We start from the raw sequence: 57,671 nt of genomic DNA, 5'->3' as shown, positions 1-57,671 counted from the left end.
TATAAATTCTAGGACTTAAATTATAAAACGTAAAAATATAATCAACATCAAAAGTATTTATTCTAAAATCAGAATTACTGGTGGTCTCTATTTTTGCTCCGTTTAAATTCCAATCAAAATTACCTTCTCTTTTGTATGTAGATGGCTTGTTTTTAACATACAAACCATTTGGACTAGCGGTAGCAACCTCTATATTATTTATAGCAGCATCAATTGCCGCAGAATCATCTACACCATCTCCAGAAATTGCGCCAAAAACCTCTATACTTAACCTTGATTTATCATAGATACCCGTAAACGTTGTAGAACTTGAAAAAGCTTGCTTGTATGTATTTTCTATAAAAGCATTGTTTAAGTTAATATTTTCTCCTGTAATTACACCACCTGCAGGCTCTATAGTTTGGTTTGCGGCAAATGTACAGTTGTTACAAGTAAAAGAATTTGTTATAATTGCCTTTTTATTAGCGTTATCTGCATTTGTAATATCTTCTTGAGAAGTTGGATAATAACTCCCAACTATTTTGTTTGGATTACTAAAATCTTTATCTTTATAAGGGTCCTCATCTGAACCAGTTACAGGGTCACTTGGTTCTATAATTTCTTCCTTTTCTTCTAATATTAGGTCTGCCAATAAGTCTGAGTCTTGAGAACAAGACATTAAGCAAATGAAAATTAAAAAAAGCATAAACTTGCTTGTAAATTTAGTTAACTGCATAATAGTAAGTTTTTTGGGGAAACGTTTGTATTATTTTTTAAGGTGCAAAAGTAGGTGTTCATTTTTAAATAAACAGATGAAAAGCATAAATAATCGATAAAATACATTTAAAATAACTTTTTTATAACATTACACTTTTATAATCTATTAAACTACTAACGTTTAAAAACTAAATTATTGTAATTAATTAACTAATATTCGATTAAAGTACGTAGTTAAACCGACATTTGGATTATTTCATCTATACTTTTTCTTATATTTTTTTAATTAACATTATTTTTCTTATAAAAATTTACAAACACCTAAATAGCGCACTAAAAAGAAATACAATTTTATTAATAAAAAAATGTTTTACTTGCAGTAATAATATTGTAGCCACAAATTACCATTGTATTTTTTTTTAATATATTACCAGCTACACCATAACTGTTTTTGTTTTGTATTATGAATGTATTAGAACAGATTAGAAATTATACTTTTTGGAGTTTAGATTTTTTTAAAGGGAGTCCTATAAAAAAAGACTTTAAAGATATTCATCGTCTACATCAAATTAAATCCTACACTACTCTTTTAAAAGAGCAAAAAATACAACTGAACAAACTTTTAAGTACAGCCGTAAATAGCACTAAATATTATAATAAACTTAAAGGCCATACATCTTTACTAGATTTTCCTGTAGTAACAAAGAAAGATATTAAAGATAATTTTTTAGACATTACTATTTGTGACACCAACTCTAGCAAAGTTAATATTGTAAAAACCAGTGGATCTACTGGCTCACCATTTAAGATATACCAAACTAAAAGAAAAAAAATAAGAAATACAGCAGACACCCTGTATTACGCAAAACTATCTGGCTTTACATTAGGTCAAAAGTTACTTTATTTAAGGTTATGGGCAGCATATTATAGAAAACCCAAGTTAATTGCTTGGTTACAAAACTCAGTACAGTTAGATGTTAGTGACCTTAATGATACATATTTAAAAAATCTAATTTTGAAATTAGAGAAAGATAGTAGCAACAAAGGTTGGTTAGGATATGCTTCTGGATTTGAAACTATTTGCAGATACTTAGAAAAAAATAATTACGCCCCTATAGATTGCAATATTACATCTATAATAGCCATTTCTGAAAGGCTTGGTAGTGATGTAAAGGAAAAAATGGAATATTATTTTAAGACTCCTACAGTTTCAAGATATTCTAACGTAGAAAACGGTATTATTGCTCAACAAACAAAAGATGACAACTTTTTTACAATTAACTGGGCAAGTTATATTGTAGAAGTTTTAGATTTAGAAAAAGATGAACCTGCTAAAAAAGATGAAGTAGGTAGAATTGTAGTTACAGACCTATATAATTTAGCAACTCCTATGATTAGGTACGATACTGGTGACCTAGGCATACTTACCTACAGCAGTAAAGATGAAATACCTAAACTAAAAAGTATTCAAGGCAGAAGAATGGATGCATTATACAAAACAAACGGTGAAATTTTAAACCCGTTTACAATGCATGCTTATGTATATGATTTTCCTGAAATAGAACAATTGCAATTTATACAACTTGATAAAATAAAATTTAAAATTAAAATTAATACTAATGTTAAGTTTACAAGAGAATCACTACTAATAAGTAAATTTAAAAACGATATTGGCTTAGATGCAAGTATAGATGTGGAGTATGTAAAAGAAATACCATCCTTAAAATCTGGCAAGAGAAAAATATCTGTTAATTTATACAAACCTTAATTAAATATATAGCAAAGCTTATTTATATGGATAAAATTAATATTTTATTTACTTGCGCCGGGAGAAGAAATTACTTAATTAATTATTTTAAAGAAGCTCTAAATAAAAATGGAGCCATAATTGCTACCGATATGCAAAGTAATGCTCCTGCATTAGTAGATGCTGATATTTCTATTACAGTCCCTAGTATTTATGATGACACCTATGTTGATACTTTATTAAAAATTTGTAGGGATTATAAGGTAGACGCAGTTATCTCTTTAAATGATTTAGAATTACCATTACTAGCTAAACATACTAATATTTTTAAACAACAAGGTACCAGAGTTATACTATCTTCCGAGAAAGTAATAGATATAGCTTTTGACAAATGGGAAACATTTAAGTTTATTAAATCTTCTAACTTGCGTACACCCAATACTTATATTAATATAGATTTAGTTGTAAAAGACCTTAAAACTAATAAATTAAATTTCCCTTTAATTATTAAACCAAGGTGGGGAAGTGCATCTATAGGTATTGAAACTGTCTCTAATTTTGATGAGCTAGAATTGGTATATAAACTTCAGAAAATAAAATTAAAAAACACAATTTTAAATACTGTTAGTAAAAACTATATTGATGAGGCCATTTTAATTCAAGAAAAAATTGAAGGTATAGAATACGGGTTAGATATTTTAAACAATTTTAGTGGTAACTACTACGGAACATTTGCAAGAGAAAAAATTGCTATGAGGTCTGGAGAAACAGACAAAGCTATGTCTGTTGTTAATAAAGAAATAAGTACTGTAGGGGAAATAATTTCTAATAAACTAGGCCATATTGGAAATTTAGATTGTGATGTTTTTATAAAAAACAACATTGTATATGTTTTAGAATTAAATCCAAGATTTGGTGGCGGTTATCCTTTTTCTCATGAAGCAGGTATTAATACAGCTGCTATATATTTAGACTGGCTTAGAAACAACAATGATGTAGACAAACATAATAACTATAAGGAAAATATTACTTTTGCTAAATGTGACAAGCTTTTAAAAATTTAAAAGTACTTTTATCTATATAATAGCACCATACATCTATATGGTATAAGCATATTAAAATCAGCAATATTTTTTAACTATTTTTGGTGTAAAACTAGAGTACTTAATGAATAATAAAGCTGGCATTGGTTCATTTTTTCATCACGTAGAACCTGATGATATTAAGGATTTTAATCTTGATAAATATATTACCAATTACAAACTGTTTTACACAGGAAGACATGCTATTAAATTTATTATTGATGAAATAAGTTTATCTAAAGACATCTCTAAAATTTGGTTACCTAAATACTACTGTCAACATGTTACCAGTTGGCTAAAAGAATGTTATCCCAACATTCATTTATATGAAATAGATCCATTTTCTTCCGCTAAAGATTTAGATTTACATAGTTTTTCTAACCCTAATGATATTGTAATTTTAAACAATTTTTGGGGTATTTACACCTATAATATTCCAAAACTAATTACCAAATCAATTTTTATAGAAGATCATTCTCACGGATGGCAAAGTTCTAGTTGCTTAAACAGTACGGCAGACTATTGTGTTGCTTCATTAAGAAAAACACTCCCTATACCATTAGGTGGTATACTATGGCAGCCAAAAAGTAATATCCGCTATAAAAGTAATTTAATTGAAGATAATGATTTTTATGAAAACTGGGATAAGGTAAAATTGGCAATGAGTTTAAAAAGTGATTTTATTAAAAATAAAATTGAAACTAAAGATTTTTTACAACTTATTAACCAATCTGAACAATATTTACACAAACAGTATGCTCCAATAAAATTAACTAAAGAAAATGAAGATTTAATAGCTCTTTTTATAAATAAAGATTACAAAACTTATAAAAAAAATAACTTAGAAATACTCTTAAACAGTTTAAATACTAATAAAAATTTTAAAATATTAAGCTCTGAAACTGATTGTACATTTGGTTTACAACTACTGTTTAAAAACAGAGAAGAATTTGACAAGGTAAAAAAAACACTTATTTCTAATTACATTTACCCATCTGAACTTTGGCCACATAATAAAGAGAGAGAGGAATGGTCATATCTTTTAAATATTCATATAGATTTTAGATACAATAAAGGACATATGAGACATATTATAGATACAATTAACAATATACACTAAAAAGACTATGTATAATTTTATTACAAGAATTTTTGATATCATTTTTGCTATAACAGGTTTAGTTTTACTATCCCCATTTTTCATATTTGTTTACATATACTTATTTATAACCAATGATCGTAAAGTATTTTTTTACCATCCAAGGCCCGGTAAAGATGAAAAAATATTTAAGGTTATTAAATTTAAATCTATGAATGACAAAAAAGATGAAAATGGAGAGTTTTTACCTTTTGAACAAAGAGTTACTAAATTTGGAAATACAATAAGAAAATTTTCTTTAGATGAAATACCACAGCTATTAAATGTGATTAAAGGAGATATGAGTTTAGTTGGACCTAGACCATTGCTTGTACAATATTTACCGCTATATAATGATTTTCAAAAACAACGCCATAATGTTAAACCTGGTATTACCGGGTGGGCACAAGTTAATGGCAGAAATGCCATATCATGGGAAAAGAAATTTGAGTTAGACGTTTGGTTTGTAAAAAACAAATCTATATTGCTCTATATTAAAATTTTAGCCTTAACTGTTAAAAAAGTTCTTTTTAAAGAAGGTGTTAATAATAGCGAAAACTTAAACATGACTACTTTCACAGGTACTAAAAATTAATTTGCTAAAAACATCCCCTAATGCAAAATAAAAACGCTGTAATACTTGGTGCCGGATCTTATGGAGAGGTATTTTTAAACTATCTAAAAGAACAAGGCTTTAATATTGTTGGTTTTTATGACGATAATAAAGACAATAAAGGAAAATTAGTACATAATACTCCTATTTTAGGCACCTTTAAAGATTTACTTACTAATGAGGTGAAAAATAAAATTGACTGTATTTTTTGCCCTATTGGCGATAATAAAATAAGAACAAAATATTTAAAAAAACTGTATGACTTTGGGTATGAAATACCTAACTTTATACATGAGTCTGTAATTTACGATAAAGATTGCATACAAGGCAAAGGCATTTATTTGCTACCAGGTGTTATTATAATGCCACATGCCAAAATTAAAGATTATGTAATAGTAAGCATGGGGAGTAAAATAGCTCATCACACACTATTAGAAAAAGGTGTATTTATATCTACTGGCGTTAATGTTGGTGCTAATATAACTATAAATGAAAAAGCCTTTTTAGGCATAAGCTCAACCATTATGACCGGTGTTTCTGACATTGGCAAAAACACAATTGTTGGTTGTGGTGCAGTTGTTATAAAAAATGTTCCCCCACATCATATTGTTGCTGGTTTACCAGCTAAAACACTTAGGGTAATGGAAACAAAAGAACAAAGCGCAAACAAAATTATAGAAGAAAAACCTTTTAAAATAAGTGTTTGTAATTTTAACAATTTAAAAAAGGTAAAGAGCTACAAAAAACTATTAAAAACTCACTTTCAAAATAACATTTACTATTCCTACGAGTATCTTATTTATTTTGAAACAAAGTCAGATAAATTAAGATATTTTGTTTTTGAAGAAAATGAAAAGCCTATAGTTATTATGCCTTTTTATATAAGGTCTATTAAAAACAGTTCTTATTTTGACGTTATTACTCCTTATGGCTATGGAGGTCCACTTTATAATTGCGATATAGATGTAAATAAATTAACTAAATTTTGGGATTTAGTTGATAAATGGTACCTAGACAATAGCGTTGTATCAGAATTTGTTAGATTTAGTTTAACTAAAAACCACATTAATTATTCAGGCACCTTAATAAAAAGTCTATTAAATGTAAAAGGAAAAGTAAAATCTAATGAAGAAGACCATTGGACTTCTTTTTCTAAAAAAGTTAGAAATAATTACAGAAGAGCTTTAAAAAGCAATATTAAATTTAATATCTATAGAGGAGAAGAAATAACAGATAACATTATTTCTGATTTTCATAATATATATATTGAAACTATGAAAAGAAATAATGCTAAAGAAATATACTATTTTCCCAAACAATTTTTTGAAAGCATTATACACTCTAACCCTAACAGCTTTTCAATTGCTTTAGATTACATAAACAACACTGCTGTTTCTGCAGAATTGATAATAATAAATAATAAAACCTTATATGCCTTTTTAGGAGGAACTAGAGCTGAATATTTTTCAGATAGACCAAATGACTTTCTAAGAGTAGAAATACTTAAGTGGGCTGTAAAAAATAAGAAAAATTATTACGTTTTAGGAGGAGGACAATTAGATGGTGACTCTTTATATAAAAGTAAAAAAATGTTTTTCCCAAAAGATGAAGATACACAATTTTACACCGGAAGAAAAATCATAAATAAAAATGTATACAGAGACCTATGTTTAAGAAACAACGTAGATTTTACAGATCAAAATTTTAACGATGATAACTGTAATGATTTCTTTCCTGCTTACAGAAAATAAAAAAGCCCTTACAGGGGCTTTTTTATTTTAAATTTTCTTTTTTAAGATATTCTACAATTTCATTAGCAATAATTTCTCTTCCCAAATTGTTCCAATGCTGGTCATAAATTAAAGTTTTTGGCCTGGAATCTTTTTTAAAATCAGAATTAAAATTTATACTTTTAAAATCATTACTTCGTAAATATTCTAAAAAGTCCTTGGAACAAAGGCTATAATCTAGCAATAAAACATTTTTTTCTTTATTGTAGTTATATGTTTTAACTAATTTTTTAAAGTTAGCTAAATAAATTGAATCGTTATTAACTTCAACTTTTGGATTAGGCTTTACTCTTTTTACAAAATTAATAGTAGAGGTTATTTTATTTTTCACAGGATCAAACAAGCCAATATCTTTTGCATATACTATTAATTTACTCTTTTTTAATAACCTGTTTAAAGGGGTATTTAAAGATAGTCTACTAGATACTTTGTACTCACCTACCGTCAAATCATCTGTATACCTCATATAAATAAACACCTTATCTATATCTTTAAATAAGTGTTCATAAGATTGTATAAGATTAAATTCTTCAGATAAGTTATAACCTGCGTAACCAAACTCTAAAACTTTAATATCTGTTATTTTTTTTTCTACTTTTCTACTTATAGAGTTCGTGTAGTTTTGATGAAACCCTTCTATAAATGAATCGCCAATAATAGCCACCTCTATACTATCTTTAGATACTATATAGTCATCATAAACAGAATTGAATCCAAAATTATTAATTCTATATTCTCCTACATTTTGTTTTCTGTTGCCTGTAACCGAATATCCATTTTGGTTTGGCACCCATTTTTCTACTCCATATTCATCTAAGTACCTTTCTGGTCGCTCATTATGCAAATGAAATATTCTTACTAGTAACTCTAATGAAAGTAATATAATGATTACGTACAGAATGACCTTTAATATAACTTTTTTCATACCCTTAAAATTGAAAATAAATAAATGATCTATCTACTCCATCATCATAAAATAACAGCATTAAAAATACAAGCAAAATATATACAAGTAACCTAACATATTTATTTTTAAAACTTATAGGATTACGCTCTTTATTTCTAATAATATATTCATACGCAACAAAAAACAGTAACAATAATAGGTAATCTATTAATCTATAACCATTAGGATGACTGTAATCGCCCACTGAAAAAACTGTCACAATACGCTTTAAATAAGTGAAAGCATCACTTATAGTTTCTGCTCTAAAAAAAACCCAACCAACGGTTACAAGAGCAAAAGTCAATACTGTACGGTAAACATTTTTTATAGCTGTGACAATGTTAAAACCTGACTTGGCAATTTCTACATACTTTCTGTTAGTTCCCAAAATAAAACTTGGTAAAAACAACAATGCATGAAAAAGACCCCAAAAAATAAACGTCCAATTGGCTCCATGCCAAAACCCGCTCACTATAAAAATAGCGAAGACATTACGAATACCTTTTAATTTTGACCCTCTAGAGCCTCCTAAAGGAATATATAAATAATCTCTAAACCAAGTAGACAAAGAAATGTGCCAACGTCTCCAGAACTCTCCAATATTTTTAGAAAAATATGGAAATTTAAAGTTTGACATTAGCTCTATACCAAATAATTTAGCCGTACCTATAGCTATGTCTGAATACCCACTAAAGTCTCCGTAAATCTGAAAAGCAAAGAAAATAGCCCCCATAATTAATACCGGAGAAGATAAGGTACTATAATTAGAAAAAATATCATTTACTATGGGCGATAAAGAATCTGCTATTACCACTTTCTTAAACAAACCCCATAACATTAAGCGTAACCCATCTTTAGCTTCGCAATAATTAAAGCTTCTTTTTTTGAGTATTTGAGGTAGTAAATTAGAAGCTCTTTCTATTGGACCAGCAACTAATTGCGGAAAAAAGCTAACAAAAGCAGCAAAAGCTATAAACTTTTTGGTTGGTTCTAAATTACGTTTGTATACATCTATTGTATAACTCAACGTCTGGAAAGTATAAAAACTAATACCAACTGGTAATATTATATTTAAAGTACCTATCTCTATTTCTTGTCCAAAAAAAGTAAATGCATCTACAAAACTTTCTACAAAAAAATTATAATATTTGAAAAAACCTAAAAAACCTAAATTAACAATAATACTAGTCCATAAATAAACTTTACGTTTAGTTTCCTTTTCTTCTTTACCTAATAAAACACCTAGAGAATAATCTACCAAGGTGCTAAATGCTATTAAGGATAAAAATCGCCAATCCCACCAACCATAAAACACATAACTTGCTACTAATAGCAAAAAGTTTTGTAATTGTAAGTTTTTATTTACTACAACCCAATACAGGCAAAACACTATTGGCAAAAAAATAGCAAAATCAATGGAATTAAAAAGCATTTAAATGTTGGTTTAGGTTACTATATTTTATCTACTGTAATTTCTATTCTACGGTTTATTTTATGTTCTTGTTCTGTGCAATAAACACCATCTTCACAATTATTTAAAAGTTCTTCTTCGCCAAATGCAGTAGCGTTTACTTTTTCTGATGACACGCCTTTAGACACCAAGAAATCTAAAGATCTTTGCATTCTACGTTGAGATAACCAAAGATTGTATTTGTCTGTACCTCTAGAATCTGTATAAGCGCCAAGTTTAACCGTTACAGTTGGGTTTTCTTGTAATAACTCTGCAATAGAATTTAATGTTTTTTTTGTTCTACTGTCTAAGTAAGAACTATTTAAGGCAAAGTTTATACTACCAAAACTATTAATTTTTGCTTGTAAATCTTCTCTTCTTTGTTTTTCTGCTGCAGCTTTCTCTTTTTCTACTTCTGCTAAACGTAATGCTTCTTGCTCCTTTTTAAGTCGCTCTGCAAGCAACCTAGCCTCTTCTTCTTGCTTTTTAGCTGCTGCTATAGAATCTGCAACACGTTGCTGCTCTTTTAAAATTTCTTCTATCTGAGCTTGTTTTTCTAACCCTTTTTTAGAAAGACCTTTTTCTGCTTTAAATTGATATACAACACCAACTGCATGTTGCAAATGATTTGTTGCCCCATCACCTTTATCCATTGCCCACTTACCAGAAGAGTTAAAGTCTAAACCAATACGTTCTGTAATCCAAGTTCTAAAACCTACAACTCCATTATAAGTACCTCTTCCTTTGTTGTTTGCATCTGTGTAGCCTAAACCTAGACCAATGTAAGGATCAAACCAAGCGGTTTCTCCTATAATTTTATTTAAATCGTAACTTACTCTACTATCAATAGCAAAATAATCAGTCTCCTCTAGGTTTACTGCCCCGTCTACTGTTTTACCTACTTTATATTTATTATAACTTCCTATAGCTTCAACACCAATTCCACTATTAAAATATTTTCCAATACTAACCCTAGAAGGAAAAGCTACTGCATTCCATTGCTTATCTAAATCTAATAATTCATCAAAAACATCTCCTGAATCATCTACAAAGTTATATCCTAGGCCAAACATCCAAGAATTTTTAACTATGCTATCTTTTGCTGTAAGTTGTAAATCTTGAGCCCAAATAGCGCCTACAGTGTGTAATAAAATAACAAATAAACTAACCTTAATCTTTTTCATAATCTAATTTTCCCAAAATAAGATTACGAAGTTATCTTGTTACCAAACTACGCACAATAAAATCGTGTAAACAGTAGCTTTCATCGATGTAAAACAGCTTTTAACAAAACTTATTGATGTGTATTTTTGTAGTACTTTTTAAAGGCTTCTTGGTAGATGTTTTCATAAAGCGGAAGAATATTAACTATATCAAACTTATGAGCTTCTTTTTCTGCATTGTCTTTAAAGGTATTTAAAGTTTCATCATCCTTTAAAATTTTAAGTGCATTAAAAGCCATACTATCTACGTCTCCAACATTGCTCATATACCCAGTAACACCATCTACATTAACTTCTGGTATACCTCCAGTATTACTAGATATTACAGGCACTCTATGCATCATTGCTTCTAAAGCTGCTAATCCAAAACTTTCTGTTTCTGAGGGCAATAAAAACAAATCTGTAAAACATAAAATACGATCTACTTCATTACTATTACCTAAAAATACCACCTTATCTTTTATTCCTAAATCTTCTGCCAATTGTTCTGCCTTAGCCTTTTCTGGCCCCTCACCTACCATAATTAATTTGGCAGCTGTTACATCTACAATTTTTTTAAATATTTGAACTACGTCTGGTATTCTCTTAACTTTTCTAAAATTACTAATATGTGTTATAATGCGCTCATCATCATTAGCCATTAAAGAACGTTGACAATCTGTATAATCTGCATTATAATTGCTCTTATCTATAAAATTAGGTACTACATTTATTTCTTTTTTAATGTGAAAAAGATCTAATGTACTCTGTTTTAAATTTTCTGAAACTGAAGTAACAACTTCTGACTTATTTATACTAAATGTTACTGCTGGTTTGTAAAACGGATGCTTACCTACCAAGGTAATGTCTGTACCGTGTAATGTAGTTACCATTGGTATATAAATACCTTCCTCCTCTAACATTTTTTTAGCCATATAGCCTGCATATGCGTGCGGAATAGCATAATGTACATGCAACATTTCTATTCCAAAGAACTTAACCGTATCTACCAACTTACTAGACAAAGCAAGCTCGTAAGGTTGGTATTTAAATAATGGATATTCTGGTACATTTACTTCATGAAAATGTATACGTTCGTTTAACAACTCTAGCCTAACTGGCTGTCTATAAGTTACAAAATGTATTTCATGACCTCTATTTGCAAGGGCAATTCCTAACTCAGTGGCAACTACACCACTTCCCCCAAAGGTTGGGTAACAAACTATAGCTATTTTCATTCTAGCAAAATTAATATTTTAATTTAGTATAGCGTCGTAAATTATCTGCTGAATTCTGGTTCTTAACCCAGATTTAACTAAAAGATTGTTGTTTTGGGTAGGATAAGTTCTGTTTGATAAAAATACATACACTATTTCTTCTTCTGGATCTGCCCATGTATAAGTACCTGTAAAACCACTATGTCCAAAACTTTTTCTGGAAACACAGCCACAAGTAGAACCAGATCCTTTTAACTGTGGCTTATCAAAGCCTACACCTCTACGGACATCCTCATCACAAAAGTAACATGTATTAAACTTCTTTATTGTTCGTTCGTTAAAGTACCGTTTACCACCATAATAACCACCTTGCAAGTACATTTGCATAATTTTAGCCACATCATTAGCGTTACTAAACAAACCTGCATGACCTCCTACTCCACCTTGCATAGCTGCTCCCATATCATGTACATATCCTTGTACGGTTGCGTAACGGTAATAATTATCTTTTTCTGATGGCACTATCATATCTTTAGAAAACTTCTCTAAAGGGTTGTATGCTGTACGGTTTGCTCCTATTGGTTGGTACAAAAAATTATCTACCAACTTGTCTAAATCATCATTATAAGTATCTTCTATATATTTTTTAAAAACATAGTAGCCTACGTCACTATATCTATACCTATTAGATTTTAGGTCTTGCCTACCAATTCTATTGTAAATTGAATCTTTATAAGCTTTTGTTAAATATAAATGATCAAAAACTTTGTACGGATAGTCATCTGACTTTTTACTGCTATAAAATTCTCTAGAGGGTTTTCTATGATCGTCTAAAGTACTTACATAAAAAGCAATCCAAGCTGGTAGCCTACCGTAGTGAGACAAAGCTTTTAGTACCGTAACATCTTTTAACTCTGTATCTGCATATTCCGGAATTAGATCTTTAAACGTATTATTTAACGCTATTTTATTCTCTTCTTCCATTTTCATAATCATAGGTAGTGTTCCTAAAATTTTGGTAACAGAGGCAAGGTCATATATATAATTATTTGTTATTTTTTCATTAGACTCGTATGTGGGTTTTCCAAAACTTTTATGGTAAACTACTTTTCCTTTACGAGCTACTAAAACCTGTGCTCCTGGAAACATTAAAGAGTCTATACCTGCAGATACCAATGTATCTATTCTTTGTAAACCATATGTACTTAAGCCTACACGCTCAGGATAATCATACCCTAACCTTTTTAATGATTCAAATTTTACTCCTGTCCCTACCGGATAAGTATTACTTATAGAAACTGGTAAACTACCTTTTGCTCCTATAGCTCCAAAAAGCATTTGTGCTGTTTTTTGCTGTGCTATAGCACTGTTTTGATACCCCAAAACAACAGCGTCAATTGTAGACAAATCTTTGTTTAAAAGTGTATAGGGTTTAGCAAAATTTACTAAAATAGAATTTGATGTTCTTAATGCTGAAACTGCTTTTACAATTTCGGCATCTTTAGTTGAAAATTGATACGATTTCCAAGGACTACCATTACTTTTATGATGCCCAATAATTATAAGGTTGTACTGCTGCAACTTTTGAAGTAAAATTTGAAGATTATCTTCCTTTACTTCTGTTACTGTAGTGTATTTTTTAAGCTCCTGTAAAAAATCTTCGCCAGAAGCATCTCCTAAACTTAAATAAGCTATTTTTTTGTTTTCTAATTTAACAACTGGTAAAAGATCTAACTTATTTTTAACAACTGTAATAGCCTCTTCTATTGCCTCTTCATACACTAAGTCATTACTTAATGTATTTAAATCTTCATACAAATTCTTAAGACTTAACAACTTGTGGTTATGTAAATCTGCTTTATACTTTGCTTTTAATATTTTTTTTACTGAATGTGCTAAACGCTTTTCAGTTATAACCCCATAATTATAGGCTTCAATTATTTTTTCTTTTCCTTTTGCTACATCTAAGGGCATTAATAAAATGTCATTACCAGCCATAAAAGCTGTTAAATCTGCGTCTCCAGGATCTGTATGGTCAGCAACACCTTTCATATTTAAGGCATCTGTAAAAACTAACCCTTTATACTGTAGTGTTTTTTGCAATAAATTAGTTACTATGTTTTCTGATAATGAAGAAGGGTAATTTGGTCTAGTTTCTAAACTTGGAATATTTAGGTGCGCTACCATTACACTACTTAATTTTCCGTGGTTAATTAGTTCTTTAAACGGATAAAGCTCTATACTATCTAACCTTTCTTTACTAAAATTGATTACAGGTAATGTTTTATGAGAATCTGTTGCTGTATCTCCGTGTCCAGGAAAGTGCTTACCGCTAGACAATATACCTGCTTTTTCAAACCCGTTTACAAAGGCTATTCCCTTTTTTGCAACATTTCTCTTATCTTCTCCAAAAGATCTATTTCCTATAATTGGATTTAATGGGTTTGTATTTATATCAATATCAGGAGCAAAATTAATGTGCACACCCATACGTTTAGAGTGCTTACCAATTTGCGCTGCTACTTTTTCTACTACTGCATTGTTTTTAATGGCACCAAGAGTCATATTCCAAGGAAATGCATAAGTAGAGTCTAAACGCATTGCCAAACCCCACTCTGCATCCATACCTATTAATAAAGGTATTTTTGCTGCTTTTTGATAACTATTAGTCAATTTAGCCTGCCGTACCGGTCCGCCTTTAGAAAAAATGACACCGCCAATATTTTCTTTAACTATAAGCTCTTTTATTTTATCTGTTTGCTGTTTATTTTGGTTTGATGCAACACTAACCATAAACAACTGCCCTACTTTTTCATCTAAAGTCATTGCATTGTACTGCGCATCTACCCATTTTTTTTGTAAAATAGAATCCTTTGTTAATAAGGGATCTAATGTAGTAACCAAAGAATCTAACTCTTGAGCATTAACTACTAAAAAACTAAAAAAAAATAAAGAAAATGAAACTAATAACCGCATAAACGAATGTAAAACAGGTTTGTTTTTAAGTAAATCTGTAGGTTAAGAACTTTACTTAGTAAGTATAAAAGATTTGGGGAACTTTATATTACATAAACCTACTGTGCCAACTTTCTTCTGCTGGAACTTCCCAGTGGTTTAAATACTCGTGCTTATTAGCTACAAGGTTATTAAATACAATAGTTTTTTTAGAGACCGATTTATTTTTAGCCATCTTTTTAAAGTCTACCAAAGTTTTGTAAGCTACAAATTCTCCTTGTTTGTAAGACACGTTCATCTTATCTAACAAATCTATATTATATTTTTGCTCTAAACTTTGAATAAAACGTACTGAAGCATCTATAGAACAACCTGTTGCCGAAGCATTGGTTTGATCTAAACCTAATACTATAAAACGTTTGTATTTTATTTCATAACCTGCAGTTAGGTTACTACCGTGAGCAGTCCAATCTACTATAAAAGCATCTAAACCCTCTTTTATCTCAGCTAACTCTTCTGGAGTTAAAGACCTATTGGCCTGGTATATCCAAATACGAGATGTATCTGGCAAATCTTTAAAATCTACTAGCATAATTATTTTATTAAAAGTAAATAGACGTTTATTTTTTATAAAACTTCCAATCTACCTAAAAGATTATTTTACAAATCTTCTGCATTAGCAATAAGTTCTGCAATATCCAAAACTTCTACTTCTCCTTCTTTTTCTTTACTCTTAACACCGTCTGTCATCATTGTATTGCAAAAAGGGCAACCTGCGGCTATAATTTCTGGTTTTGTACCTAAAGCTTGTTCTGTACGTTCTACATTAACATCTTTGTTACCATTTTCTGGTTCCTTAAACATTTGCGCTCCACCAGCACCACAACACAATCCTTTTTTCTTGCAGTTTTTCATTTCTACAAGTTCAGCATCAAGCTTACGTATTAGGTCTCTTGGTGCTTCATAAACACCATTTGCTCTACCTAAATAACAAGGGTCATGAAAAGTAATACGTTTTCCTTTATACTGTCCGCCTTCCATAGTAATTCTACCTTCAGACAATAAATCTTTTAAAAACTGAGTATGGTGTACCACCTCATAATTACCACCTAAACCAGGGTATTCATTTTTTATAGTATTAAAACAGTGCGGACAAGCTGTAACTACTTTTTTAACTTCATAAGCATTCATTACCTCTATATTGGTAACTGCTTGCATTTGAAATAAAAATTCATTTCCTGCTCTTTTTGCTGGATCACCTGTACAGCTTTCTTCTGTTCCTAAAACAGCAAAACTAACGTTTGCTTTATTTAAAATTTTTACAAATGCTTTGGTAATTTTTTTTGCTCTATCGTCAAAACTTCCTGCACATCCAACCCAAAATAAAACTTCTGGTTGTTTACCCTCGGCAAATAACTCTGCCATTGTTGGCACTTTTAATTCGTTACTCATAAATATTTTGGATTTCTATTTAAGATTCGTTTTTCCAGTTTAACCTATCCATTTGATTAAATGGCCAAGGCGCTCCGTTGTTTTCTATATTCCCCATCATATTATTTAAGTCTGATGGTGCTGCAGACTGCTCCATTACCAAGTAACGACGCATATCCATAATTATAGATAATGGGTCTATACTAACAGGACAAGCCTCTGTACAAGCATTACATGATGTACACGCCCATAGCTCTTCTTCTGTAATATAATCTCCCAACAATTGTTTGCCATCTGCTACAAACTCGCCTTTATTTTTGTCTATATTATTACCTACTTCCTGAAGCCTATCTCTGGTATCCATCATTATCTTTCTTGGTGATAATAATTTACCTGTTTGGTTTGCAGGACACTCACTAGTACATCTACCACATTCTGTACAGGTATATGAATTTAACAACTGTACCCAGTTTAAATCTGTAACATCTGATGCACCAAATTTATCTGGTTCAGCAGCCTCATCTGCTCCTTCAGCAGGTGCTGCAAATGGGTCTACATCTGGATCCATCATCATTTTAACCTCTGCTGTTACTGCTTCAAGGTTATCTAATTGTCCTTTTGGCTTTACTTTTCCGTAGTATGTATTAGGGAAAGCTAATAAAATATGTAAGTGCTTAGAATAATAAAGGTAATTTAAGAAAAGTAATATACCAATAATATGCAACCACCATGCAGAACGTTCTACAACTATTAGACTAGCCTCTGACATACCGCTAAAAATTGGAGCTATAAACTGACTAACAGGAAATGACCCTGCTTTAACATAGTGTAGTGCATCTATAGTTTGTAATTGAAAATCTGCTGCATTCATTGTTAAAAAAAGCGTCATTAAAACAAACTCTATATACAATATAAGGTTACCATCTTTTTTAGGCCAACCTTTCATTTCTGGCTTTAAAAAACGTTGAATTTTTATAACATTTCTTCTTACCCAAAAGATAACAACCGAAACAATTACTAAAAACGCTAAAATTTCAAAAGAACCAATTAACACATCATAAACAACACCTAATGGCGCAAAAATACGGTGTGTACCAAGCAATCCGTCTAAAATAATTTCTAGCACTTCTATATTAATAATTATAAAACCAACGTATACAACAATGTGTAAAATACCTGCAACAGGACGCACAACCATTTTGGTTTGTCCTAATGCAATACGCGCCATATTTTTCCAGCGTTGTGGTTTGTTATCACTTACATCTACATCTTTCCCTAATTTAATATTACGAGAAAGTGCTTTTACGTTTTTAGCAAAAAATCCTATACCAGCAACTAATACTAGTAAGAAAATAATGTTGGGAAGGTAATCCATATATAATAGTTAGTTATTTAGTTTTTTAAAGTATCTGCAGGGTCATTTTCTGGTAATGTATATTCTTTTTGTTTTTTACCAAAAACAGAAACATTTACATAACGTTTAGGGTTTAATCTAAAATCTTGTAATAGTAAATCTAACTCTTTAGATGCGCCTGCCAGATTGTTGTAAAGTTCTTCATTGTTCATTAATTTTCCTAATGAACCCTCACCTTTATCTATTTTAGTTAGCAAATTATCTAAGTTGGCAACCGTTTTTTGCAATCCTGCAATGCTTTTATCTAGCTCTGCTTCAGACAATGAGGTAGATATTTTAGCAAAATCATCTGTTATTTTTTTTATATTAGCCAAAGAGCTTTCTAAATCTTCTTTGTTATTGGCCATTAAACTATTTAAAGAGTTTGTAGTTACTTTAAAACTCTTTATTAAATCATTTAAACCAGCTATACTACTTTGTAAATCCTTTTTTGTTTTAGCATCTAAAACATCATTTACATTTATTAAAAGTGAATCTGCATTAGAAATAGCTCCTTCTACCTTTGTTTGCAATGGTGCTAGGTTTTGTTGTACAAGATCTGTTAACCCTGGTTTTGTTTTAGTCACCAAAGTATCACCAGACTCTGCCATTTTTGCGTTATCAAAAACAGGTATTATCTGAATTCCTTTTCCTCCAATAATACCAGTATCATACAATTCTGCTATACTATTTTTAGAAAACTGAAAATCACTATCTACAGTAAAAGTTACCATTAACTTTCCTGTTTTATCTTTAAACCTAATGTCATTTACCTTACCTACAGAAAATCCGTTTATAGAAACCTGCGTACCTGGTTGCAGACCTCCAACATCATCATAAACTGCATAAAATGTTTTACTATTATCAAACAACGGCGTTGCTTTTAGGTAGCTAAAACCTAATATAAATAGCAATATTCCGCCAATAACAATTATTCCTGTTTTTAATTCTCTAGATAGTTTCAATAGAAATATGTTTTACTCTAAATTTAATTAGAATTATTCTTTTAATTGTTTAATAGCATCCTCTACATTAATACGCTTGCCATCTTTATAGGCAACTATGTAAGAAGATGTGTATCCTTTTATATCTGCATTACTCTTTATTAATTTAGCATCATAATACGTTTTAGCGTTACCTGTCATATAACGAAATAAACTATTAACTGGTTCTTTTGTTAACGCATTAAGTCCTTTAAAATTATCTGGTTTTAAAGGTATAGATTTTCCGCTTGCAAAAAGCTGCACTCTAAATTCTATAGTACTTTTTTTTGTTGTTGCTAAGGTTGTTTTAGCTTCTTCTTGTGCTTTTTTTACTATTACAGGTTCCTTAATAGCTGGCTTTTTAGTAACTACTACATCTTTTTCTATAACTTCTTCTACTTCTTTTTTAACAGTAGTTGGTACAACCTCTTTGGTTACTTTTGGCTCTGGCGTATTACCAGTAGCTGCCAAAGCATTAGCCACCAACTGATCCATATAACCAACAACAGCCTCTGCTATTGCAGTTCCCATTTCTAATTGCCCAGATCTAGAATTTAAATAAGCACCTTCATTTTTATTGGTTAAAAAACCTGTTTCAATTAAAACGCTAGGCATAAAGGTTTGGTGTAACACTATAAACCCAGCTTGTTTAACCTTACGGTCTGTTCTTTTTAATTTGTTAGAAAACTTATCTTGCAACAATTTTGCCAAAGCAATACTTTGGTCTAAAAACTCTTCTTGCATTATAGTTAAACCAATTACAGACTCTGGAGAATCTATATTATACTCAGAGTATTTAGCCTGGTAATTGTCTTCTAAATAAATAACAGAGTTCTCTTTTTTAGCAATTTCAAAATTTTGCTTATTAGCGTGTAACCCTAAAACAAAAGTACCCGCACCGTGAGCATCTGATGTGTGAGAATCACAATGTACAGAAACAAACAAGTCTGCATTTGCTTTATTGGCTATTTCTCCGCGCTCAAACAAATCTACAAAAGTATCGTCCTTTCTGGTGTATATTACTTTAATGTTTGGGTTTTGAGATAATAACTCCCCTGCCTTTAAAACAATATTTAATGCTATATTTTTTTCTAAGTAACCATTTCCCAAGTTTCCTGGGTCATGACCACCGTGACCAGCGTCTAAAACAACTACAAATTTATCTTGTGCTGTAGTAGAATTGTAATTAATGCTAAAAGATGAAAGTAAAAAAGTAAGCAGCAATAGTCTAATTGATGAAAAGCTGTTAAATTTTAATATATAATTATTAAATGTTTTATTCATTTAGGTTAAATTTATTCTAATGCGTATTTTAAAATAAAAAATATGCGTAAGTTTGAAGCCCAAAACGACGAGCCAAATCAATACAAAAATAGGATTTATAGCCTTGCAATCAAATAAACATCGTTTACTTTTTTCTTTACTCCTGTTTTTAGGGGTTTTAAGCCTATCTGCACAGGAAGATAAGGTAATACCACTAACTATAAAGAAACAAAAAGACACTATAGTAGCACCATTAATTCCTGCAGATATCTTAGGTGCCCCTGTTAAAAAAGATAGTATTATACAAGATTCTACCTCTAAAAAAGAGCCTTTACTTGCAGATATTGTAAAAAGAAAAGCAGAAGGTTATATGCGTTATGACCGCAAAGAGGGTAAAATTTACCTATATGATAAAGCTGAACTTTACTACCAAGATACAGAGTTAAAAGCGGGTATTATAATTATGGATCTTGCTAAAAACGAAGTTTATGCAGGCCGTATTAAAGACTCTACTGGAGTTTACTCTCAGCTACCAGATTTTAAACAAGGAAACCAAATTGTTAAACCAGACTCTATAAGGTTTAATTTTGATACACAAAAGGCACTTATATGGAATTCTAGAACAGAGCAACAAGCTGGTTTAGGAAGCATAGGTAGTGATGCTATGAAAGTGTATGCAGAGAAAACAAAAAAGGAAAACGACTCTGTTTATTTTATGAGTAGAGCTAAAATTACTACATCTAACGATACTATAAATCCAGACTATTATATACTTGTACGTAAAGGTAAATTTGTACCCGGAAAAAAAATGATTGCAGGTTATAGTAATATGTTTATTGCAGATGTACCTACACCAATTGCATTACCGTTTGCTTATTTTCCTATGACAACTGGTAATACTGCAGGCTTAATTTTTCCAACTTTTGGTAGTGATCCAGACAGAGGGTATTTTTTACAAAATGGTGGTTATTATTTTCCTATTAATGATTATGTAGATTTAACACTACAAGGAGACTTTTACACCAATGGTAGTTACGGTTTTAGAGGGCAGTCCGTCTACACTAAACGTTACAAATACAAGGGAAATGTTAATATTAGATTTGAGAACCAGATAAATAGTCAAAAAGGATTTGAAGACTACAGCAGGTCTACAAATTACAACATACAAATATCACACACGCAAGATCCTAAAAATAACCCTAACTCCAGGTTATCTGCAAATGTAAACCTTGGTAGTAGTGATTATTACAGAAGTTCATTAAACCAATACAACGTACCCAATACCCAAAATAACAACTTATCATCTTCTGTTTCCTATTCCAAAACGTTTCCGGCATACCCGTCTGTAAACCTTAGTTTAACAGCTACTCATAACCAAAACACCAATACAGACGTTATTAACTTAACGCTACCTACAATGCAAGCAAGTATGGAGCGTATTTTTCCGTTTGCAAAAAAAGATGGCTTAAAAAAAGGGATCATACAGAACATCAATTTTCAATATGATGTTAATGCGCAAAACCAAATAACAACAGTAGATTCACTTTTCTTTAAGTCTGAAATGTTTGATGATGCAAGAGTTGGAGCAAGACACAGAATACCTATTAGCACTAATTTTAAACTTTTTAAACAGTTAAGTGTTAGTCTTGGTGGATCTTATGAAGATATTTGGACGCTAGAAACCTATAACAAGTCTTATGATGAAACTACAGAAGAAGTAGTATCTGAAAAAATAAATGGCTTTGACCGCTACAACAAATACAGCTTTAGTGCTAGTTTAGGAACAACAGTGTACGGTACTTGGACTTTTGATGAAAGCAAAAACATACAAGCTATAAGGCATACAATGCGTCCATCTATTGGTTATAGCTACTCTCCTTCTTTTGAAGAAACTTATGATGAGTATATGAATGCTGATGGAGAATACATACAGTACAGTAGGTTTGAAGGAACTTTAAATGGTGCACCTGGCTTAACACAAAGTAGCGCTCTAAGTTTTTCTTTACAAAATACGCTAGAAGCAAAAGTAAAAGATAAAGACTCTACCGCTACAGAGCCTAAAAAAATATCATTATTAAGTAGTTTTAATATTTCTACTAATTATAATTTTCAAGCAGACTCTCTACGTTTAAGTCCGTTTAGGGTAAATGGTGGTACTACTATTTTAAACAAAAAAATGTCCATTAACTTTTCTGCAAATCTAGATCCTTACGCAATAGATAACAAAGGCACCAGAATTAATACTCTAAATATTAATAACGGTGGTAGCTTATTTAGACTTACCACAGCAAGAGCCAACATTGGATACTCTTTAAGTAGTAAAATGTTTGATAAGGATAAAGATGATGAGGATGACAATAAGGACAACGGAGACTCTTATGTTGCCGCCAGTGGTGGTAGAACAGACGACTTATTTGGAACCGCAGATAATTTTAATGGCAGGCCAGGAAACCTTAATGACGATGAAGACGAAGAGGTTAAAGAAAATCCGTTATACAAAAACACAATTCCTTGGGATATAAGGCTTGCCTATGCCGTAAGCTATAGCAACCCCAACAGACAGGATGAAATTAGCAACCACTCTTTAATGTTTTCTGGTAATGTAGATTTAACTCCTAGATGGAAAGTTGGAGTATCATCTGGTTACGATTTTAAAAACCAAGGTTTTTCTTTAACACAATTGCGTTTTGAAAGAGATTTAAAGAGTTTTAGACTTAACTTTAACTGGACTCCTTTTGGTACTTATGAAAGATGGTATTTCTTTATAGGAATTAAGAGCAGTATACTTAAAGACCTTAAATGGGAACAAAGAAGCCAGAGATAAAACAACATTTATTTCTAAAGTATTCTTCTTCTTTTTAAAATAATTAAAAACACTTAATTAAGATGAAAAAAATTATTACAACTACAAATGCACCTGCTCCAATTGGGCCATATAACCAAGCTGTATTAACAGGTAACACTTTATACATATCCGGACAAATACCTATTGACCCAAAAACAGGAAATTTAATAGAAGGTGATATTAAAGCTGAAACTAAACAAAGTATGGAAAACTTAAAAGCTATACTTACAGAAGCTGAAATGACATTTGAAAACGTAGTAAAATCTTGCATATTTGTTAATGATATGCATCAGTTCTCAGAAATTAATGAAGTATACGGTTCTTATTTTAATGCAGATACAGCACCGGCAAGAGAAACTGTAGAAGTAGCAAATTTACCTAAGTTTGTAAATGTAGAAATATCTATGATTGCCGTAAAATAAAATTTAATTAGTAAATATAAAAAAAGCGCAATCTGTAATGGATTGCGCTTTTTTACTTATGTGTTATTTTTACTCTCTTTTTTACAAGTTACTTTTATGAAAATCTACCAATCCTTCAATTGGTCTTCTTCTAATAACTCCTAAAATAAGGTCGTTTCTCTCTATAACTTTAGCCAACTCTTCTCTTAAAAAATAAGATATACTACCTACAAAATTTACAGGTACTTTAGTTGCCAAATCAAACTGCATAACATTATTATTAATAAACTGCTGTAAGCCTTTATTAATAACACCTTTACAATAAGGGTGCTCTTTGTTTTCTATTATAAACTTAGCAAAAGTTGCCAAGTATGTGTTAGGGTTTGGCTGCTTATATAAATTTTCTTTAATAAGATCTGCTTCTAAATCATATTCAGATGCAAATTTGTCTGCCAAATCTTTAGGGATTTTATGAAAATAATAATCTCTCAACAATTTTCTTCCAAAGAAATTACCACTACCATCATCCATTAAAATATACCCTAGAGATGTTACTTTTTGGTGTACTTTTTCACCATCATAATAACTACAATTAGAACCAGTACCTAATATACATACAATACCAGGATCTCCTAACTTAGTAGTAGCGTGTATTGCTGCATAGGTATCTTCTTTTACTTGTGCCTCTGCATTAGGAAAAAAGGATTTAAAAATATCTTTTAAAAACAAACGCATACGCTCTGTACCACAACCTGCTCCGTAAAAAAACAGCTTAGTTACTTTTTCTTTGTTTTTAGATAATTCAAAATTATTTGCCAGTCTGTCTTCTATAACTTCTCTGGTTAAAACTTCTGGACTTAAACCTAATGTTTGCGTCACAAATAACTGGTCACCTTTATCATCTAAGGCTATCCAATCAGACTTTGTAGCACCGCTATCTACAATTAAAATCATACGTTATTACTTAAAATTAATGTATCCTGAAAATAAGTTACTACCTACCAATTCTCAGGATACTATATCACAATTATAAAATGGATTTATAAGCTAGCTACGTGCTGAGCTAAATCTACTAATTTATTAGAATAACCAGCTTCATTATCATACCAAGAAATAATTTTAAAGAAAGTTGAGCTTAACTCAATTCCTGCTCCAGCATCAAAAACACTAGTTTGTGCTTCTCCTACAAAATCTTGAGAAACCACATCTTCTTCAGTATATCCTAAAACACCTGCTAATTCTCCTTCAGAAGCAGCTTTAAATACCTTTTTAATTTCTTCATAAGAAGTCTCTTTTTTAACTCTTACAGTTAAATCAACTACAGAAACATCTGGTGTAGGAACTCTAAAAGCCATACCAGTTAATTTTCCATTTAATTCTGGAATAACCTTACCTACCGCTTTTGCTGCACCTGTAGAAGAAGGAATAATATTTGCCATTGCAGATCTACCTAATCTATAATTTTTTCTAGATGGAGAATCTACAACAAACTGAGTAGAAGTACTTGCGTGGATAGTAGTCATTAAAGCTTCTTCTATACCAAAATTATCATTTAAAACTTTGGCTACAGGAGCTAAACAGTTTGTAGTACAAGATGCATTAGATACAATTAAGTCTGATGCTTTTGCTTCTGTATGGTTTACACCCATTACAAACATTGGCGCGTCTGCAGAAGGTGCAGAAATAACCACTTTTTTAGCACCACCATCAATATGCAATTGTGCTTTTTCTAAAGTTGTAAAAATACCAGTACACTCAGCTACAACTTCTGCTCCAGCTGCATCCCATTTAATATCTTTAGGATCGCGTTCTGCAGTAATACGAACAACTTTTCCGTTTACTACTAAATTACCATCATTTACTTCAACAGTACCATCAAACTTTCCGTGAACAGAATCATACTTTAAAAGGTATGCTAAATGTTCTACATCTAATAAATCATTAATTGCAACAACATCTACGTCACCTCTTTTTATTGTTGTTCTGAAAACCAACCTACCTATTCTTCCAAATCCGTTGATTCCTATTTTTAAATTTGACATTTTCTTACTTTTTGTTATTAATTATGTTGACATTATGTCTGAAACTCTAATGAGTTCTTTATCTATTTTTGTGTGTCCCTTTATAGCTTGTTCTATTGGTGTAAGTATTAACTTGTTGTCTTGTATACCAACCATTAAGTTGCTTTTACCTTCTAACAAAGCTTCTACAGCCCTTACCCCCATTCTACTTGCCAATACACGATCAAAACAAGAAGGTGTTCCTCCACGTTGCATATGACCTAGTACAGATACACGCACATCATATATTGGTAAATTTTCTTCTACATATTCTTTAAGTTCAAAAACATTTTTACCCGTTTTATCTCCTTCTGCAACAATTACAATACTAGAAGATTTACCAGATTTTTTGCTTCGTTTTAAAGACTCTAACAAACGCTCTAAACCAAGGTTTTCTTCTGGTATTAATATTTCTTCTGCTCCTGCTCCAACACCTGCATTAAGTGCAATATGCCCAACATCCCTACCCATAACTTCTACAAAGAAAAGTCTGTTATGAGAACTAGCTGTATCTCTAATTTTATCTATAGCGTCTACAACTGTGTTTAAAGCTGTATCAAAACCTAAAGTATAGGTTGTGCCAAAAATATCGTTATCTATAGTACCAGGTATGCCTATTACAGGAAAATCATATTCCTTATTAAATATCATTGCTCCGGTAAAGCTACCATCACCACCAATTACAACAAAAGCATCTATATTGTTAGCTACAAGATTATCATAAGCTTGCTTACGACCTTCTGGTGTTCTAAAAGAATCTGAACGTGCAGACTTTAATATAGTACCACCTTTATTAATAATGTTATTTACACTACGGGCATCCATTGGTTTAAAGTCTCCTTCAACCATACCTTCATACCCTCTATAAATACCTACACACTCAACTTTTAAATAAGCACAAGTACGTACTACAGATCTAATTGCTGCGTTCATTCCTGGAGAATCTCCTCCAGAAGTAAATACTGCTATTTTTTTAATTTTTGATGCCATTTATTAATTTATTGTAGTAAAGCTAGGAAACTTATTTTAATAAATTAGTGCTAATAACCCTAAATTTTGACACAGCTAAAACTTCAAACGTTTTCGTTAATAAGTTTTACCAAAAGCTCTTAAAAATGTGTGATTTTAAACCGAAAAAAAGGATAAAAATGAAGAAAAAAAATATTTCCCTAGGTAGAATTTAAGTATCTGTAATTTTAGTTTTGAGGTTTTTTTGAGTTTTCTTCTACTTTTGGCTCCTCTTCTTTACGTGCTTTATTAGGAAAAATTTTAGTCATTAATTCCTTAAACGTATCAAAATCTACCTGATAACTTAAACCTACACCTTGAGTATACCCTTGACGTTCTGCTAAAAATTGTTGAATTTCGTTTTCTCTGTTAAATACTTTAGCACTAAGAGTACCTTTATCATTTAAAATAATTTGCACTTCCATATCACCAGCAACTACAGATTCTCCTACACCACCTACAGGAACACCAAATTTACCGTTAAATAATATTTTTTCTCCAAGTTTTGTAGATACCGTTACACCTACTCTATTTTCTGTTTGTATAGCGTTTGGATTTAGGTTTCCTTGCTCATAAACAATACCTAAATCTAAATTTTCTCCGTTACTTTTAAAAACCGAGTTTAGTAGTCCAGATGCTGTTTGTGTTAAGTTACCGCTTAATGCCGTAGCATTTAAACCACTTTCTTCATTTACAAACGTACCTTGCATTAATAAGTAAAATGCATTGTTTTGTTCAAAATTATGATCTAACAATCTATATTCTAATTCAGATTTCACAATAGAACTAGTACTTGGAAACTCTATATTAAAATCTACTTCTGGTTTTTCTAACTCTCCTTGTAAACTTACCACAACATCTACAGGTATACGGTTTGTGTAGTCAGAATTATCTAATAAAGGAGCTGGGTTTGCATCTAAAGAGTAAATAGCACGCATATTAACCTCTGCGTTTAAAGGAGAACCGTCCCAAATAATTGTTCCTCCTGGCTCTACAGTAAATTTTCTGTTTATAATACCTCCGTACTTATAGTTGTATTCACCTGTAGCAACTGCAAATTCGCCATACATATTAAACTTATCATTAGTATTAATTTCCATTAATATAGTGCCACCACCAGTACCTTTTAATGAGCTTTTTGTATTAGGGTCTATTACTATTTCTACTTCTGCTTCTGGCGTAACATCCAAATCAAACATTAACTCTAAGCCTTCATAATTTTGCAACTCTCTTCTTTTATCCTCTTCGGTTTGCTTGGTTACAAAATTTATAAAACTATAATCGCCAACCGTAGCAACATCACTTAATGGTATTTTAAGAGATGTTCCTTTTGCTGTTGCTCCAATAACATCAATATTAAGTGCTTTAGTAGAACCGTAAATTTTACCCGTACCATTTAAATAACCTGTACCATAATACAAACTCTCTTCTGAAAAATCTGTATTTAAAATTAAAAAACGGTTATTGTTTGTGTTTACATTTAAATCTAAATCCCAAGCAGCAAATTCTTTATGACTAATAGTACCATCTAATGTTGCAGTGGTATTTTTAGTTACATCTGTAAGTTGAATGTCTTCAAAATCAAAAGTTTGTTTGTACAAATTAACAACAGAGTTATTTGCAAAACTATAATCTACATTTAAATAATCTATTGCTAAACCTGCTTTATCTAATAATAATTTACCAGAAATATCTGGATTACTTAAACTCTCTGTTATTTTAGCTTTTCCGCTTATAGAGCCCCTAATATTAGACAGTATACCTTCTCCTAAATTAGAAAAAGGCTCCATTAAAAAATCACTAAACTCTACATCTAAATCTGCAGTAGGGCTACTATTTTTATTTATTATTTCACCTGCAACAACTAACCTATCTTGTCCTTTGTTACGTAAGTGTGTTTCTACATCAAATGAAGTTAAATTATCATTACCAACAATTTCTACCCCTAAATTACCTAATCTAATATCATTAACTGTAAAATCTGTCATTGTTAAACTACTAGAAGGCAAATATTTACCTTCTTCTTGGTAAATATTTAAAGAGCCATTAACTTCTCCTTTAAGCTCTAAATTTTTTAGCGCTGGTGTTATTTTATGTAATGACACATCACTAAACTCCAATAACAAATCTTTATAAGTAGAGTCTATTACCTTCCCACTTAGGCGTATTTGTTCATTAGCATTATTATTAAAAACAATTTCCTTAATATCTATACTATCTAGTGTTCTGTTAACTATAACTTTATTTTTTTTGTCTCTGTTTTTATTAACCACCCACTCATTACCCTTTAGTAATATAGAAGAACGCTTAAGTCCTATAACTGATCTGTTATTTTTATTAAATGTGTGGTAAAAGTTTAAATAATAAGTATCATCATAACCACGGCCACCTGCAAATTCCGTTCTAAAAAACAATGTATCTTTTAGCTTAGTATTAATTAGTTTAAAATCTTTTACATCATAAAAATTAGTGGTAGCATCATTTACAGAAATAAACGTATTAAAAAGCGGATTTTTATTATCTATTTTTACGTTAATACTATCAAGCTTATTGCCATAAGCCTCTATTTGTGGCGACTTAAAGGTGAGTTTAAAATCTCCTTTATCTGCAACAACTTTACCTCTAATAAATGTATTTGATCCAAATTTTACTTTTGGGAAAAATACATCTACAATTTTATTATAAATATTAAACTTAAAATTTACTTTTTGACCTTCAGATATTTTAAATGGCCTATAGTTGGTATATATACTGCCAATAGAGTTTTGTATTAACTTATCTAACTCATTTACTTTAAAATTACCTTCTAAATAACCCGTTATAATATCTGGCGAATTAATGGTTATTTTACGTAGAGAGTCTGTTTCAAAATTAGAGGTAACCTCAAAATCTTCAAAGTAATAGGTGTCATTTTTATTTTGATAACTAGTTTCTCTAAACTTTATAGCTCCAACAATGTTATCTAACGTATTACCTGTAATATCCATATTAATATTACCCTTAAAAACAGATACGCTATCATTAATAAAATTTAAAGCTTTAAAATTAGCATAGTCTACAGACGCTATAAAATCAAACGTGTTGTTATCTGATGAAAAATCTGCAAGACCTTTAAAATTAAGTTTTAAATTAGGATCATTACTTAGTAAAGCACCATCAAAAAACTGTTCTTTTAAAGTACCAGATACCACTTTAATATTTTTGTAGACGTAGTTATTAAATTTAATGCTATAAACTTCACCTGTTATTTCTGTATTCATAGTTTCTGCTACAAACCCATTACCGTCTACATTAATGTCTACAGTAGCTTTACCCAAAGTTTTATTGTCTAAAAACTTACCCAAATCAAAATCTATAAGAGATATAAACCCGTGGTAATTTGCATTATCTATATTGTTTATATTGGTAAGTTCTACATCAGAATAACTACTACCTATAGCTGTATTAATATTAACTTTAGCACTTACTAATGTCTGTGTAATAGATGTTGTTCCTCTAACAGTAAATTGTCCAAATTTAGAAAAAGATGATGGCAACACTTTACCCAATATGTTTGGTAATAAAGAGCGTAACTCATAATAACTTGTGGTTACACTTTTCATATCTGCATCTATAACATAGGGTTTACTTAATGTAAATAAATTTTTAAAATTAAAATCTCCTCTAACACCTGTATTATCAGAAAACAGCATTAATTTTTTTGTGCTTAAATCATTTAAAACACCAGTAACATTTGTAGATAAGCTTATTTTTTTACCACTACCAAACTGGTTGTATAGCATATTAATATCATCCAAGGCAATTTCAGAATCTGCAAAATTGGCATCTATTTGCACTTTATTAATAAAATCTTTAAAGTCTTTACGGTCATAATTAAAAACCAAGTTTCCTTTTAAGTCAGACTCTTTTGTCTTTATCTGCAACGCATCAAACCTCATTTGTGTTCTAGAGTATTTAAATGCTGTGGTTAAGTTTTCTACCTTTGGCCCTCTTCTGCTGGTAAAAGTTAATGTGTTTATTTGCGTAGATACGTCTGGCCCTAAAATTAAAAAATCTGTTGCGCCAATATTTAAATTTTTAAAATCTAATTGTTGTGGTTTTTCTAAGTTTTCATCAATTAACTGAAACCTACTATCACCAATATTTACATTACCAGAAACCATTTTAAAAGGCTTTGCTCCTTCTGCTCTAGGTTTTTTATCATCTAACTTATCTATAAACACCTCTAAATTAGAACTGCTTTCTCCTTTGTATGTTTTTAATTTTAAATGAAGGTTGTCTACATTTATATCTCCAAACTCTAACTGTCCTTTTACTAAATTTTTAATATCTAATATTGATGTAGTAAGGTCCCCTATATAAAAAAGAGTATCTTTTTGCTCATCTTCTGCATAAATACCCTTTGCAGATGTATTCCAAGTAATAAAATTAACTTTTAGCTTATCTATCTGTAAATTTGTCCCAAAATCTTTATTTATAGTATTTGTAGCGTAATTAGCCAGGCGTGTTTGTACAGATGATAATGAGAAAATAAAAGTCGCTAACAGACAAAGCAGTAATAAAACCAGCAATATTCTTAGTAGTATTTTAAATAGTTTTTTGATAGCTCTTTATGTTTTACCTTTGTTACTTCAATTTTTATTCCAAAAATACGTGGAAAAAAACAATATCTATATACTTGCAATAGAATCTTCATGTGACGACACATCTGCGGCAGTTTTACACAATAGTAAAATGCTTAGTAATGTTGTTGCTACACAAAAGATTCATGAAGAATACGGTGGTGTTGTTCCTGAGCTAGCCTCTAGAGCACACCAACAAAACATTGTACCTGTGGTGCACCAAGCGCTAGCTAAGGCAAATATCAACAAAAAAGACTTATCTGCAATAGCTTTTACAAGAGGTCCTGGATTAATGGGATCTTTACTTGTAGGTACCTCCTTTGCAAAATCTTTAGCTTTGGGTCTAAATATACCCTTAATAGAGGTTAACCATATGCAAGCTCATATTTTGGCGCATTTTATTGATAATGAAACAGGTAAAAAACCAGAGTTCCCTTTTATTGGAATGACAATTAGTGGCGGACACACGCAAATTGTACTGGTTAAAAGCTATTTTGATATGGAAATCTTGGGTCAAACCTTAGATGATGCTGTTGGTGAAGCCTTTGATAAAAGTGCAAAAATTTTAGGTTTACCATATCCCGGCGGACCTTTAATAGATAAGTATGCACAATTGGGTAACCCAAAAGCATTTCCGTTTCCTAAGTCTAAAGTTGGTGGTTTAGACTTTAGTTTTAGTGGCTTTAAAACAAGTGTACTTTATTTTATACAAAGAGAAACACAAAAAAACCCCAATTTTATTGCAGAAAATTTAAATGATATTTGTGCATCTATACAATACACCATAATAAATGTACTGCTAAGCAAGCTTAAAAAAGCGGTTGCACAAACAGGTGTTAAACAAATTGCTATAGGTGGTGGCGTATCTGCAAATTCTGGCATTAGAAAAATATTGCAAGAAGCAGAACAAAAACACGGTTGGAAAACATTTATTCCGCCTTTTCAATTTTGTACAGATAATGCTGCTATGATAGGTATAGTTGGCTACTTAAAATACAAAGAAGAATTATTTACAACACAAGAAATTACAGCAAAAGCACGTTACGTAATTAACGAATAACAAACAGTAACCAAATTAATATATTTTATGCAATTATTTTATAACAGCACTTTAGACAATAGTATTTCTCAATTTGTTTTTCCTCCAGAAGAAAGCAAGCATATTGTAAAGGTGTTACGTAAGGTAGAAGGAGATGAATTATACATAACCAATGGTAATGGATATTTATTTACGGCTAAAATTATGGTTGCTGATGTAAAAAAATGTAAAGCTCAAATTACATCTAAAGAAAAAAAACACAGACCTATGCATTGGTTGCACATAGCTGTTGCACCAACAAAAATGAACGATAGGTTTGAGTGGTTTTTAGAAAAAGCTACAGAAATTGGTGTAGACGAAATTACACCTATAATTTGCGACCACTCTGAACGTAAAGTACTAAAACTAGAGCGTATGGAAAAAGTATTGCAATCTGCTATGAAACAGTCTTTACAAACATACTTACCTAAATTAAACGCTCCAATACCTTACGCTGAGTTTGTACAAAAAGAGCATAAAGATTTATTATTTATTGCTCACTGCGAAGAAGAAGAAAAAGTAGAGCTTAAAAGAAGAGTTGCTGCAGACAAAGATGTTACTATTTTAATTGGTCCTGAAGGCGATTTTTCTTCCGCAGAAATTAAACAAGCTTATGTAAATGGTTTTATTCCTGTATCTTTAGGAAAAAACAGGTTACGTACAGAAACAGCTGCTATAGTAGCCTGTGCTACAGTTGCTATGATTAATAACGGATAGTATTTTAAACATTTTTAAATCACCATTTACTTGTATGAAAAAAATTGCGATTTTTTGTTTGTTAGTCTCATTTACTATTACAGCTAATTTACAAGCTCAAGAAATAGCAATTTTAAAATATAATGGTGGCGGAGATTGGTATGCAAACCCAACTGCGTTACCTAACTTAATACAGTTTTGCAATAAGGAAATAGACACAAAAATAAAACCAAAACCAGCAACTGTAGAAGTTAGCAACATAGGTATTTTTCAGTATCCTTTTTTACATATGACAGGACACGGAAACGTTGTTTTTTCTAATGAAGAAGCAGAAAACTTAAAAACCTACTTACTATCTGGTGGTTTTTTACATATTGATGATAATTACGGTATGGAACCGTATATTAGAAAAGAAATAGCTAAATTATTTCCTAATAAAAAACTAGAAGAGTTAGGTGCTAACCACCCTATTTTTAATCAGAAGTTTAAATTTAAAGACGGTTTACCTAAAATACACGAGCACAACGGAAAAAGACCACAAGCCTTTGGAATTACTCACAATAATAGACTTATATTGCTATTTACTTTAGAGAGCGATTTAGGAGATGGCTGGGAAGATCAAGAAGTACATAATGATGATGCAGACGTAAGGTTAAAAGCTTTGCAAATGGGCGCAAATATTATAAAATACGTTTTTAACAACTAAGTAATAAATGAAAGCAAAAACAATAGCAGATGGCATTTTACGTGCACTTGGCATTATAGTAGGCATTGTACTATTGTGCTTTTTTTTATACAAAATTAGTTCTGTTTTAGTATATATTTCTATTGCAGCCGTTGCCTCATTAATTGGCAGGCCTATTGTTTTATTTCTACGCGATAAATTAAAATTTAATAACACTTTAGCCGTTATTATTACTATGTTTTTTTTAATAGGCATTGTAGGCGGTATAATTGCGCTTTTTATTCCGCTTATTATACAACAAGGGCATAATTTAGCTCTGTTAGATATTAATCAGTTACAAGGTAATATAGAAAACTTATACACAGAAGTTATTAATTACTTTGGCGTAAGCACTACAGAATTAGAGGAGAATGTAAAATCATCAAACTTTTTAACTAATGTAGATTTTGCCTTTATACCTAACTTTTTAAATTCTCTTGTAGGTGTACTTGGCAGTTTAAGTATTGGGCTGTTTTCTGTATTATTTATTACTTTTTTCTTTTTAAAAGATCGCAAACTATTTAGTGACGGACTTTTAATGCTAACACCACAAAACAAAGAAGGACGATTTAAAAAATCTATGGACACTATTAGCAGTCTACTATCTAGATATTTTGTTGGACTTGTTTTTCAGATACTAATATTATTTGTTATTTACACCATTGTTTTACTAGTTGTAGGTATAGAAAATGCCATTGTAATTGCATTTTTGTGTGCTTTATTAAACTTAATACCATATGTTGGACCTATTATTGGCGGTGCTTTAATGGTAACATTAACAATGTCTAGCAATTTAGGTGAAAGTTTTAGTGAGGTTATTTTACCAAAAACAGGCTATGTAATGATTGGTTTTATTATTGGTCAATTGGTAGATAATTTCTTTTCACAACCGTTTATATTTTCAAATAGTGTAAAATCTCATCCTTTAGAAATTTTTCTTGTTATAATTATTGGCGGACTTCTTTTTGGTATTACAGGGATGATAATAGCTGTACCTGGTTACACTGCAATTAAAGTTATTTTAAAAGAATTTTTTGCAGACAATAAAATTGTAAAATCTATGACTAAAAATTTATAATTTTAAGGTTGAACACTGCTATTTTACATACCAACGTACAAAATTTTATTGCTGATAATTTAGAAACAGACATTATGTCTATTCTACTTAAAAAAGATATATTTAATAATGTATCCAATAAAGAAATAGCAGCACAAATTGAAGCTAAAAAAAAGTGTAAAGATAAATTACCTACCTGGTTTAACACCCCAAATATTTATTACCCTAACAAGTTAAATATAGAGCAAACCTCATCAGAAAAAACAGCAAATTACAAAGCAAGTTTAGTTAGCGGTAATACTTTAATAGACCTTACCGGAGGACTAGGTGTAGACTGTTTCTTTTTTGCCAAAAAAATTACAACAGTTTACCACTGTGAAATTTCTGAAAACGTATCTAAAATAGCTACACACAACTTTAATACATTAGGCGCTAATAACATAAAAACTTATGCCGTAAACGGACTAGATTACTTAAAAAAATCAACCTTATTTTTTGATTGGATTTACATAGATCCATCTAGAAGAAATGATGCCAAAGGAAAAGTGTTTTTTTTAGAAGATTGCTTACCAAATGTACCAGAACATTTAGATTTAATTTTTAGCAAAGCTGATAATATACTTATAAAAACATCTCCGCTGTTAGATTTTTCAGTTGGAATAAAATCATTACAAAATGTAAAAGAAATACACGTTGTAGCACTTAACAATGACGTAAAAGAATTATTATGGGTTTTAAAAAAAGAATATACTGGAGACATTACCATAAAAACCATTAACCTAACTAAAACTGAAGATGCTCTTTTTTCTTTTAACTATACAGATGAAAAAGAAGTTGCATTAACCTATAGTGAACCTCAACAGTACATTTACGAGCCTAATTCGGCTATTTTAAAAGCAGGAGCTTTTAAATCTGTTGCTGCACATTACAAACTACATAAATTGCATGAACATACACATTTATACACTTCTAACACCTTACTAAATTTTGCAGGCAGATGTTTTAAAGTTGAAAAAAAAATAGCTTTTAACAAAAAAGAAATTCAGCATTTAAAACTAATAAAAGCTAATATTACAACACGTAATTTTCCTGAAAGTGTAGCTAATATTCGTAAAAAGTTTAAAATTAAAGATGGTGGTAGCACCTACCTATTTTTTACAACAGACTGCAATAACACTAAAATTGTATTGCTCTGCAGTAAAATACAATAATATTACTCACCACAGTCCCACTTAAAATTAGCAACTTTTGCATTAGACATTGCAGACAAATTGTAATGCCACCACTCTGTACGTATAGACCAAAAGCCATATTTTTCCATTGTTTCTTTTAGTAACTTTCTGTTTGCTAAAATTTCTTTAGGTAAATTGGTATTGTCATGGTAAGCTCTTTTTCCAAAAAAATCAAAATCTGTTCCCATATCTACTTCCTCGCCATCTAGAGTTTCTAAAGTAATATCTACAGCACCACCTTTGTTGTGTATAGATCCCTTTTTAGGATTTGCCACATATTGCGGATTAGGAACTATTTTCCACATTTTATACTGTACAGAGTTTGGTCTGTAACAATCAAAAAATTTAATTCGGTATCCAAGTTTTACAAATTCTTTATTTGCCTTTAAAAGAGCCTTAGCAGTTTTAACGCGAGTATAACACTCTGGACAATCATACACCTTAGCTTTTAAAAAGTTATTTGTTGTTGCGTAACGTAAATCATAAGCAAAATCGCCACTATAATCTGCCAAACGCACAAAAGTGGTATCTGCCAAACCAGATAAAGATTTGTATTTAATCTCTTGCTTAACTGGTGGTACTACAACAGTATCTTTTTTAATTAGCGTAGTGTCTTTAGTTACTATATTAATTGCTGCCGTTGTTTTATTGTTTTTACAAGCAATAGTAATACAAATTAGTAATAATAGTAATAAGTGTTTTGGTTTCATTTTTATAAGAATTCAATAATACATCTTCTAAAAACAAAAATTGCCTTTAGATTATAACTCTAAAGGCAATTTAACATTCTTAATTTAAAACCAAATGATTTATGTAATTAAATTCATATCATCATCCCATTCTGCCATAATATTACGTTTGCTTTGGTCTACAAACTTAGGCATCCATTCTTTTGGGTAAGATTTTCCGTGCTTATCTAACACGTCTTGTGGTACACCGTCCCATACATTTGGCGTATTACCCTTGTAACCAAGATCTTCTATTCCTTCTTTAGATGTATAATAACCTGTAACAGTTAAATTACGCATTAAAGAAAAGAAGTTTTGCTCATAAGTTGGCTCTTCTTTATCTGGATAAGCAATAGCATCTAAAATAACTTTTTGCTGCTCTGGTGTAGCTTTTTTAAACTCTACTCCATAATCTTTATTACTTGTATGGTCTAACCACATTAAACCTCCCTTAAGCTGTGTTTGGTATGCAGGTATATCTTTAGCCATAAACTCTATAAAATCTGGAACACCAACATCTGTAGCACTACCATATTTTTCATTTGCTGGTAAAATTAAAGCACATAAAACACCTAGGGTTTCCATTTGGTGTTCATTAAAAAATTGTTCTGCATTTAATTTTGCTATTTGCTCTTTTTCTTCTGGTGTACGTCCAAAATACTTTTCATCTACAACTGCTTCTTCTGTACTAGTTGTATCACTATCTACACCTGGTTTACAACCGTTTAAAGCTAAACCACCGGCTACACCGCCAAGAATAATAGATTTTATACTTTTTCTTCTATCCATAACTTAGATATTTTGCTGTTTAAACTGTTCTACAATATAATCTGATGTTCTCCAAGCCAATGCTAAAATTGTCCAGGTTGGATTTTTATCTGCCTGAGAAACAAACGGACCAGCATCTACAATAAAAACGTTGTCTACATCATGCATTTGCTCATATTGGTTAACTACAGAAGTTTTTGGGTTATCTCCCATACGTGTAGTACCAACCTCATGTATAATTTCCCCTGGTTTATTAAGTCCATAATCTTGTTCTGCAGTAGGCGTATCTCCTAACACTTTACCACCCATATTATGAATTATTTCTTCAAACGTTTCTTGCATATGCTTTGCTTGTTTACGCTCATAATCTGTCCACTGGTAATTAAAACGCAATACAGGAATACCAAATTCATCTACCGTGTTTGGGTCTATTTCGCAATAATTAGTTTCTTGCGCTATAGATTCTCCTCTTCCACCAAAGCCTAATGTAGCTCCGTAATATTTTTTAACATCAGAACGCAAACTATTACCATAGCCACCTACTTTTTCTCCAAAATACTCATTAAAGCTATTTGGGTTAAAACCAAAACCGTAGTTTGGCATTCCCATTCCGCCCCATACTTCTATATGATAACCTCTAGGGAAATCTAATTTTTTATTATCTAGCCACCAAGGCGAATATACGTGCATACCACCTACCCCGTCTTCGTTATACATTTTTCGGTCCATCATAGCAGGTATAAATCCACCTCTACTTGCCCCGGTAGAATCATGTAAATACTTACCAATTAAACCACTACTATTACCCAAACCTGCTGGATGTTGCTTGCTTTTAGAGTTTAATAGTATACGTGCAGAACTACAAGCAGATGCTGCCATAACAACCACCTTACCCTTTAGTCTGTACTCTTTACGGTCTTCCTTATTAATGTATAATACACCAGTTGCTTTACCCTCATCATTGGTAGTAACCTCCCTAACCATAGAGTTTACAAACAAATCTATTTGGCCTCCATTATTTTGTGCCGGAAAAATTAAACAACTACCAGATGAGAAATCTGCATAATATTGACAAGATCTGCCGCACTGCCCACAATAGACACATACTCCACGGTCTTTATTTACTTTTTTTGTAACCATAGACATACGAGCAGGTATAACAGGAACACCAGATTTTTTAGCTCCGTCCATATAATACAACTCGTGCAATCTTGGTTTTGGTGCTGGCAAGAAAAATCCGTCTGGCTCATTAACCAAACCTTCTTTAGAACCAAAAACACCAATTAGTTTATCTACTTTATCGTAATACGGTTTAACATCATCATAACCAATAGGCCAGTTTTCTCCTAAACCATCTACATCTTTATGCTTAAAATCTCTTTCGCTAAAACGTAAAGATATACGCCCCCAGTGGTTGGTTCTTCCTCCAAGCATTCTAGATCTAAACCACGCAAATTTAGATCCGTTTTTTTGCGTGTATGGTTCTCCTTCTATATTCCATCCTCCAAGAGCCATATCAAACTCTCCAAAATCTCTTACGGTATTAGCTCCTCTTCGTGGAGACTCATAAGGCCATTTAAATTGGGTTTGTTGCTTGGGATCTTTAGGATCAAAAAAAGGACCTGCTTCTACTACAGCAACTTTAAGTCCGGCTTCAGACAAAACTTTGGTTGCCATACCTCCACCAGCACCAGAACCAACTATGATAACGTCATACATAGTTGAAGATTCTATTATCTGCATATTATTTTTGTTTGAGTTAATTTGGTTAATTACAATGATTAGAGCTTCTTTTTTTGTGCCCTTGCTTTGTTTTTTGTTTGGTAATTACTAAAAAACAGAAGTCACTAATTTAGAATTTTTAATCAAAATACAATTTAAAAATATGTTAATACAACTAATTTATAATGTATTTATAGACGGATAACAAATTATCATCGACTAGCGTAAAAAAATAAAAAGCAATAGCAACTTACAATTTCTGTAGCGTAAACTTAAGGTTATAGTTGCAAAAAGCACTTGCTAATACAATATAACTTTTTAAAAAGAGTAAAGTAATTTGTAACAAATTACAAACAGACAGACTTACATTTTACCATTTATTTAACAGTATTACAATAAGGGTTGCCCTTTTTATACACGTCTATTATTATAAACTCACAAAAAACTAACAAATTTTTAAAAATGAAGAAAATTACAATGCTACTTTGTTTATTTCTATGCTTAGGCCTTTCTGCCCAAGGGTTAGATTTAAACCAACCATTGCCAGTAAACACCAAATTTAAAAAAGGTGTTTTACCTAATGGAATGACTTATTACATTTACAACACAGACGTTACCAAAGGCGTCGCCAGTTACTACATTATACAAAATGTGGGCTCTATACTAGAAAACGATAACCAACAAGGTTTAGCTCACTTTTTAGAACATATGGCCTTTAACGGTACAAAAAACTTTGAAGGAAAAGGTATTTTAAACACATTACAAAAACACGGAGCTGTTTTTGGCAGAGATATTAATGCATACACAAGCTTTGATGAAACTGTATACAATATGGACAATATACCTACTAAAGATGGCTTAATTGATACGTGTTTATTGGTATTACATGATTGGTCTAACTACCTATTACTTACAGACGAGGAGATTGATGCAGAACGTGGTGTTATTAAAGAAGAATGGAGAACACGCCAAAATGGTAGAATGAGGATTTTACAACAATCTTTACCCATTATGTTTAACAACTCTAAATACAGCAAAAGGTTACCTATTGGCTTAATGAATATTGTAGAGAATTTTGACTACAAAGCCTTAAGAGATTTTTACCATGATTGGTACCGTACAGATTTACAAGCTATTGCTATTGTTGGTGATATTAACGTAGATGAAATTGAACAAAAAATAAAAGATAAATTTTCTAAAATTCCAGCTGTTAAAAACCCTAAAGAACGTTTTTATGTAGAAATACCTGGAAATAAAGAAATGCTTTATAACATTGCTATGGATGAAGAAGTATCTACAGCAAATATTAGTTTTAGCATTAATCATCCTAAAAAAATTAAAGAGCAAACTATTGGCGACCTTAAAACATCTCTTTTAAGAAATATAGCAACATCTATGGTATCTACTAGACTTGGTGAGATACAACAACAACCAGATGCTCCTTTTTTAGCCGCAAGAGTTAGGTTTGCAGAAAAAGCAAAACTTAATAATGATTTATCTATTGATATTACCCCAAAACCAGGTAAACAACAAGAAGCTTTTAAAACAGTAATGAATGAGGTTAACAGAGCTTTAAAATTTGGATTTACAGATGGTGAAATAGATCGTATAAAAAAACAATACGCAAACTATTATGAAAATGCAATTAGTAAGGTTGATGATACACCTCACGGACAATTAATAAATGCTATAAAGGCAGATTACTTATCTAAACAAACTATTACTCCTATTGCAGAAGAATATAAAATTGTACAAGCAATATTTTCATCTGTCACTAAAGAAGATTTTAATAATACCCTTAAAGCTCTTTACTCTAAAGAAAACAGAACATTAAGTGTTACTGGTGTTAAAGGAAAAAACAACCTTACAAAAGAAGAAGGACTTGTTATTATCAATGCATCAGAAAATAACAGTGAGTTAACTGCTTATACAGATAAATTTAGTGGCAAAACATTAATATCTGATGTAAATATTACAGTAGGCAGTGTTGTATCTGAAGAAGAAAACAAAGAAACAGGAGCTACAATTTTTACACTAAGTAATGGTGTTAAAGTGTATTACAAATTTGTAGACAAAAATAAAAACGATGTTAAACTAGTAGCTACAAGCTATGGTGGTACTTCTTTATTAGCTACAGAAGATTTACCTTCTGCTAATATTATGGGTAACATAGTACAAATGTCTGGCTTGGGAGATTTTTCTGCTACAGAGTTACCAAAAGTATTGGCTGGTAAAACTGCAAACACAAGTATTAACTTATCAGATTTAACAGAAAGTATTAGTGGCTCATCTACAACTAAAGATGTAGAAACTATGCTACAAATGGTTTATTTACGTTTTGAAAAACCAAGGTTTGATGAAGATGCTTATAAGGTATTACAAGGTAACATTACCAACTATTTGGCTCGTAAAAGCAAAGACATAAATTCTAAAATGCAAGACAGTGTTACTGTTACGTTGTACGGTAACAACAATCCTAAAGTTCGTCTTATGGATAAAGCATATATGGAAGATGTTACTTTTAATAAAATGAAAGCTGTTTACCTAGACAGGTTTAAGAATGCTGCTGATTTTACATTTTTTGTTGTTGGTGATGTTAAAAAAGATGCATTAAAACCATTGCTAGCAAAATATATTGCAAGTATTTCTGCCAATACTACTAAAGAAAATTACAAAGTAGACCCTAAAGTTTGGACAAGCAATGCTATAGACAAAGATATCTTCTTAAAAATGGAAGATGAAAAAGGATCTGTTAGAGTTGGCTACAAAAACGAGATGAAATACAGCTTAAAGAATGCTATTTTAGCAAGTGCTTTAGGAGATATTTTACAATTAAGGGTTACAGAAACTGTTAGAGAAGCAGAAGGTGGCGCTTACTCTCCAAGAGCTGGTGCAAGCTTTTCTAAAAGACCAATATCTGAAGGAAGTATTTCTGTTGGTTTTGATTGTAACCCAGATAAAGTAGACGATTTATTAAAAATTGTTCACGTAGAAATTAAAAAAATAGCTAACGGAGAAATAAATCAGACAGATTTAGACAAAACTTTAACCAACTTTATTAAAGAACGTAAAGAGTCTAAAGACTACAATAGTTATGATATGAGCTTGCTTCAAAATTATGTTTTAGAAGGATATAATATGAACAATCCTAAGAATTTTGAAAACATTATAAGCGCTATTACTACTAAAGACATTCAAAAATTTACAAAAACATTATTAAAAGGCGCAAAAACTTACGAAATTGCGTTCAAACCTAAACAACAATAACTTATGAAAAAATCAATTTATGCGCTTGGTTTAGCTGTAATTAGCTTAGCCTCTTGTAAAACAGAATCTACTCCTGTAGACTATGCTGTAGTTACAGGAAAAATTAAAAATGCAAGCAGTACAGAACTAATTATTGCTAGTTTTAGCAATAGAAAAGCTATAGATACAGTTACTATTGCTGCAGATGGTACTTTTACAGATACTATTGCAAATCCAAAAGGGCATTATGCAGTTATTAATGATAAAAACAGAACCGATATTTACTTAGAGGAAGGTTTTAATATTGCACTTAATACAGATGCTACAGATTTTAACAAAAGTATTGTTATAACTGGCAATGGTTCTACAGAAAACAGCTTTTTTAAAGCAAAAAAAGAAAAAGAAGCTACTTTTAAAAGTGGCACCAATCCATATACTTTAGATGAGGCAGCTTTTAAGGAAGAAATGACTTCTCAAAAAAAGGCATTAAACTCTTTAGTAGATAATACAGAAGGTTTAACAGAAGCATTTAAAACAACTCAAAAGAACGATAATAATTACAGTTACCTAGTAAATTTATCTAACTATGAAAGATACCACCAACACTATGCTAAAAAACCAGAGTTTAAAGTTTCTGACAACTTTTTAGCAGAGCTAGACGCTATAGACATTACTAATGACAAAGATTTTAGCAACTCTAGTGCTTATAAATCTTTGGTAACTGCCCACTACAGTAAAATTGCAACTAAAAAGGCAGAAAAAGACAGTATTTCTTTTGACTTAGCTATGCTTAAAACTGTTGCTCCAATAGAATCTGATGCTATTAGAAATGGCTTATTAAAAGATGCTATTTTTGGTATTACTATTACAGATAAGTTAGACGAGTACTATAACACCTTTATCTCTGCATCTACAGATGAAGAGATAAACAAGACAGTTAAAGATTATTATACTAAATTAAAAGCAGTAGAAAAAGGCAATCCTTCTCCTAAGTTTGTTGGTTATGAAAATCACGCTGGTGGTAAAACTTCTTTAGAAGATTTAAAAGGTAAATATGTGTATATAGATGTTTGGGCTACTTGGTGCGGACCTTGTTTGGCAGAAATACCTGCTTTAAAAGAAACAGAAGAAGCATATCATAACAAAAATATAGAGTTTGTTAGTATCTCTGTAGATAGACCAGATGCCTATAATAAATGGAAACAAATGGTTATTGATAAAGAATTAGGCGGCATACAATTAATTGCTGATAATAATTTTGAATCTGATTTTATACAAGACTATGTTATACAAGGTATTCCTAAATTTATATTATTAGATACAGAAGGTAATATTGTAAATGCAAATGCTCCTAGACCATCTGACCCTAAGTTAAAAGAAGTTTTAAATAGCCTGTTATAATACAGTAAACTATATACTTTAAAGAATAAAAATCATCTTGGTAATTTATCAAGATGATTTTTTTACTCAATATTTTTATTTTTTTGTCACCCAAACCACTTATAATCTACTCATATATTAAGAAAGCGTAAACTTAACTTTAAAATATTAACCAATTTTAACAACATTAAAGTAAGGGTTCTTTGTTATTTTTACGTCTTATATTATATATCCATAAATATTATATTTTGAATAAACGTACTTTTTATTTCCTACTAGTTATTTTTACTACTGCTTTTAGCAGTACAGTAAAAGCACAGATCTTAGACCCAGTAAGTTGGTCTACATCTGTAGAAAAAATTTCTGATACAGAATACGATTTAGTCATGAAAGCAACTATAGATGCTTCATGGCATTTATATTCTCAGCATTTAGAAGAAGGCGGACCAGTTGCTACTGAATTTACTTTTGTTGAAAGTGAGGACTATACATTAGTAGACTCACCATCTGAAGAAGAAGGACATTCTGCTCCAGAACCTGCTTTTGATAATATGATAGTTAAATATTTTGAAAACTCTGCTACATTTAAACAACGTATAAAACTTGTAAACAAAGAGTTATCTGTAGTTAAAGGAGAAGTAAACTATATGGTTTGTAATGACTCGCAATGCTTACCTCCTACTTACAAAGACATCGTATTTAATATAAAAGCAGAAAAAGCCCCTGCAACAACAGAAGCTAAAAAAGACGAAGCTAATACTAGCAAAGAATCTAAAGAAAAAGAAGGTTCTGAAAAAGGGTTATTCTCTATATTCTTTATTGCATTTTTATCTGGTTTTGCTGCCTTACTAACGCCTTGTGTGTTTCCTATGATACCTATGACGGTTAGTTTCTTTACAAAACAAAGTAAAACCAAAGCTAAAGGTATACGTAATTCCATTATATACGGTATTTCTATTATTGTAATATACCTATTATTAGGTATTATAGTTAGTGCTGTTTTTGGTGCCGATGCATTAAATGCACTATCTACAAATGTATGGTTTAACATTATTTTCTTTGTACTACTATTAGTATTTGCCGCGTCGTTTCTTGGAGCTTTTGAAATTATGCTACCAAATTCTTGGGCTAATAAAGTAGACAAACAAGCAGACCGTGGAGGTTTAGTGGGTATATTCTTTATGGCACTAGCATTAGCTATAGTATCTTTCTCTTGTACAGGCCCAATTGTTGGCACCTTATTAGTGCAAGCAGCTTCTGGCGGTAGTCAAATAGGACCAATTGTAGGTATGTTTGGTTTCTCTTTAGCAATTGCATTGCCATTTGCTTTGTTTGCCGCTTTCCCTGGTTGGTTAAACTCTTTACCAAAATCTGGCGGATGGTTAAACTCTGTAAAAGTTGTTTTAGGATTCTTAGAACTTGCTTTAGCATTTAAATTTTTATCTAACGCAGATATGGTTTTACAAATGCACTTACTAGAACGCGAAGTATTTATAGCAATATGGATAGCAGTTTTTGGAGCCTTAACACTATACTTATTTGGTAAATTACAACTACCACATGATTCGCCTTTAAAACATATTTCTGTAGGTAGGTTAAGTTTAGGTTTGGTAACATTAGCATTTACAATATATATGATTCCTGGTTTATGGGGAGCACCATTAAACTTAATTAGTGCTTTTCCTCCGCCACAACATTACAGTGAATCTCCTTATGGTGTTGGTAATATGCAAACTGGTGGTGGTACAGCTACACATACTCAAGAAGTACCAGAAGGTGCACATTTAATGGCACCACATAACATACTTGCTTTTAATGATTATGAAAAAGGGTTAGCTTATGCCAAAAAAGTTAATAAACCTGTAATGATAGATTTTACAGGTCATGCTTGTGTTAACTGTAGAAAAATGGAACAAAACGTTTGGGTAAAGGAAAACGTACTAAACGTATTAAAAAACGATGTTGTTTTAATTTCTTTATATGTTGATGAAAAAATTAAGTTTGAAGGAGAAGCTCCAGATTCTAAACTAAGACCGGGCAAAAAATTACGTTATACTGGGCAACAATGGAGTGAGTTACAACAAATACGTTATGGTACTAATGCACAGCCATACTATGTGCTTATGGGCCATGATGAAGAAAGCTTAAACGAACCCGTTGCTTACACACCAGATGTAACCGAGTATCACAACTGGTTAAAAGAAGGTGTATCTAACTTTAAAAATAAATAATATGGTATGCAATTTGCATACTAACTAACAACTTAAAAAATTTACAATGAAAAAATATTTTTTAGCAATTGTTGTATTAGCAATAAGTATTAGCTCATACGGACAAATATTAGAACCAGTTACTTGGAAAACATCAGTAAAAAAAATATCTGCCACAGAGTATGATTTAGTTGCTACAGCTACTATAGATGATGGTTGGCACCTATACTCACAAGTAGTACCAGAAGGCGGACCAATAGCTACGGCTTTCATTTTTGAAACAGGAGATAACTATACAATAGCTGGCAAAACTAAAGAAGGTAAAGGACATACTGTAGATGACCCAGTTTTTAATATGAAAATTACCTATTTTGAAAAAAAAGCTAGTTTTACACAACGTATTAAATTAACTAAACCAGGTAAAACTACTGTTGTAGCTGAAGTAGAGTTTATGGTTTGTGACGACTCTAGATGCTTGCCTCCTACTTACGTAGATTTGAATTTTAAAATAGAATAAGAATACCGCATTATTAAAAAAGAGAGTTACCTAAAAGTAACTCTCTTTTTTTTTACTAAAACTAAAATAGTTAGCTAAAACACTAACCATCATTTGCTACGGTCTTAATTTTTATTAAATTTGCTTTTATACTAATTTTTATAGCATTTTAATTTATGGGAAGAGCGTTTGAGTTTAGAAAGGCACGTAAAATGAAGCGTTGGTCTGCAATGTCTAAAGCATTTACTCGTATAGGTAAAGACATAGTAATGGCTGTTAAAGAAGGCGGACCAGATCCTGACTCTAATGCACGTTTAAGAGCTGTTATTCAGAACGCAAAGTCTGTAAATATGCCTAAAGATAATGTAGAACGTGCAATTAAAAGAGCGTCAGACAAAAGTTTAGGCGACTTTAAAGAAGTTCTTTTTGAAGGGTATGCTCCACACGGTATTGCAATTTTAGTAGAAACTGCTACAGATAACAATACAAGAACAGTAGCCAATGTACGTAGTTATTTTAACAAATGTAACGGTAGCTTAGGAACTTCTGGTTCTGTAGAATTTATGTTTGACCATACTTGCAATTTTAGAATTCCGGCAGAGGGTATAGACCCAGAAGAGCTAGAATTAGAATTGATAGACTTTGGAGCCGAAGAAGTATTTGTAGATGATGATGGTATTTTAATTTATGCTCCTTTTGAAAGCTTTGGTGCTTTACAAAAAGAATTAGAATCTAGAGGTATTGAAATATTATCATCTGGTTTTGAACGTATACCACAGGTTACTAAAGAACTAGAAAATGAAGAACACGTTGCCGAAGTAGAAAAATTATTAGAAAAATTAGAAGAGGATGATGACGTGCAAAACGTTTACCACTCTATGAAGGAATAATTTTTCACATAAAAATAGAAACAAACAAAGCCCTTAAATTTTCTTTAAGGGCTTTGTTATTTATACATCTATATAATTACATATTTCTTTTAACTCTTCCTTCAACTCCTTTAAAAAAAGCTTCGTAAGTTTTAAAGTCTAATTCTGTATTACTGGTAGTACTCAAAGCTTCAGAAATTTTTACTTCTTTTTTACCATAATCAAAAGCCACCATAACCACGGGTACATGTGCTTGTTTTGCAATGTAATAAAAACCAGTTTTCCATTTAGATACTTTACTACGTGTACCTTCTGGAGCTAGCGTTAAATGTATTTTAGTAGTATTTTTTATTAAATCTGTACAAGCATCTACAAAGTTATTGCTTTTTGTACGATCTATTGGCATACCACCTTGCCACCTAAAATACCAGCCAAAAGGCCACTTAAATAAGCTTTTTTTTCCAACAAAATTAAACTCTTCATTAAGAACTCTTCTAATGAGTAAGCCTAGAAAAAAATCTAAGTTACTTGTGTGCGGTACAACTATTACAACACATTTATCTATCTTAGGAAAGGCCCCATTTAAAGTCCATCCCATTATTTTAAAATATATAAATTTAGCTATCGCATGCATCATCTCTCTATTTCATTTAAAATTTATAACTTTTGTACAGCAAAAATACGTTACTCGTTATCTAATCTGTAAACAAAATGCATTTTTTTATCAATTAAAGATTTAGGAAGGTTTTTAAATACCATATTCCTAATTTTAGAACCAAAACCTAAATGTGCAACTTTACCCGTAATCCAAGACTGGTTTACAATAGAGTTTACTTTTTTATACCTTACCTTCTGAAATTCTTTAAAAGGACTATCTGTAGTATTTGTTGCAATAATTTTAGATAAAAAATAAGCATCTTCTATAGCTTGGGCTCCTCCTTGTCCCATATTTGGTGTTGTAGCATGGCCTGCATCACCCAACAAACAAACTCTATTTGTATGCCATTTTTTTATTGGTTTAAGGTCTATAATATCATTTCTAAGTATAGCATCTATATTGGTATTTGCAATTAAATCTGTAACCACATTTGCATATTTTTTATACTCCTTAAGCAAGTCTTCCTTTAAAGTTTCTTTATTATCTGTTAAAAAAGGTTTGCTCTTAGCTACTGCAAACCATGATGTTTTATCCGCAGATAGTTTAGATATTCCAAATCTGGTTTGCTTACCCCACATTTCTATACCACGATGATTATAATCTTCTGGCAATTTAAAATTTGTTACTCCACGCCAACACGTTTGTCCGCTATACCTAATTTTACTTTTAGGAAAAAGTTGTTTACGTACTACAGAGTTTATACCATCTGCACCAATTAGGTAATTTGCAATAGTTGTTGTGGCATCTAAAAACTGAAGTTCTACACCTTCTTTAGTTTCTGTGTAACTCTTTAAACCTTTTCCCCAGCTAATATTAGAACTAGCTACATTGTTAGCCAATACTTTTTGCAATTCTGCCCTATGTATGGCAACGGTAGAATACCCGTACTCTTCCTTTGCTTCATCTTGTTTACTATCTGTAAGTGTTTGTAAATCTGCCGTTGCAATTGTTATACGGTCTATAGAATTACCTGCGTTTTTTACCTGGTCTAAGATACCCAACCACTCATAAACTTTTAACGCGTTTGGAGCCAACCATATTCCTGCTCCAATAGCATTAATATCTTCAGCTTTTTCATACAAATGATATGGTATATTTAACTTTTCAAAAGCCAAAGCCGTTGTTAAACCTCCTATACCAGCACCTATTATAGCGTACATTTTATTTTATTTATAGTTATTTATAAAATTACTACAAAAAAAGCCGAAAGCGTATGTACACTTTCGGCTTTTTTAAGATTATATAAAGTCTATTATATTTTTGCGTAGATAGATCTTAATTTTTCTGGAGTTGCAGTTTTTTTCCAATCTTTACCTAAGGCATTTTCCCAAAGTGGTTCTAAGCTTAAAGCAACATTTATCATTGTTGTAAACTCTTCTTCAGTTAAATCTTTACAAATACCTGTAGGCAAAGTAATATTGTGTTTATCCATCATTTTATAAAACAATTTTACACCTTCTGGGTAAAACTCTTCTAAATGGTTAAACACTAAACAGTTTCCTATACCGTGTTTTACGCCCAATAAATAAGATAAACCGTAACTTAATGCATGCGCAACACCTACTTGTGAGTATGCAATACTCATACCTCCGTGCCAAGATGCCATCATTAATTTATCTCTAGACTCGTCTTCTGGAATATCTTTTAAATACACATCATTACAAAGTTCCATAGCTTTTTCGCCATAACTTTGACTAAATGCATTTAAAAAAGTACCTTCTAAAGACTCTACACAGTGTATGTAACAATCCATACCTGTATAAAACCACTGATCTTTTGGTACACCCTGTGTTAAATCTGGGTCTAAAACTACCTGATCAAAAGGAGTATAATCTGAGTTTATACCTAATTTACGTTCTGGACCTAATAACACTGTAGTTCTAGACACTTCTGCACCTGTACCACTAATTGTAGGTACACCTACGTGATAAATTGCTGGATTTTTAACCAAATCCCAGCCTTGGTATTCTGCAGAACTACCTGGGTTAGTTAACATTATTGCTACAGCTTTAGCCATATCTAATAATGTACCACCACCAATACCAATAATACCAGAAGGCAACTCATTATACTCTGCCTTAATTTGTTCTACTAAATCATCTACTTGGTATGTTTTTGGTTCAAATTCTGATGAAACAAATATAGTTTTATCATTCTCTACCAAAGGTATTCTGGCAGCTAATTCTTTTCCTTTAAAAACATCATCAATTAAAAAAATAAAAGGTGCGTTTGCACTTTTACGTTTTAACTTTAAAATGTCTCCTATTTGGCTAAAACTACCGTTCCCAAAAATTACTCTAGGTACCATTGGGAAGTTTCTATATGTTGTCATAGTATTATATCTGTTATGTATGATAGGGCAAATTTAAGCAAACCTATCTTGTTTTATGAATTTCTTTTTCTAAAATAATGTTATTTTAAGTAGTCTAAAATATCTTCAATTTTATTTAAGGTTAAAAACGAATTAGATTCCTCTTCTTCTTTAGATACGGTTTCATGCACCCAAGTTGTATGAAAAGGAATATGTACCGCCTGTGCACCCAACTTTACAATTGGTAATACATCAGATTTTAATGAGTTGCCTAGCATTACAAACTCTGATGTTTTAATTTGAAGATGATCTAACAGGTTTTTGTAATTTTCTTCCTTTTTATCACTTAAAACTTCTACGTGATGAAAGTATTTTTTTAATCCAGATTTTTCTAGTTTTTGTTCTTGATCTAGTAAATCTCCTTTAGTTAAAACTATTAATCTGTACTTAGACTGAAGCTTTTGTAAAACAGACTCTACACCTGGTAATAACTCAACAGGTTGGTCTATCATTTGTTTGCCAATGTTTAAAATTTTAGCAATAACTGTATTGCTTACTTTGTTGTTAGATAGTTCTAAGGCCGACTCTACCATAGATAATACAAATGCTTTAATACCGTACCCGTAACGGCCTAAATTTTGCATTTCCATTTTAAATAATTCCTGGTCAATTCTATTTTTTGTCTCGTACCCTTCTAACAATTTAGCAAAGGTTTCTTCTGCTTCTCTAAAATAGGTTTCATTAACCCAAAGTGTATCGTCTGCATCAAAACCAATAACTTTTATATTTTTAAAATCTACTTCCATTCTGCCTGTGCTCTTTCTAAATCTTCTGGTGTATCTATCTCTATACCAGATGTATTATCTACAATCATTTTAATTTTTTTGCCGTACTCCAAATAGCGAATACACTCTATTTTTTCTGATGCCTCTAAAGGTAACATTGGCAGATTGTAAAAATCCATAAGAGCATCTTTTCTAAAGGCATAAACACCTTTATGTTCGTAATATTTTAGTCCAACATTTTTTTCTCTAGGGTAAGGAATTGGCGAACGAGAAAAGTACAATGCAAAATTTCTGTTATCTACTATAACTTTTACATAGTTTGGATCTTTAATTTCATTTTCATCTGTCATTTCAGACATAATTGTAGCAAGATCTATTTCTTTTTTATCATCGTTTTTAAATACAGATAATAATTCCTCTAACCCTTCTTTAGGTGTAAAAGGCTCATCACCCTGAATATTAAAAACTATATCTACGTCCATATTTTCTACAGCCTCTGCTATACGGTCACTACCACACTCGTGTTCTTTAATACTCATAATAGCCTTACCACCAGCCTCTGTTATTGTCTTGTAAATAGTGTCACTATCTGTAACCACAAAAACATCATCAAATAAATTTGTTTTTACAGCGGTTTCATATGTTCTAACAATTACGGGCTTACCTGCTAAATTTTGCATTAGTTTACCAGGAAATCTAGATGCTGCATAACGTGCAGGAATCATTGCAATAATCTTCATGTATCTCTTTTTCTATTTTTTTCGTTTAGGCATTAATTTTCTGTACATCCTAAAAATTAATGTTAATATTATAACCACCAAAACAGCACCAATTACAGGGGCTATAATGGTTGCTGTAGACACTACTACAGCAGTACCAGTTTCTACGGTTGCAACAACAGGATTTGCCAAACCACCAGTTGTAGCGGTAGAGGTTAACCTAGTTGCTGCAGAAGTACCTTTTATGGCGCTGGCTGTACCACCACCAGCAATAATTGCTAAAGACCAAGTAATTACCGGATCTAAATTAGCTACTGTAGATACCATAACTGCGGTACCTGCAATTGCAGCCAAGGGTATGGCTGCAGAATCTAGCAAATTATCTACCCAAGGAATAAAATAAGCAAAAATTTCTACCAATGTTGCTACTCCTAAAACTATTAGTGCTGGTAAACTACCTATCCAGACCCAACTTTCATTTAACTCCCAAGCGCCAAAATATGATGCTAAACTTAATGCAAATAAAGGCAAAAAGACTCTAAAGCCAACAGATGTTGCTAAGCCTATACCTAATAAAATACTAATAATGGTTTCTGTTGTCATTTGTAATGGTTTTATGTGTTTAAATTACTTTAATAAAGTAACTATTTGGTTAGTTATACACATATATTGTACCAAAAATAGACTATTCCCAATCAAGAAAAAAATCGTTCTTAAATCCTATTAAATACAGTTGTTTTTTAGCTCTTGTAACTGCAGTGTACAACCAACGTAGGTAATCTTTATCTATACCATTAGGCAAATAGGGCTGCTCTACAAAAACGGTATCCCATTGTCCACCCTGACTTTTATGGCACGTTATAGCATAAGAAAACTTTACTTGTAATGCGTTAAAGTATTTGTTGTTTTTAACCTTTAAAAACTTTTTGTATTTAGAAGTTTCATCTGCATAATCTAACATTACCTCTTGGTACAACCTGTTACTTTCCTCATAAGGTAAAGACGGCGTTTCTGCATCTATAGTATCTAAAAGTAAAACAGTTTCAAAAGCAGGCATATTTGGATAATCTACCATTTTAACGTTTACTTCTGCAAACTTAAAACCGTATAGTTCTTTAATAGCAAAAATTTCTAAAATCTCTAAAATGTCACCGTTTGCTATAAAACCCGCCTCTGTAGTTGGCTTAATCCAAAAATAATTATTTTTTACCACCATCATATAATCTCCTGTAGAAATTACATTTTCTAAATACAAAATACGATTTCTAATATTGGCATTATACAAATTGGCACGTTTGTTAGAGCGTACAATAAAAGCTGTTTCTTCTTTTCCGTTTTGTGCATAAGAATCTTCAATAGCTTCTAAAATATCATTACCTTCTATTAAACGCACAATGTCTTTGTACGGATTAACATCAAACTTAAAATCTTCAAAAAAACTACCGTGCAACTGCTCTCTTAAATTAGTTGCATTCATTAAAATACCCGAGTCTTCTGCCTGTCTCATTACTTCATCCAACTCTACCTTAGTAACATCTTTATTATAATTTAAGGATAGTCTGTCTTCATCTAAAGCCGGGCTAATATCTAGTTTAACCGGTGGTAACTGAGCTGTATCTCCAATTAAAACCAGTTTGCAATTTTTACCAGAATATACATAAGACATTAAATCATCTAGTAAAGACCCATTTTCAAACAGCTTAGAATCAGATGGTGCATCTGGTATCATAGAAGCCTCATCTACCACAAAAACAGTATTTGTATGTTTATTAGGTGCCAAGGTAAATTGTATACCTCCACCGCTTTGTTTTTTAGGAAAATATATTTTTTTATGAATAGTTAATGCCTTTGTATTTGAGTAGTTAGACATAACCTTTGCGGCTCTACCAGTAGGAGCCAAAAGCACAGCTTTCATTTTAATATTCCACAAATTTGTAACTATAGTTCCAACAATTGTTGTTTTTCCTGTACCGGCATAACCTTTTAAAAGAAAAAGATCATCTTTATTTTTAGACACTAAAAACTGAGAAAGCTTCTCTAAAGTAATGAGTTGCTTTAAAGTAGGCTCAAAAGGAAATTTCTCTTTTAATATTTTAAAGAATGATGTAGAGGTAGGTAGATTCATAAGTCTTCAAAGATAATGATGAAATTTAAGCTGAAATACTTTTGTGATTAAAAAAAAATTGTAGATTTGTGTCAAACCACTAAATAAAAACAACAGTATACTAATGAAAACCGTAATTAAAATTGTTCTTTGGTTAGCAGCTATCTTTTTTGGATACATGATATACCAATCTGTAAATGGTCCTATAGAATTTAAAAAAGTAAAACAAGAGCGCTTCCAAGCTGTAATTAACTCTTTAAAAGATATTAGAGACATACAAGAAGCTCATAAATCTGCCACTGGTAAATTTGCTCCTAACTTTAATGCTTTAGTGAAGTTTGTAGAAAATGGAAATTACTACATTATACAGCAAAGAGACTCTTCTTATATGGAGTATGACAAAGACTTTGGTATTGATTTACAAAGAGACGTAAAAATTGTAGATACTTTAAATATTATACCTGTTAAGGATTCTTTATTTAAGAATGATGACAGATACAAAACATTAAAATATGTACCTTTTTCTAAAGATGGTAAAGCAGAATTTGATATGAAAACTGCTACTATTGAAAAAGGAGGTAAAAAAGTTTCTGTATTTAAAGCTTCTGTAAAAAAAGATGTTGTTTTATATGATCAACCTAAAGATTTAAGAGACAGAGAAAATGCTTTAAATAGTGTTGAAGAAATAAATTATGATGAAATTATAGTTGGTGACTTAAATGATGTAAGTACTAGCGGTAACTGGCCTCCAATTTATGACAGAAAAACAAAAAAATAATACTTTAGATACTACATCTAATTATAAAAAATTGTCCATTCAAATTAGTTTGAATGGACTTTCTTTTTGTGTTGTTGATACTCTAGACAATACAGTGTTACTATCTAAAAGAAAAGTTTTTGATACAGAACTAGATCCTTTAGAGCTTGAGAAAGAACTTGTTGGTATGTTTAAAGAACATAACATTACAAGTGAATCTTATACAGAAGTGATTGCTACGCACAGAAATACTTTGTTTTGTTTTGTGCCAAAACCTTTGTTTGTAGAAGAAGAAGCACACAATTATTTAAAATATAATACCAAAGTTTTAGCAACAGATTTAATTGCTAATGATGAAATAACAAACTTTGATATTGTAAATGTTTTTGTTCCCCTAGTTAACATTAACAATTACATTTATGACCTGTTTGGAGACTTTACATACAAACACAGTTCTTCTATAATAACATCATCATTACTTAATGCAAATACCAATAACGAAATTACTTGTTATGTATATGCATCAGAAAAACAAATGGATATTGTTATAATAGACAAGAAAAAATTACTCCTTTTTAATAGTTTTGAATACCTAACAACAGAAGACTTTTTATATTATTTACTTTTTACTTGCGAACAATTAAAGTTAAATAATGAAACTGTTTTAATTAGACTATTTGGAGACATAGAAGAAGATGGTACTATTTACAAAAACTGCTATAATCATTTTAAAAATATTTGTGTATATGCACCAGATAATAGCACTTTTCAACTAGGAGATTACACAAAAAAAAATATAGACTTTACCGTTCTAAACGCCCTATAATGCGCATAATATCAGGAAAATTTAAAAGTAAAAGACTAACAGCACCTAAAAAATTACCTGTTAGACCCACTACAGATATGGCTAAAGAAGCCTTATTTAATATTTTAAATAACCATTATTATTTTGAGGATATAAGCGTTTTAGATCTTTTTGCTGGAACAGGTAATATTAGTTATGAATTTGCTTCACGCGGAACCGAGAATATTATTTGTGTTGATGCAGACTATGGTTGCGTAAAATTCATAAATCAAACCGCTAAAGATTTAGAGGTAAACATATCTACAATTAAAAGTGATGTTTTTAAGTATTTAGAGCGTACAGCTATAAAATCTACAATTGTTTTTGCAGACCCTCCTTATGATTTTTCTACAGAAGATTTTGCAAAAATACCAGAGTTAGTTTTTAAAAACGACTTGCTTACTGATAATGGCTTGTTAATTGTAGAACATTCTAAACACACTAAATTAGATGATTTACCTAACTTTTCTTACCAAAAAAGGTACGGAGGAAGTGTTTTTAGCTTTTTTGAAAAAGAAATCAAAGAAGAATAAAAAAGAGCAGGTCATAAGCCGGATTCTGTAAAGCCAACAAGTAGCTCCTCTATCATTTATCTAGGCTTTTAGTTACCTAAAAGCTCAAACCGCCTACCCTTTAGCTTGGGCGTGTACCCTTATAACGCTAATTTACATGACGTTGCACCGCATAGAGTTTACCTGGTTTCACTACAGCATTACCTGTACATACTTTCTGCTGCACTTGTCCTCGTTTTACAACGGACGGGAATTACCCGCTATGCTACACTATGGTGTCCGGACTTTCCTCTTTACAAAACAAGTTTGCAAAGCGATAGAGTAACCTGCTCGCGGCAAAGGTAATTTAATTGTTGATAAGTAAGTACTATATCTTTGCAAAAAATAAGGTAAAATGAACCCGTATTTTTATATTTGTAATATAACTTTAGTTCACTAAAAAAAGCATAGTAATTGGAACCATTTGTAGTATCAGCTAGAAAATACAGACCACAAACATTTAAAGATGTTGTAGGGCAACAAGCTATTACAAATACACTTTTAAACGCCATACAAAACAACCATTTAGCACAAGCTTTGTTGTTTACTGGCCCTAGAGGTGTTGGTAAAACTACTTGTGCACGTATTTTAGCAAAAATGATAAATTCTGACGGAGAAGAAAACCCTGAAGAAGATTTTGCTTTTAATATTTTTGAACTAGATGCTGCCTCTAATAACTCTGTAGATGGTATTAGAAGTTTAATAGATCAAGTACGTATACCACCACAAGTAGGTAAATACAAGGTTTATATTATAGATGAGGTACATATGTTATCTCAGGCTGCTTTTAATGCATTTTTAAAAACATTAGAAGAGCCGCCAAAACACGCTATTTTTATTTTAGCTACTACAGAAAAGCACAAAATTATACCTACTATTTTGTCTCGTTGCCAGATATTTGATTTTAAACGAATTACGGTAAAAGACGCTGCAGAATATTTAAAATATATAGCAGAAAACCAAGGCATAGAGGCAGATGATGATGCATTGCATATTATTGCCCAAAAGGCAGATGGCGCAATGAGAGACGCCTTGTCTATTTTTGATAGAGTTGTTAGTTTTTCTGGAAAACAATTAACTAGAAAAGCCGTAACAGAAAACTTAAATGTATTAGATTACGATACTTATTTTGAAGCAACAGACCATATTTTACAAAATGACATACCGTCTTTACTAATACTATTTAACACAACACTTAGTAAAGGTTTTGATGGCCACCATTTTATAATTGGTCTAGCGTCTCATTTTAGAGATTTAATGGTATGCAAACATCCAAACACCGTAAATTTATTAGAGGTTGGTGATGAAGCAAAAAAACGCTATCAAGAACAAGCACAACAAACAAATAATGCTTTTTTACTTAAAGCCATAGATATTGCCAATACCGCAGATTTAAACTACAAAACAAGTAAAAATCAGCGCTTGTTAATAGAACTTGCCTTAATGAAATTAGCCTCTATCACTTATGATGGAGAAAAAAAAAATCCTGAATCTCTAGCATTAAGTAACCAAATAATTACACTAGTACCTGCATCTCATTTTAGAGAAAGCAAACCTAAAACTAGTAATACTGCTGCAAACACTAAACCCAGCGCTAGTAAAACTAATAACGAAGAAGCAAAAGAAACTGTTCCTGTCTACACAGACAACTCTACTATTGCTACTCCTACTAAACCTATAGTTGCTGCAAAAACAGTTACTAAAGAAGTAACTGCTACACCTGCTATAAAAAAGTTAAACATTAATACTCCTAAAAGAGTTTCTGGTTTATCATTATCTAGCTTAAAAGCAAAAGAACAACATAAATTAAACAAAGTAGATGTAGTTGTAGACGAAAGTACATTACCTAATGATGATTTTGAAGTTGAAAGGCTACAGGAATTATGGAGCAAAT

46 protein-coding genes and 1 other RNA gene (2 of these 47 only partly in view) are annotated in these 57,671 nt (G+C 31.2%); 21 read left to right on the top strand and 26 right to left on the bottom strand.

Annotated elements, in window-relative coordinates:
• A protein-coding gene (locus CELLY_RS13175) for a hypothetical protein (protein WP_013622177.1) crosses the window boundary here: on the bottom strand, window positions 1-715 show its 5' portion. It extends 1,262 nt beyond the left edge of the window; only the first 715 of its 1,977 coding nucleotides appear in the window; the start codon lies at window positions 713-715; its stop codon lies off the left edge, out of view.
• Between the two features lie 444 nt (window positions 716-1,159).
• Between CELLY_RS13175 and CELLY_RS13170 the strand changes: the two genes are divergently transcribed.
• From CELLY_RS13170 to CELLY_RS16930, 5 genes are all read left to right on the top strand, one after another.
• Window positions 1,160-2,464 (top strand): phenylacetate--CoA ligase family protein, encoded by a 1,305-nt coding sequence (locus CELLY_RS13170; RefSeq protein ID WP_013622176.1) that lies wholly within the window; start codon window positions 1,160-1,162, stop codon window positions 2,462-2,464.
• Between the two features lie 26 nt (window positions 2,465-2,490).
• A complete protein-coding gene (locus tag CELLY_RS13165) occupies window positions 2,491-3,507 on the top strand; it encodes an ATP-grasp domain-containing protein (protein WP_013622175.1) in 1,017 nt (338 codons plus the stop codon).
• A gap of 103 nt (window positions 3,508-3,610) precedes the next feature.
• Window positions 3,611-4,645, top strand: a complete 1,035-nt coding sequence (locus CELLY_RS13160; RefSeq protein WP_013622174.1) for a hypothetical protein — start codon at window positions 3,611-3,613, stop codon at window positions 4,643-4,645.
• Window positions 4,646-4,652: 7 nt separating this feature from the next.
• Window positions 4,653-5,258, top strand: coding sequence for a sugar transferase (locus CELLY_RS13155; RefSeq protein WP_013622173.1), 606 nt, complete (start codon window positions 4,653-4,655; stop codon window positions 5,256-5,258).
• 20 nt (window positions 5,259-5,278) lie between these two features.
• The gene (locus CELLY_RS16930; RefSeq protein WP_013622172.1) at window positions 5,279-7,027 is read left to right on the top strand and encodes a NeuD/PglB/VioB family sugar acetyltransferase; all 1,749 of its coding nucleotides are present in this window, start codon (window positions 5,279-5,281) and stop codon (window positions 7,025-7,027) included.
• Between the two features lie 22 nt (window positions 7,028-7,049).
• On the opposite strand, the gene CELLY_RS13140 is transcribed toward CELLY_RS16930, so the two are convergent.
• The 10 genes from CELLY_RS13140 to CELLY_RS13095 all read right to left on the bottom strand — a co-directional run bounded on the left by CELLY_RS13140 (window position 7,050) and on the right by CELLY_RS13095 (window position 19,927).
• On the bottom strand, window positions 7,050-7,991 hold the full coding sequence (locus CELLY_RS13140; RefSeq protein ID WP_013622171.1) for a hypothetical protein: 942 nt from the start codon (window positions 7,989-7,991) through the stop codon (window positions 7,050-7,052).
• A 4-nt stretch (window positions 7,992-7,995) separates the two neighbouring features.
• Window positions 7,996-9,444: an MBOAT family O-acyltransferase gene (locus CELLY_RS13135; RefSeq protein ID WP_013622170.1), complete on the bottom strand. Its 1,449-nt coding sequence runs from the start codon at window positions 9,442-9,444 to the stop codon at window positions 7,996-7,998.
• A gap of 20 nt (window positions 9,445-9,464) precedes the next feature.
• Entirely contained in the window at window positions 9,465-10,646 is a 1,182-nt protein-coding gene (locus CELLY_RS13130) for an OmpA family protein (RefSeq protein WP_013622169.1), read from the bottom strand.
• 110 nt (window positions 10,647-10,756) lie between these two features.
• On the bottom strand, window positions 10,757-11,902 hold the full coding sequence (gene bshA, locus CELLY_RS13125) for an N-acetyl-alpha-D-glucosaminyl L-malate synthase BshA (protein ID WP_013622168.1): 1,146 nt from the start codon (window positions 11,900-11,902) through the stop codon (window positions 10,757-10,759).
• Window positions 11,903-11,920: 18 nt separating this feature from the next.
• On the bottom strand, window positions 11,921-14,857 hold the full coding sequence (locus CELLY_RS13120) for a serine hydrolase domain-containing protein (protein WP_013622167.1): 2,937 nt from the start codon (window positions 14,855-14,857) through the stop codon (window positions 11,921-11,923).
• A gap of 88 nt (window positions 14,858-14,945) precedes the next feature.
• Window positions 14,946-15,428: a hypothetical protein gene (locus CELLY_RS13115; RefSeq protein WP_013622166.1), complete on the bottom strand. Its 483-nt coding sequence runs from the start codon at window positions 15,426-15,428 to the stop codon at window positions 14,946-14,948.
• 68 nt (window positions 15,429-15,496) lie between these two features.
• A complete protein-coding gene (locus CELLY_RS13110) occupies window positions 15,497-16,288 on the bottom strand; it encodes a (Fe-S)-binding protein (protein ID WP_013622165.1) in 792 nt (263 codons plus the stop codon).
• 19 nt (window positions 16,289-16,307) lie between these two features.
• On the bottom strand, window positions 16,308-17,642 hold the full coding sequence (locus tag CELLY_RS13105; protein WP_013622164.1) for a 4Fe-4S dicluster domain-containing protein: 1,335 nt from the start codon (window positions 17,640-17,642) through the stop codon (window positions 16,308-16,310).
• 17 nt (window positions 17,643-17,659) lie between these two features.
• Window positions 17,660-18,625: an MlaD family protein gene (locus CELLY_RS13100; RefSeq protein WP_013622163.1), complete on the bottom strand. Its 966-nt coding sequence runs from the start codon at window positions 18,623-18,625 to the stop codon at window positions 17,660-17,662.
• Between the two features lie 33 nt (window positions 18,626-18,658).
• On the bottom strand, window positions 18,659-19,927 hold the full coding sequence (locus CELLY_RS13095) for an N-acetylmuramoyl-L-alanine amidase family protein (protein WP_013622162.1): 1,269 nt from the start codon (window positions 19,925-19,927) through the stop codon (window positions 18,659-18,661).
• A 103-nt stretch (window positions 19,928-20,030) separates the two neighbouring features.
• Between CELLY_RS13095 and CELLY_RS13090 the strand changes: the two genes are divergently transcribed.
• Both CELLY_RS13090 and CELLY_RS13085 read left to right on the top strand, forming a co-directional pair.
• Complete coding sequence (locus tag CELLY_RS13090) at window positions 20,031-22,730, top strand: putative LPS assembly protein LptD (RefSeq protein WP_034644697.1); 2,700 nt, start codon at window positions 20,031-20,033, stop codon at window positions 22,728-22,730.
• 62 nt (window positions 22,731-22,792) lie between these two features.
• On the top strand, window positions 22,793-23,173 hold the full coding sequence (locus tag CELLY_RS13085) for a RidA family protein (RefSeq protein WP_013622160.1): 381 nt from the start codon (window positions 22,793-22,795) through the stop codon (window positions 23,171-23,173).
• 81 nt (window positions 23,174-23,254) lie between these two features.
• On the opposite strand, the gene CELLY_RS13080 is transcribed toward CELLY_RS13085, so the two are convergent.
• The 4 genes from CELLY_RS13080 to CELLY_RS13065 all read right to left on the bottom strand — a co-directional run bounded on the left by CELLY_RS13080 (window position 23,255) and on the right by CELLY_RS13065 (window position 30,791).
• Complete coding sequence (locus tag CELLY_RS13080) at window positions 23,255-24,106, bottom strand: hypothetical protein (RefSeq protein ID WP_013622159.1); 852 nt, start codon at window positions 24,104-24,106, stop codon at window positions 23,255-23,257.
• An 86-nt stretch (window positions 24,107-24,192) separates the two neighbouring features.
• Window positions 24,193-25,194 (bottom strand): type I glyceraldehyde-3-phosphate dehydrogenase, encoded by a 1,002-nt coding sequence (gene gap / locus CELLY_RS13075; protein WP_013622158.1) that lies wholly within the window; start codon window positions 25,192-25,194, stop codon window positions 24,193-24,195.
• Window positions 25,195-25,215: 21 nt separating this feature from the next.
• The gene (gene pfkA, locus CELLY_RS13070; protein WP_013622157.1) at window positions 25,216-26,202 is read right to left on the bottom strand and encodes a 6-phosphofructokinase; all 987 of its coding nucleotides are present in this window, start codon (window positions 26,200-26,202) and stop codon (window positions 25,216-25,218) included.
• Between the two features lie 206 nt (window positions 26,203-26,408).
• Complete coding sequence (locus CELLY_RS13065) at window positions 26,409-30,791, bottom strand: translocation/assembly module TamB domain-containing protein (RefSeq protein WP_013622156.1); 4,383 nt, start codon at window positions 30,789-30,791, stop codon at window positions 26,409-26,411.
• A gap of 82 nt (window positions 30,792-30,873) precedes the next feature.
• Between CELLY_RS13065 and tsaD the strand changes: the two genes are divergently transcribed.
• From tsaD to CELLY_RS13040, 5 genes are read left to right on the top strand one after another with little or no spacing between them, the layout of a single operon-like run.
• A complete protein-coding gene (gene tsaD, locus CELLY_RS13060; protein WP_034644716.1) occupies window positions 30,874-31,902 on the top strand; it encodes a tRNA (adenosine(37)-N6)-threonylcarbamoyltransferase complex transferase subunit TsaD in 1,029 nt (342 codons plus the stop codon).
• 27 nt (window positions 31,903-31,929) lie between these two features.
• Window positions 31,930-32,637 carry a 16S rRNA (uracil(1498)-N(3))-methyltransferase gene (locus CELLY_RS13055; RefSeq protein ID WP_013622154.1) on the top strand — a complete coding sequence of 236 codons (708 nt, stop codon included), beginning with the start codon at window positions 31,930-31,932 and terminating at the stop codon, window positions 32,635-32,637.
• Between the two features lie 34 nt (window positions 32,638-32,671).
• Window positions 32,672-33,322 carry a DUF4159 domain-containing protein gene (locus CELLY_RS13050; protein ID WP_013622153.1) on the top strand — a complete coding sequence of 217 codons (651 nt, stop codon included), beginning with the start codon at window positions 32,672-32,674 and terminating at the stop codon, window positions 33,320-33,322.
• A gap of 7 nt (window positions 33,323-33,329) precedes the next feature.
• Window positions 33,330-34,418 carry an AI-2E family transporter gene (locus tag CELLY_RS13045; RefSeq protein WP_013622152.1) on the top strand — a complete coding sequence of 363 codons (1,089 nt, stop codon included), beginning with the start codon at window positions 33,330-33,332 and terminating at the stop codon, window positions 34,416-34,418.
• 8 nt (window positions 34,419-34,426) lie between these two features.
• Entirely contained in the window at window positions 34,427-35,608 is a 1,182-nt protein-coding gene (locus CELLY_RS13040) for a THUMP-like domain-containing protein (protein ID WP_013622151.1), read from the top strand.
• 2 nt (window positions 35,609-35,610) lie between these two features.
• Here the strand turns inward: CELLY_RS13040 and CELLY_RS13035 are convergent, their stop codons facing one another.
• The 3 genes from CELLY_RS13035 to CELLY_RS13025 form a co-directional block, all read right to left on the bottom strand.
• Window positions 35,611-36,339, bottom strand: coding sequence for a M15 family metallopeptidase (locus tag CELLY_RS13035; protein WP_013622150.1), 729 nt, complete (start codon window positions 36,337-36,339; stop codon window positions 35,611-35,613).
• A 99-nt stretch (window positions 36,340-36,438) separates the two neighbouring features.
• Window positions 36,439-37,146, bottom strand: coding sequence for a gluconate 2-dehydrogenase subunit 3 family protein (locus tag CELLY_RS13030; protein ID WP_013622149.1), 708 nt, complete (start codon window positions 37,144-37,146; stop codon window positions 36,439-36,441).
• 3 nt (window positions 37,147-37,149) lie between these two features.
• Window positions 37,150-38,868, bottom strand: a complete 1,719-nt coding sequence (locus tag CELLY_RS13025; RefSeq protein ID WP_013622148.1) for a GMC family oxidoreductase — start codon at window positions 38,866-38,868, stop codon at window positions 37,150-37,152.
• 441 nt (window positions 38,869-39,309) lie between these two features.
• Between CELLY_RS13025 and CELLY_RS13020 the strand changes: the two genes are divergently transcribed.
• From CELLY_RS13020 to CELLY_RS13000, 5 genes are all read left to right on the top strand, one after another.
• A complete protein-coding gene (locus CELLY_RS13020) occupies window positions 39,310-42,114 on the top strand; it encodes a M16 family metallopeptidase (RefSeq protein WP_013622147.1) in 2,805 nt (934 codons plus the stop codon).
• A 3-nt stretch (window positions 42,115-42,117) separates the two neighbouring features.
• A complete protein-coding gene (locus tag CELLY_RS13015; protein WP_013622146.1) occupies window positions 42,118-43,494 on the top strand; it encodes a TlpA disulfide reductase family protein in 1,377 nt (458 codons plus the stop codon).
• Between the two features lie 227 nt (window positions 43,495-43,721).
• A complete protein-coding gene (locus tag CELLY_RS13010) occupies window positions 43,722-45,704 on the top strand; it encodes a protein-disulfide reductase DsbD family protein (RefSeq protein ID WP_144710653.1) in 1,983 nt (660 codons plus the stop codon).
• Window positions 45,705-45,750: 46 nt separating this feature from the next.
• On the top strand, window positions 45,751-46,200 hold the full coding sequence (locus tag CELLY_RS13005; protein WP_013622144.1) for a protein-disulfide reductase DsbD domain-containing protein: 450 nt from the start codon (window positions 45,751-45,753) through the stop codon (window positions 46,198-46,200).
• A 155-nt stretch (window positions 46,201-46,355) separates the two neighbouring features.
• Window positions 46,356-47,069 carry a YebC/PmpR family DNA-binding transcriptional regulator gene (locus CELLY_RS13000; protein ID WP_013622143.1) on the top strand — a complete coding sequence of 238 codons (714 nt, stop codon included), beginning with the start codon at window positions 46,356-46,358 and terminating at the stop codon, window positions 47,067-47,069.
• Window positions 47,070-47,145: 76 nt separating this feature from the next.
• Here the strand turns inward: CELLY_RS13000 and CELLY_RS12995 are convergent, their stop codons facing one another.
• From CELLY_RS12995 to CELLY_RS12965, 7 genes are all read right to left on the bottom strand, one after another.
• Window positions 47,146-47,682, bottom strand: coding sequence for a 1-acyl-sn-glycerol-3-phosphate acyltransferase (locus tag CELLY_RS12995; protein WP_034644485.1), 537 nt, complete (start codon window positions 47,680-47,682; stop codon window positions 47,146-47,148).
• A gap of 50 nt (window positions 47,683-47,732) precedes the next feature.
• Window positions 47,733-48,866: an FAD-dependent monooxygenase gene (locus tag CELLY_RS12990; RefSeq protein WP_013622141.1), complete on the bottom strand. Its 1,134-nt coding sequence runs from the start codon at window positions 48,864-48,866 to the stop codon at window positions 47,733-47,735.
• 92 nt (window positions 48,867-48,958) lie between these two features.
• Window positions 48,959-50,038, bottom strand: coding sequence for an iron-containing alcohol dehydrogenase family protein (locus tag CELLY_RS12985; RefSeq protein ID WP_013622140.1), 1,080 nt, complete (start codon window positions 50,036-50,038; stop codon window positions 48,959-48,961).
• Window positions 50,039-50,118: 80 nt separating this feature from the next.
• Complete coding sequence (locus tag CELLY_RS12980) at window positions 50,119-50,823, bottom strand: HAD family hydrolase (RefSeq protein WP_013622139.1); 705 nt, start codon at window positions 50,821-50,823, stop codon at window positions 50,119-50,121.
• Window positions 50,814-51,542 carry a 3-deoxy-manno-octulosonate cytidylyltransferase gene (gene kdsB, locus CELLY_RS12975; RefSeq protein WP_013622138.1) on the bottom strand — a complete coding sequence of 243 codons (729 nt, stop codon included), beginning with the start codon at window positions 51,540-51,542 and terminating at the stop codon, window positions 50,814-50,816. Before kdsB ends, CELLY_RS12980 begins: the two co-directional genes overlap by 10 nt.
• Window positions 51,543-51,554: 12 nt before the next feature.
• Window positions 51,555-52,124: a DUF4126 domain-containing protein gene (locus CELLY_RS12970; protein ID WP_013622137.1), complete on the bottom strand. Its 570-nt coding sequence runs from the start codon at window positions 52,122-52,124 to the stop codon at window positions 51,555-51,557.
• An 82-nt stretch (window positions 52,125-52,206) separates the two neighbouring features.
• Window positions 52,207-53,646: an ATP-dependent DNA helicase gene (locus tag CELLY_RS12965; protein WP_013622136.1), complete on the bottom strand. Its 1,440-nt coding sequence runs from the start codon at window positions 53,644-53,646 to the stop codon at window positions 52,207-52,209.
• Between the two features lie 103 nt (window positions 53,647-53,749).
• Between CELLY_RS12965 and CELLY_RS12960 the strand changes: the two genes are divergently transcribed.
• The 3 genes from CELLY_RS12960 to CELLY_RS12950 are packed head-to-tail and all read left to right on the top strand — an operon-like array spanning window position 53,750 to window position 55,759.
• On the top strand, window positions 53,750-54,403 hold the full coding sequence (locus CELLY_RS12960; RefSeq protein WP_013622135.1) for a hypothetical protein: 654 nt from the start codon (window positions 53,750-53,752) through the stop codon (window positions 54,401-54,403).
• Window positions 54,381-55,208 (top strand): DUF3822 family protein, encoded by an 828-nt coding sequence (locus CELLY_RS12955; protein ID WP_013622134.1) that lies wholly within the window; start codon window positions 54,381-54,383, stop codon window positions 55,206-55,208. Before CELLY_RS12960 ends, CELLY_RS12955 begins: the two co-directional genes overlap by 23 nt.
• Complete coding sequence (locus CELLY_RS12950) at window positions 55,208-55,759, top strand: RsmD family RNA methyltransferase (protein WP_013622133.1); 552 nt, start codon at window positions 55,208-55,210, stop codon at window positions 55,757-55,759. Before CELLY_RS12955 ends, CELLY_RS12950 begins: the two co-directional genes overlap by 1 nt.
• Here the strand turns inward: CELLY_RS12950 and rnpB are convergent.
• Window positions 55,759-56,071, bottom strand: an RNA gene (gene rnpB, locus CELLY_RS16830) — RNase P RNA component class A. The genes CELLY_RS12950 and rnpB overlap by 1 nt on opposite strands.
• A 120-nt stretch (window positions 56,072-56,191) precedes the next feature.
• Between rnpB and CELLY_RS12945 the strand changes: the two genes are divergently transcribed.
• Window positions 56,192-57,671 carry the 5' portion of a DNA polymerase III subunit gamma/tau gene (locus tag CELLY_RS12945; protein ID WP_013622132.1) on the top strand. The gene runs 320 nt beyond the window's last position, so only the first 1,480 of its 1,800 coding nucleotides appear in the window; it begins with the start codon at window positions 56,192-56,194; the stop codon falls past the right edge of the window.

The sequence above is a fragment of the Cellulophaga lytica DSM 7489 genome (assembly GCF_000190595.1).
Taxonomy (GTDB): domain Bacteria; phylum Bacteroidota; class Bacteroidia; order Flavobacteriales; family Flavobacteriaceae; genus Cellulophaga; species Cellulophaga lytica.
This window is presented reverse-complemented; position numbering and strand designations above follow the sequence as displayed.

Bases quoted from the DNA above. Each gene is read 5' to 3' on its own strand.
- CELLY_RS12995 (WP_034644485.1), bottom strand. From the start codon at position 47,682: ATGCATGCGATAGCTAAATTTATATATTTTAAAATAATGGGATGGACT.
- CELLY_RS13045 (WP_013622152.1), top strand. From the start codon at position 33,330: ATGAAAGCAAAAACAATAGCAGATGGCATTTTACGTGCACTTGGCATT.
- CELLY_RS13170 (WP_013622176.1), top strand. From the start codon at position 1,160: ATGAATGTATTAGAACAGATTAGAAATTATACTTTTTGGAGTTTAGAT.
- CELLY_RS13130 (WP_013622169.1), bottom strand. From the start codon at position 10,646: ATGAAAAAGATTAAGGTTAGTTTATTTGTTATTTTATTACACACTGTA.
- CELLY_RS13160 (WP_013622174.1), top strand. From the start codon at position 3,611: ATGAATAATAAAGCTGGCATTGGTTCATTTTTTCATCACGTAGAACCT.
- CELLY_RS12985 (WP_013622140.1), bottom strand. From the start codon at position 50,038: ATGACAACATATAGAAACTTCCCAATGGTACCTAGAGTAATTTTTGGG.
- CELLY_RS12965 (WP_013622136.1), bottom strand. From the start codon at position 53,646: ATGAATCTACCTACCTCTACATCATTCTTTAAAATATTAAAAGAGAAA.
- pfkA (WP_013622157.1), bottom strand. From the start codon at position 26,202: ATGGCATCAAAAATTAAAAAAATAGCAGTATTTACTTCTGGAGGAGAT.
- CELLY_RS13165 (WP_013622175.1), top strand. From the start codon at position 2,491: ATGGATAAAATTAATATTTTATTTACTTGCGCCGGGAGAAGAAATTAC.
- CELLY_RS13000 (WP_013622143.1), top strand. From the start codon at position 46,356: ATGGGAAGAGCGTTTGAGTTTAGAAAGGCACGTAAAATGAAGCGTTGG.
- gap (WP_013622158.1), bottom strand. From the start codon at position 25,194: ATGTCAAATTTAAAAATAGGAATCAACGGATTTGGAAGAATAGGTAGG.
- CELLY_RS12955 (WP_013622134.1), top strand. From the start codon at position 54,381: ATGACAGAAAAACAAAAAAATAATACTTTAGATACTACATCTAATTAT.
- CELLY_RS13110 (WP_013622165.1), bottom strand. From the start codon at position 16,288: ATGAGTAACGAATTAAAAGTGCCAACAATGGCAGAGTTATTTGCCGAG.
- bshA (WP_013622168.1), bottom strand. From the start codon at position 11,902: ATGAAAATAGCTATAGTTTGTTACCCAACCTTTGGGGGAAGTGGTGTA.
- CELLY_RS12990 (WP_013622141.1), bottom strand. From the start codon at position 48,866: ATGTACGCTATAATAGGTGCTGGTATAGGAGGTTTAACAACGGCTTTG.
- CELLY_RS16930 (WP_013622172.1), top strand. From the start codon at position 5,279: ATGCAAAATAAAAACGCTGTAATACTTGGTGCCGGATCTTATGGAGAG.
- CELLY_RS13020 (WP_013622147.1), top strand. From the start codon at position 39,310: ATGAAGAAAATTACAATGCTACTTTGTTTATTTCTATGCTTAGGCCTT.
- CELLY_RS12980 (WP_013622139.1), bottom strand. From the start codon at position 50,823: ATGGAAGTAGATTTTAAAAATATAAAAGTTATTGGTTTTGATGCAGAC.
- CELLY_RS13140 (WP_013622171.1), bottom strand. From the start codon at position 7,991: ATGAAAAAAGTTATATTAAAGGTCATTCTGTACGTAATCATTATATTA.
- CELLY_RS13120 (WP_013622167.1), bottom strand. From the start codon at position 14,857: ATGCGGTTATTAGTTTCATTTTCTTTATTTTTTTTTAGTTTTTTAGTA.
- CELLY_RS13085 (WP_013622160.1), top strand. From the start codon at position 22,793: ATGAAAAAAATTATTACAACTACAAATGCACCTGCTCCAATTGGGCCA.
- CELLY_RS13135 (WP_013622170.1), bottom strand. From the start codon at position 9,444: ATGCTTTTTAATTCCATTGATTTTGCTATTTTTTTGCCAATAGTGTTT.
- CELLY_RS13025 (WP_013622148.1), bottom strand. From the start codon at position 38,868: ATGCAGATAATAGAATCTTCAACTATGTATGACGTTATCATAGTTGGT.
- CELLY_RS13030 (WP_013622149.1), bottom strand. From the start codon at position 37,146: ATGGATAGAAGAAAAAGTATAAAATCTATTATTCTTGGCGGTGTAGCC.
- CELLY_RS13005 (WP_013622144.1), top strand. From the start codon at position 45,751: ATGAAAAAATATTTTTTAGCAATTGTTGTATTAGCAATAAGTATTAGC.
- CELLY_RS13035 (WP_013622150.1), bottom strand. From the start codon at position 36,339: ATGAAACCAAAACACTTATTACTATTATTACTAATTTGTATTACTATT.
- CELLY_RS13080 (WP_013622159.1), bottom strand. From the start codon at position 24,106: ATGATTTTAATTGTAGATAGCGGTGCTACAAAGTCTGATTGGATAGCC.
- CELLY_RS13055 (WP_013622154.1), top strand. From the start codon at position 31,930: ATGCAATTATTTTATAACAGCACTTTAGACAATAGTATTTCTCAATTT.
- CELLY_RS13095 (WP_013622162.1), bottom strand. From the start codon at position 19,927: ATGAATAAAACATTTAATAATTATATATTAAAATTTAACAGCTTTTCA.
- CELLY_RS12950 (WP_013622133.1), top strand. From the start codon at position 55,208: ATGCGCATAATATCAGGAAAATTTAAAAGTAAAAGACTAACAGCACCT.
- CELLY_RS13155 (WP_013622173.1), top strand. From the start codon at position 4,653: ATGTATAATTTTATTACAAGAATTTTTGATATCATTTTTGCTATAACA.
- CELLY_RS12970 (WP_013622137.1), bottom strand. From the start codon at position 52,124: ATGACAACAGAAACCATTATTAGTATTTTATTAGGTATAGGCTTAGCA.
- CELLY_RS13115 (WP_013622166.1), bottom strand. From the start codon at position 15,428: ATGCTAGTAGATTTTAAAGATTTGCCAGATACATCTCGTATTTGGATA.
- CELLY_RS12960 (WP_013622135.1), top strand. From the start codon at position 53,750: ATGAAAACCGTAATTAAAATTGTTCTTTGGTTAGCAGCTATCTTTTTT.
- CELLY_RS13015 (WP_013622146.1), top strand. From the start codon at position 42,118: ATGAAAAAATCAATTTATGCGCTTGGTTTAGCTGTAATTAGCTTAGCC.
- CELLY_RS13050 (WP_013622153.1), top strand. From the start codon at position 32,672: ATGAAAAAAATTGCGATTTTTTGTTTGTTAGTCTCATTTACTATTACA.
- CELLY_RS13105 (WP_013622164.1), bottom strand. From the start codon at position 17,642: ATGGATTACCTTCCCAACATTATTTTCTTACTAGTATTAGTTGCTGGT.
- kdsB (WP_013622138.1), bottom strand. From the start codon at position 51,542: ATGAAGATTATTGCAATGATTCCTGCACGTTATGCAGCATCTAGATTT.